Source organism: Pseudomonas sp. NDM, from assembly GCF_003105095.1.
Classification (GTDB): domain Bacteria; phylum Pseudomonadota; class Gammaproteobacteria; order Pseudomonadales; family Pseudomonadaceae; genus Aquipseudomonas; species Aquipseudomonas moraviensis_A.
This window is the reverse complement of sequence record NZ_QETJ01000016.1, coordinates 1-55747: the sequence shown is the minus strand read 5'-3', so window position 1 is coordinate 55747 and position 55747 is coordinate 1. Positions and strand designations below refer to the sequence as shown.

Below are 55747 nucleotides of genomic sequence, written 5' to 3'. Positions count from 1 at the left end.
AGCTGATGCAGACCGTCGACCTCGATCCCGAACTGGAGCAGTACCAGCAGACTGCCGCCGGATCCGCCCGCGACATGATGCGCATGGTCAATGGCATCCTCACCCTGACTGAATTGCAGGCCGGCAAGCTCAAGGCCACGCCGGGCAGTTTCAGCCTGCGCGCAGTGGTCGAAGCGCTGCGCGTGCAGTTCGAGGGGAATGCGGCGAGCAAGTCGCTGGACTTCAAGGTCGACGTGCTGCCGATCCTGCCGGATCGCTTGCTTGGCGACAGCGCGAAACTGGCGCAGTGCCTGGAATGCCTGTTGGACAACGCCATCAAGTTCACCCGTGTCGGCGGCCTTGCGCTACGCGTCACCGGGCGGCCGTCGATGGATAACCGCATGGCGCTGTCGTTCGCGGTGATCGACACCGGCATCGGTTTCACCGATCTCGGCGAGGCGACCCTGTATCAGCGCTTCTTCCAGCTCGACGGTTCGATGACTCGCGAATACGGCGGCCTGGGAGTGGGTCTGGCGATATGTCGGCAACTGGTCGAATTGCTCGACGGCAAACTCACCCACCGCTCCGAGCCCGGACGCGGTAGCCGTTTCCAGCTCGATGTCGAATTCGAGCTGCCGGTTATCGAAGCTCCTGCGGATCAGCCGCCCCGCGATTGCATTCGTGCGCCGCAGGATTGCACGGTGCTGCTGGTGGATGACAACAGCGTCAATCAACTGGTGATGCGCGGCATGTTGCTCAAGCTCGGTTTCCGCGTGCGCAGCGCTGACAACGGCGCCGCCGCGCTGGACTGCCTGCAACGGGAAAGCTTCGATGCGGTGTTGATCGATTGCCAATTGCCCAGCCACGAAGGCGCGTCGTTGTGCTGCCAGATCCATGCGCTGCCGGGCTGTGCGCACCTGCCGGTATTCATGCTGGCGTTGACCGCTGACCGCGAACACTGCACCCCGGGCGCGGCCATCGACTATCTGCCCAAACCGGTGAAATTCGAGGATCTGCAGGCTGCGTTGCAGCGCCGCGTGCTCAGCTGTTGAGGGGGTAAAAGCGCCGCAAAAACGGCGCGTATGACACTTTGTTCAAAAAAGCACCAGTGCTTAACTGGTGCCATTGCTGAACAAGGAGCGCCGTCATGAACCTGCATCAGTTCGCCGAAACCCATGAAGTCACCAACCAGCCACCGTCGTTGGACGGCACCAACCTGTACCGCATCGATCTGCCGCTGCAGGAGTGGTCGCGGCGTTTTGGCGCCGGTTGGGCCGAGTCGCGGATCGATGCCTATGGCGCACTGGCGGGTGGGCCTTTGATGGAGGCGGGGTTTCTCGCCAACCAGAACAAACCGGTATTTGCCAGCCATGATCGCTACGGTCATCGCATTGATCTGGTCGAGTTTCATCCGGCTTATCACGAACTCATGCGCACCGCGATCGAACATGGCCTGACCTCGCTGCCGTGGGCGCACCCGCAGGACGGCGCCCATGTCGCCCGCGCGTCGATGACTTATCTGCACAGCCAGGCTGAAGCGGGCAGTGGGTGCCCGTTGACCATGACCTTCGCCAGCGTGCCGGCCCTGCGCTTGCAGCCGGACCTGGCTGAACAGTGGCTGCCCAAAGTCCTCGCCACCGAATACGATCCGCGTAACGTCGGCATGGCGCACAAGGCCGGCGTGACCATCGGCATGGCGATGACCGAGAAGCAGGGCGGCACCGACGTTCGCGCCAATACCACCAAGGCTTATCCGGTCGGCGCCAGCGGCCCGGGGCAGGCGTACGAACTGGTCGGACACAAGTGGTTCTGTTCGGCGCCGATGTGCGATGCCTTCCTCACGCTGGCGCAGACCGACAAGGGTTTGAGCTGCTTCCTCCTCCCTCGTCATCGCCCGGACGACACGCGCAATCAGTTCTACATCCAGCGTCTGAAAAACAAACTCGGCAACCAGTCCAACGCCTCCAGCGAAGTGGAATTTCGTGGCGCACTGGCGTGGATGGTCGGCGAAGAAGGGCGCGGCGTGCCGACCATTATCGAGATGGTGGCGATGACCCGTTTCGATTGCATGGTCGGTTCCAGTTCGCTGATGCGCCAGGCGCTGACCCAGGCCAGCCATCACTGCGCTCATCGCAAGGTCGGCGGCAAATTGCTCAGCGAGCAGCCGCTGATGCAAAACGTGCTGGCGGATCTGGCCTTGGAAAGCGAAGCCGCGCTGGCCCTGAGTCTGCGCATGGGCAGGGCGCTGGATAACCTGAATGTTCGCCACGAAGCGCAGTTCGCGCGGCTGGTGACGGCGGTGGGCAAATACTGGATCTGCAAACGCGCGCCGGGGATGATCAACGAAGCCGCCGAATGCATGGGCGGCGCCGGCTACGTCGAAGACAGCATCCTGCCGCGCCTGTACCGCGAAGCGCCGGTGAATTCGACGTGGGAAGGTTCGGGGAACGTGCAGTGTCTTGACGTGCTGCGCGCATTGTCGAAAGAGCCGGGCGTGCTGGATGTGCTGTTCAGCGAACTGGGCGACGGCCATGGCGACAAGCGTCTGGCTGCGCATATCCAGCAGTTGCAGGCGCAATTCAAGGATACCGGTGATATTCAGTACCGGGCGCGGCAGTTGACCGAAGACATCGCGCTTGGGTTGCAGGCCAAGCTTTTGTTGGAGGCGGGGAATTCAACCCTCAGCGATGCCTTCATTGCCAGTCGCCTGAGCGGTGGAGGCCGCGTCTACGGCGCATTGCCCCGTGGGCTGGACGTCGAAGCCATCGTCGCCCGCTCGACTCCACAGCTTTTCTGACCCCACGAAACCCTTGTAGGAGTGAGCCTGCTCGCGATAGCGGTGCATCAGTCGATGCAAATGTCGACCGGTAGACCGCTATCGCGAGCGGGCTCACTCCTACAGGGATCGTATGTGACCGACATAATGTGCGGTTGCCAACATGCCACTGTTCCCGTGCGACCACGATGCAGGCAAGATGAAGCTCTGCAAGTCAGAACACAGGAAGCTGATCGTGACCGAAGCGTTTATTGTCGTTCAAACCGCCGAACAAGCCGTGGATCGTCTGGCCGAGCTGCATGAGCGGGCCACCACTGCGCTGAATTCTGCCCTCAAGCGTTACCTCAAGGACCGCGTCGAACCCGACGCCGAACAGCGTGCCCTGTTTCGCTATCCCGAACTGCGTCTGACCTATCACTGCCAGGGCGAAGTGCCGCAGACCACCCGCGCTTACGCCAAAGTGCAGTTGCCGGGCACTTACAGCGTCACCGTCACCCACCCGGCGGCGTTTCGCAAATACCTGCTCGAACAACTGACACCGTTGATGCACGACTTCACCGTGACCGTCGAAGTCGGCGTCAGCCAGCAGAACATTCCGTATCCGTATGTGGTCGAGCAGGGCGATGAACTGGCCGGTTCCGGCGTCACCGCCGCCGTGCTGGCGCGGGTGTTCCCGAGTACCGATCTGTCCGCTGCCACTGATGGCATTGCCGACGGTCTCTACGACTGGGAAAACACCGATCCGCTGCCGCTGGCGCTGTTCGATGCCGCGCGGGTCGACTTCTCGCTGCGCCGTCTGGTGCATTACACCGGCAGTGACTGGCGTCATGTGCAGCCGTGGATTCTGCTGACCAACTATCACCGCTACGTCGACCAGTTCATCGTTCATGGCCTGGAGCAACTGCGCAATGACCCGCGGTTCGTGCGCATGGTCCTGCCGGGCAACGTGATCATCGAGAAGAGCATGGATCACGGCGAAGCGTCAGCCATCGCCGCCGGTGTGGTCTGGCACCGTTACCAGATGCCGGCCTATCACCTGATCGCCAACGACGGCCATGGCGTCACGCTGGTGAACATCGGCGTCGGCCCGTCCAACGCCAAGAACATTACCGACCACCTCGCCGTGCTGCGTCCGCATTGCTGGCTGATGATCGGCCACTGCGGCGGCCTGCGTCAGTCGCAGACCATCGGCGACTACGTGCTGGCCCACGCCTACATGCGTCGCGACGGCATTCTCGACCGCGTGGTGCCGCCGAACATTCCGATCCCGGCCCTGGCCGAAGTGCAGCTTGCTCTGCAACAGGCAGCAGCGAATGTTACCGGCGAGAAGGGCGACGACCTGAAGAAACGCCTGCGCACCGGCACGGTTCTGACCTATGACGACCGTAACTGGGAACTGCGCTGGGCGCAGGAGCGGCCGTTGATCAACCTGTCCCGCGCGGTCGCAGTGGACATGGAAAGCGGCACGATCGCAGCGCAAGGTTATCGCCTGCGAGTGCCGTACGGCACGCTGCTCTGCGTCTCGGACAAACCGCTGCACAGCGAAATCAAATTGCCGGGCTCGGCCAACGCCTTCTATGAGCGTGCGGTCAGCCAGCATTTGAAGATCGGTATCGAAGCGGTGGATCTGCTGCGCACTGAACTCAACTCGCTGCACTCGCGCAAACTGCGCAGCTTCGACGAACCGCCGTTCCGCTAACGGTTATTCGTGGTCATTTGGCGGTCAGGGCACTAGCATTAACAGCCCTGATCGTTAGATGTCCTGTTCGCCATGTCCCGTCCTCCACGTCCACCTTCGCGCCGTCCCGGTGTGAAACCGCAATCGTCCTCGCCACGCCGTGTCGCAAAAGCGCCGCCGGCCGAGCCGAAACTGATCCTGTTCAACAAACCTTTCGACGTGCTGACGCAGTTCAGCGACGGTGAAGGGCGGGCGACGCTCAAGGATTACATCGATGTGCCGGGGATTTATCCGGCCGGACGTCTGGATCGCGACAGCGAAGGTTTATTGCTGCTGACCAACGACGGCCAGTTGCAAGCGCGCATCGCCGATCCGAAACACAAACTGGCGAAGACCTATTGGGTGCAGGTGGAAGGCGAGCCGACGGCCGAGCAGTTGCAGCGCCTGCGTGATGGCGTTGAGCTGAATGACGGGATGACTTTGCCGGCCGAAGCGCGGCAATTGGACGAGCCTGAATTGTGGCCGCGCAATCCGCCGGTGCGCTTTCGCAAAAGCGTGCCGACGAGCTGGCTGGAACTGGTGATTCGCGAAGGACGCAACCGTCAGGTGCGGCGCATGACCGCGGCGGTCGGGTTGCCGACGTTGCGTCTGGTGCGGGTCAGGATTGGTGACTGGACGATCGAGGGGCTCGATCAGGGCCAGTGGAAGGAAGTACCGGCGCGCTTATAAAGTGCCGGACTCGATCAGGGCGATCACCACACTCTTGATGATGAACGCGGCCACGCCCAGCCCCAGCACGAAAAACAGAATCAACGAGCCAAACCGCCCGGCCTTGGACTTCTTTGCCAGATCCCAGACGATGAAACCCATGAAAATGATCAGGATGCTGACCAGACCGGTCATCATCCACTCTTCAAATACGGCTGGATCCATTGGGTTTCTCCGGCATGGGTGCGGCTAAAAGGGCGCGGCGAGTATACGTCAGGGTGTGTGGGGTGGCATTGATCTGGGTCTGATCTGACGACTGACCCTCACCCTAACCCTCTCCCGGAGGGAGAGGGGACTGACCGAGGTGTCTGGCGTCTTGCATCGACCTGAAATATCGAGTCGATTATGGATTCACAACAGAACTTTCAGGTAGGCGTACTTCTAGAGCATCTCTCGGTCGGCTCCCTCTCCCTCCGGGAGAGGGCTGGGGTGAGGGCTTTTGATCAGCTACGCAAATGAGTCAACGGCAATTCAGTGCTGTTGAGCACCTGATTCAACACAAAGCTCGAGCGCACGCTGGTGACTCCTTCAATCCGGGTCAGATGCCCCAGCAGCAACTTCTGATAGTGATCCATATCCGGCACCACCACTTTCAACTGGTAATCGGCATCCACCCCGGTCACCAGACTGCACTCCAGCACCTGCGGCAACGTGCGAATCGCCGCTTCGAAATTCTCGAAGCGTTCCGGCGTATGCCGGTCCATGCCGATCAGCACATACGCCGTCAGGCTCAAGCCGAGCATCTTGCGATCGAGCAACGCCACCTGACGGGAGATATAGCCGTCGTCCTCCAGTTGCTTGACCCGGCGCGAGCAGGGCGAGGGCGACAGACCGATGCGCTCGGCCAGTTCCTGGTTGGAGATACGGGCGTCGCGCTGCAATTCCGCCAAAATGCTCAGGTCGTACCGGTCGAGTTTGCTCATCAATCTGTCCTTGGTTGTAACTATTGCGGCAGATTATCTATCCAGGGTTAAAAATTGCGCAAGCAGTGTTTAATTGAGCAATTTTCGCAATCATCTGTCGCGGTCTCAGGCCTATTCTTATCACCAGAATCACTGCTCGGTAACACAGTCCACGCGGCCCGCCCAATCAGGCCCGCCGCGGCCGCCACCCCCACCGGGGATGTGCCGGCCCCCGAGCTGCACACTGTCCAGAAGACGGCGTGAGGTGAGCCGACGTCAAAAGCGTCGAGCCAGGACGAAGTTCTCTAGAAGGGAGGCCGACGGGTCTCCCTTTTTTCTTGCCTGCGATTTCATCTTGGCGCCTCAATAAATAAGTCGCGCGACTGATAACCTGTTGCAGAACCCGGTAGGCCAGTTTCGAGTCTCAGCAACAGGCCCTCCCAACGACAGGCTCCCGCAGTGAGGAAAAGCATGAATTCGCGCATCTGGCGTCTGGCCGGTGTTGGTTTGCTGTGTGTGGGGGTCAGTGCGCAAGCGCTGGCCGATGAGCCGCAGAATCGCGGGCCGGGCAACGGGCCGCAGAACGACGGGATCATCCGTGGCGACAACAGCCGTCAGTTCGAACACAACGGCCAGCCGCCCAACAATGACGGTCAATGGCAGAACCGCAACCGTGCCGATGATCGTCCGCAACCGCCTCGGCAACCGGGCAACAACCTGCCGATCCAGCCGCGGCCCGACGCCGTGCGCCAGACGCAGGAGCCGCGTCAGGGTTACTACCGCGACGAACGCCCGCAGAACGGTTATCACAATCAGCAATGGCAGACGCGGCCGCGTCCCGATGACAACCGCTGGCCGGGTCGTCCGAACGGTCATGGCAATGGCTGGGGCCCCGGCCCGCAGTATCGCCCAGGCCATGTAATCGACCGCTTCCCGGATCGCGATTACCGCGTGCCGTATCGCGGTCAGGATTACTTCTATTCCGGCGGCTATTGGTACCGCCCGCAAGGCCCGCGCTACATCGTCGTGCAGCCACCGCGCGGGATCCGCATCCAGTATTTGCCGGATTACGCCCGTGAGGTGTGGATCGGTGGTTCGCTGTTGTTCCTCGCTGCCGGGTCCTATTACGCCTATCAAGAGGCGACGCAGGATTACGTGGTGGTCGAGCCGCCGCTGCAGCAACAGCCGCAATCCCAAGGCTATGACGTCGAAGCCTACCCGGCCAACGGCCAGTCGCCGCAGCAAGTGCAGCAGGACGGTTATCAGTGCTATCAGTACGCCGTGCAGCAAAGCGGTTTCGACCCGCGCACCGCGACGTATCAACCCGCGCCCGAGGTGGTTCAGGCTTATCGCCAGGCGCAGGGCAACTGCCTGAGCAGTCGCGGTTACCAAGTCAATTATTGAGTGCGGGCGGCGAGCACCACCTCCTGTGGGTCGGCGTGCACCAGCACTTCGGCCTTCGGATAAGCCCTGTGAATCGCCGCTGCCGCTTGATCGCTGATGCCATGGGCGACTGACAGGGTCAGTTCGCCCGGCAGTTCCAGATGCAATTGTACGAACCAGTGATTGCCGGAAATCCGCGTGCGCAGGTCATGTGCGCCGAGCACGCCCGGCACGCTGCAGGCCAGTTCGAGCATGTGCTGGCTGACATCGGTCGGCAGTTCTTCGTCCATCAACACCGAAAAACTCTCGCGGGCAATCTGGATCGCGCTCCAGAAAATATACGCAGCGATCCCCAGGCCGAACCACGCATCCAGTTGCGCGAAACCCATTCCGGCCAGCACCAGCGCGATCAGGATGCTGCCGTTGAGCAGCAGGTCCGAACGGTAATGCAGCGAGTCGGCGCGTACGGCGTTGGAGCCGGTCTGTTTGATCACCCGATGCTGCAACATCAGCAGCGCCGCCGTCAGCAGCAGCGAAAACACGATCACACCGATGCTCAGCCACGGCGCGCCAAGCGGCTCCGGCGTCTGCAAGCGCTGGTAAGCCTGGAACGCGATCAACACCGCACTGCCACCGATGAACAACGCCTGCGCCATGCCCGCCAGCGACTCGGCTTTGCCGTGCCCATAACGGTGATCGTCATCCGCCGGGCGCAGCGCGTAATGCACCGCCAGCAGATTGAGCATCGAGGTGACGCCATCCAGCGCCGAGTCGGTGAGGCCGGCAAGCATGCTCACCGATCCGCTGAGCCACCAGGCAATGGCCTTGGCGACGATCAACGTGCAGGCGACCGCCACCGAAGCGCGGGTCGCCAGCCGCAGAAGACGGGCGTGTTCGGGGCTGGAGGTCATTGAACGTCCTTTTTCAGGCGGCCGGTTGCAGGCCGAACATCGCCAGTTGCTGAGTGCTGCCCTTGTGCTGAATCAGACGCGGGTCGTCGAGAGGAAAGTCTTTACCCAGTTCGCTCTCAAGAATCGCCTGCAACTTGTGATTGTCGACCTGCCCGTCCGGGCCGATGGCTTGCTTGAGCTTGGCCGGATCGATCTGCGCGGTGTGGCCCGGTTCGAAATAGATCGCCCCGGTGGCGAAGTCGACGGCAAACGCGATCAGCCCGGGAATGATGTAGAACAGCAGGCCGACGGCATCGAGCACGGCAATCGCCGGGTCGATCTTGCCGTCGATCTGGCCACGGCGGTCCGGGTAGAAGATCGAACCGCACGCCGACAGTTGCGTGAGCAGGGTGGCAACCAGAACACCGCCAATCAGGCGAGAGGGTAAGCGCATGGAAATGTCTCCTGAGTCATCAAATAACGAAGCTTCGTCTTGTGAAGTTAAGACCCTGACGAACGTCAGACAGTTCGTCGTTATACTCGCGGCTCTGTTTGGGAGCCAGCATGATTTCTTTGCCGATCGACGATGTTTTACCCGCCCTGCGTGAAGCCCTCGCGTCTCGCCACGAAGCCGTGCTCGAAGCACCGCCCGGCGCCGGTAAAACCACCCGCGTGCCCTTGGCCTTGCTCAATGAAGCCTGGCTGGCCGGGCAGACCATCGTCATGCTTGAGCCTCGGCGTCTGGCTGCGCGGGCGGCGGCGGAGCGTTTGGCCAGCGAGCTCGGCGAACAGGTCGGTGAAACCGTCGGTTATCGCATCCGCCTCGACAGCAAGGTCGGCCCGAAGACGCGTATCGAGGTAGTCACCGAAGGCATCCTCACCCGGCGCTTGCAGGACGACCCGGCGCTGGAAGGCGTGGGCCTGCTGATCTTCGACGAATTTCATGAACGCAGTCTCGACGCCGATCTGGCGCTGGCCCTCAGTCTGAACGGTCGCGAGCTGTTTCGCGCTGAACAGCCGCTGAAGATTCTGCTGATGTCGGCCACCCTCGAAGGCGAGCGCCTTTCCGGCTTGCTCGATGACGCGCCGATTCTGCGCAGCGAAGGGCGCATGTTCCCGGTGACGATGCGCTGGGGCCGGCCGTTTCAGCCGGGTGAATACATCGATCAGCGCGTCACGCAAACCGTGCTTGAGGCGCTGCACGACGAGACCGGCAGCCTGTTGGTGTTCCTGCCCGGGCAAGCAGAGATCCGTCGCGTGCATCAGCAATTGGCCGACGCCATTGGCGAGCGCGTAGACGTCTTGCTGTGCCCGCTGCACGGCGAACTCGACCTCAATGCGCAACGCGCGGCGATCGATCCGGCGCCGTCCGGTCAGCGCAAAGTGGTGCTGGCGACCAACATCGCCGAGACCAGCCTGACCATCAACGGCGTGCGCGTGGTCATCGATGCCGGGCTGGCGCGCGTGCCGCGTTTCGACCCGGGCAGCGGCATGACCCGTCTCGACACGCAACGAATCTCCAAGGCCAGCGCCACCCAGCGTGCCGGCCGCGCCGGGCGTTTGGAGCCGGGCGTGTGTTATCGCCTGTGGTCGCAGGATCAGCATGAACAACTCGCGGCTTATGGCAGCGCGGAAATTCTCTCGGCGGATCTGGCCAGCCTCGCTTTGCAACTGGGGCGCTGGGGCGTCACGCCGAGCGAACTGGTCTGGCTCGACGTGCCGCCTGCCGCCGCGTATGCCCAGGCGCAGGATCTGCTGCAACGTCTTGGCGCCTTGCACGGCGACACGCTGACGGCCCACGGCCAGGCCATGGCTGAACTGCCGGCGCATCCACGCATCGCGCACTTGGTGTTGCGCGGTCAGGCGCTGGGCCTGGCGGCGATGGCCTGCGATGTGGCGGCACTGCTCGGCGAGCGCGATATCCTGCGCGGCGCAGGTGCGGATTTGCACAGCCGATTGGTCCTGCTTTCCGGCGAAGAGCGCGCCGGTCGAGGTGCGCAGGGCGGGGTGCAACGCGCCCGGCAACTGGCCCGGCAGTATCGCGGCTACCTGCGTGGCAAGCCGAGCGAACCGGTAAACGAGCCCGAGCATCCGCGCTGGCTCGGCGCACTGCTGGCGCTGGCCTACCCGGATCGCGTCGCTCAGCAACGGCGCGCCGGTGGTGCCGAATACCGTTTGGCCAACGGTCGCGCTGCGCTGTTCGCCGAGGCCGACAGCCTGATGAAGCATGAGTGGATCGTCATCGCCGACCTCGGAAGCCGTCAGGGCCAGCGCGAAGAACGCATTTATCTGGCGGCGGATTTCGATTCGGCACTGTTCGATTCGGTGCTCGCCGAACAAGTGCGCAGTGTCGATCAACTGGATTGGGATGAGCGCGAAGGCGTGCTGCGCGCCGAGCGTCAGCGCAAGGTCGGCGAGCTGATTCTCAGCCGTGAACCGTTGACCGGTCTTGATGAAAACGCACGCAGTCAGGCCCTGGTCAATCTGGTCCGGCGCAAGGGGCTGGAGTTGCTGCCCTGGACGCCGGAACTGCGCCAGTGGCAGGCGCGGGTGGCGCTGTTGCGCCAGCTCGATCTGAGCACTCAGGACGACAGCCAGTGGCCGGATGTCAGCGATGCGGCGCTGCTCGATTCGCTGGAAAACTGGTTGATGCCGTATCTGGGCAAGGTCTCGCGGCTCAGCCATTTCGCCAACCTCGATCTGTCGAGCATCGTGCGCAACCTGCTGCCGTGGCCGCTGCCACACAAGCTCGACGAACTGGCACCGCATCATTTGAGCGTGCCGTCGGGCTCATCGATTCGACTGGATTACAGCGAACAGCCACCGATTCTCGCGGTACGTCTGCAAGAGCTGTTCGGCTTGGCTGATACGCCACGGATTGCCGGCGGCCGGCAAGTGGTCAAGCTGCATCTGCTCTCGCCAGCGCGGCGCCCGGTGCAGGTCACTCAGGATCTGGCCAACTTCTGGCGCAGCACCTATGCCGAGGTGAAGAAGGATCTGAAGGGACGTTATCCGAAGCACTATTGGCCGGATGATCCCTTGGTCGCCGAAGCCACCGCACGGGCAAAACCACGGGGCACCTGACCTGCAATGGCAGCGCGCCATTAGCCCATCCGTGCTAATTGCCCTCGTTAGTTCAGGCTCCCAAAATCGCGGCCTGAACAATAACAAGTGTTGCTGCCTGCAACTTGTGCCCAAGGAACGGAACTGCCCATGACCTCTTTCTTCAAGTTCAAGAAGTTGATCTTCTTGTCGGCTGCGCTATTGGCCGCCTCCTGTTCGGCCATGGCCGAGGAACCCAATCCGATTGGCGACTGGTGGATTATCTACGGCAACGGCGTGCCCCAAAAAAACATCATGTACGTAGCGGACGCGACGTCGGTGGTGCCTTCGCAGAAAACCAAAGGCGCGACCATGGTCGCGGTGACCCTGGTTTATGAAGAGCCCGGCAAACCGATGATCGACGTCTACAACCTCGAAGCCCAGTGCTCTACCGGCAAGGTTCGGTTTATCAATGGCCAGTCCATCGAGCGTCTCGCTTACACCATGCGTCATCTGAAAGTTGCCAACCAATGGCAGACCCCGAAAGAGTTCTGGGTCCAGCAGGCGCTGAAGTTTGCCTGCGCGCCGGGCAGTCGCGCTAAAAACGACATGGCCGCCGTGGGCAAGATGGAATACCTGCAGATGATCGAAATGCTGCAGCAGATGTTCTTCAAGCTCGCGCCGATTCAGCAAAAGAGCCAGATGATGGACAACATCGACAGTCTGCTCGAACTCAAGAAATAAGCCGGGGCGCCAAATGACTTACACACGTTTATGGTTGGCAACCCTGTTGGCGGGGTTGCTGTTGAGCGGCTGTTCCACCATTGCGCAGAACCGCTGGGAAGGCCGCGATCTTCAGGAAGCACTGGACCTGTTCGGCACTCCCGATTCGATGAAAAAGGAAATCGGCGCGAACGGCGAACCTTTGGCTGTGCTGACCTGGTACAAGTCCGCGAGCTGGACCACCACCGAAGCGGCCGGTACTTCAATGAACCATACCGGCAACGGCATGGTGTACACCGAGCACTACCAACAGGTCGGTCATAGTTCTACCTGCAAGTTGCAGGCGAAGATCAATCAGCAGAAGAAGATCGCCCAGTTCCTGATCGAAGACGGGCGAATACTGCACGGCAAGTGCGCCAACGTCCGCTATGTTCCGGGCTACGTTCCGCCGGGGTTTTGAGCCGATCGCAGGCTATCTCGATGCGAACACAGTCTCGGTCCAGCCCTGCAAAGTGTATTTGCGATAGATCGGCGCGGGGATATCGGCGTATGGGGCAGAGACGAACGACTCCGGAATCACCGGGTCGGCTTCGTCGATCACCAGTATGTTCGCCGGGTTGTAGAAGTCGTAATCCAGCACATGCCTGTTGGTGGTAATGACTTTCTTGCGCGCGGCCATGGCTTCGAAAAAGCGGAAGCTCAAACCGGCCTGGCCGGGCTTGGAAATGTCGAGAATGATGCGCGAACGCTTCACCAGTTCGCCAACTGATTCGAGTGACATCCGCTGCTCGAAAAAGGTGATTCCCGGATGCGCGCCGGGAATCGGTTTGCACTGCACCAGAAATTTGTAATCGGTCACACCCAATTGATCGAATGCTCTGGCCAGACCTTCCAGCGCGGGCACTCGATCTTTCCCCGCCATCACCACAAAAGCTGAATATTCGCCGGGATCGCCATCGGCGACATAGTCGTCGTAAATAAAATTGTGCAGTTTTTTCAGACCGTATTGCTCGGCATTCTCCGGGTCGAACGAAAACACCTCGTCGTACACGGCCAGCGCCTCACGGCTCATGGGCCAGCGACTGAAACTGTCGTAGAGGTAGGCAATCCTGCGTTCGCTTGCGCTCAGCGCTGTCGTCAGTTGCTTGGGCTCGATTTGCGCCGGGTTGATGATCAGGGCAACGTCGAAGCGCCCCCCAGCCGCCACGGCCTTGCTGAACTGGCGCAACTGCGCCCAGCGATTGAGCGGGCGCCGCAAGATCTTCGGTGCGCGGTCGAAGGGTTTCGCCAGCGCAGCAGTGTCGATGAAGCAAACCTGGTCGGCGATACTCAAGTGCTCCGCGAGTTTGCGTGCGTAGCCACCGATGTCCTTGCATACCAATAAAATCTTCATGCTTTTCCATGTCTTGAATTCGGCGCGGTCGGGCCGTGGATTACCGATTGAGCTAGGGTGCCGCTGGCAGCAGGAACCGCGCAATCACGGGTAAGTGGTCGGAGATGCGCAGGGTATCGTCCTGCCGTACTTGCGCTTCCACGCGCTTGAGTCTGGGGCTGTAGAACAGATAATCGACCGTGCGATCCGGGCCGTTGAGGCCGGGGTCGTTGGGGTAATGGGTGAGCCATCTGGCCCGGTCGATGCCGCCGGCTTCGTTGTTGGTCGGGATCATCGGGTACTTGTCCCACAGCAAGTGCAGTTCGCTGTCGGCGGAGTAGGGCGTGCGGCGCTCGACGGGCAGGCGCCGGTACTGGCCCAGCGGCAACAGATTGAAATCACCACCGATCAGCCAGGGCAGGCCTTGGCTTTCGTATTTGTCGAGCACTTTGGCCACGGCGGCCACCTGCGCCTGCAAGTTGCCGTCCGGCTGGCTGGCGCGCTGCAAATGGGTGTTGAACACGGTCAGTTGTCCGCCATCGCTGAGCGGCAGTTTGACTGCCAGCAAGGCGTCTTTGGGCTGGAACTGACGGCTGATGAAGTTGCTCGGGGCGACCGGCAGTTGCAGGCGCTCGGCGTGTTCGATGCGATAGCGACTCAACGTCGCCAACTGGCGGCCGACGCTGCCGTAGATATGGGGCTCGGGGACGAAATCGGCTTTCCAGTCGAAGGCGCTGGCACTGCACGGATACAGGTCGGCGACGCGTTCCTGCAACAGCTTGAGCTGATTCTGGTAATCGCTGGCCTTGGCACCGTCGTCGAGTTCCTGCAACAGCACCACATCGGGTTGTTCGTCGCGAATCACCCGCGCCACTTCGTCGAGACTGAAGGCCATGTCTTCCAGCGTCGGCGCGTCGTCGTCGCCCTGCGCGAGATCATTCCAGAACACGTAGCGCTTGCCGGCGAGGAACTGCACGTTCCAGGTCATGACTTTCAACGCTTGCCCGGGCACCAGCGTCGGCGCCGTGGTGCTGCAATTGACCGGCAGGGTTTCGCGGGCGTCCGGGCGCCAGGTCAGGCTGAACAGCAGCACGCCGAACAGGACGACGGCGAGGATGACGAGCAACAGGGTGTAGCGCAGCAGACGGGTCATGGCTCGGCTTATAGCGTTACAGAAAGTGGCTCCGAGCATACCTGACGGCAGCGGCGAAGCCCAAGCACGGCGCGGTCAGACTGCTCCGTTACGTTTGTCAGGCAATTCGCTGATCAGCATGAACAGGCGGAACAGCACGACGCTGGTGAACAGTTGCAGGAAGCTGTGGGCGCTGTCGATCAGCCCGGCGATCAGCGGATTCTGCGGCTCGGGGTAGACCGCCAGCGTCGCGCCCTTGAGCAGCCACAGCGGCGTCATCACACAGAGAATGCACAGCAGGATGCGCCAGAAATGCCCGCGGGTCAGACGCAGACTTTCCTTCATCGCCTGCAACGGCCCGAGGCCACGCAGCACAAGCAGGTATTCGGCGAACGCGAGCATGACCATCAGCATCAGGCCCGGCAGGAAGTACAGCGACAGGCCGAGCAGAATCAGCAGGGTATTGAGCGCGGTCAGCACGGCGAAGCGCGGCCACAGGGTTGCAGCCATCGCCAGCAGGTCGCGGTTGCGCGGCGACTCGCCACGGCTGCGTGCATCGAGAAACAGAATCAGCGCGGCGGTGTACAGCGGATATACCAGGAGGCCGACGATGATGCTGACCCCGGCAAAGGTGTCCGGCCCGGTGGCGTGATCGACCGCCTGCTGCAGGAAGGCTTCGACAATCACCAGCGGCAGGCACAACTGCACGATGCTGCCCAGATGGCGTTTGAAAAAATACAAAGAGTCGCGCAGTACTTCGAGGGCATTCATCAGTCGGTATCGCAGGTCGAAAACAGTGGCTCACTTTAACCGATGCAACGCGGGCCGACACAAACGTAAACATTCGGTAAAGGCCATTGAAACGTTTTGTCACTGTCTCCATTACAGGAGAGCACCACACCCGGAGTGGGCGTGGGCACGTTATTACCGGCAATCTACGAGGTCGCCATGAACAGCGAAGAGCAAACCCTGATCGATGGACTGTTTTCCCGGCTGCAGCAGGCCGAAACGGAGGCAGCCCCGCGCGACGCCCAGGCCGAGGCGCGGATCAAGGAACACCTGACACGCCAACCGGCGGCAGGCTATTTCATGACCCAGGCGATTCTGGTGCAAGAGGCCGCGCTGAAAAGCCTCGACGAGCAGAACAAACAGCTGACCCAGCAGGTCCAGCGTCTGCAGGCCGAGTTGCAATCGGCCAAGGCGCAGAGCGGCGCTCCGGCAGCGAGCGGCGGCGGTGGGTTTCTGTCGAGTATCTTTGGCGGCGGCAGTTCGCGTCCGGCGCCGAGCCAGAGCGCAGCACCGTCGTCCAACGGCGGCTGGCGCGAACCGGCGCCGCAACAGAGCTACCAGGCGCCGGCACCGCAACAGAGCTTCGGTGCCGCGCCGAGCAACTATGCCCAGCAAGCGGCTCCGGCAGCCAACAGCTTCCTCAGTGGCGCTCTGAAAACCGCCGCGGGCGTGGCCGGCGGTGTAATGCTGGCGCAGGGCATCAGCAGCCTGTTCCATCACAACCAGCAACCGGAAGAAATCGTCGAGATCATCAAGGAAGAACCGGCGCAGGTCGCCGACCAGAGCAACAGTGGCTGGGGCGATGATCAGCGCGTGGCGGACAATGGCTTTACCGGCAATGACCAGAACGGTGTCAGCGACGCCGATTACAGCGATGACAATTCATCGTTCTTCGATGACGACGACTCCTTCGTCTGACCAACGGTCAGCATCGACCCGGGTGGCGAGGGAGCGTGCTCCCGCTGGGGCGCCTAGCGGCCCTTTCCTTTGAAAAGAGGGGCCTGCTGCGCAGTCCAGCGGGAGCAAGCTCCCTCGCCACACTGCTATTTACTGGCATACTGGGCGCCTTTTTCGGGCCTGAACGCCTGACCCCGCTTCGTGCGCTTGCGCGCTCACAGGAACTCCGGTGAAAAAAATCGCAGTGTTCGCCGATGTGCAGAACCTCTACTACACCGTGCGTCAGGCCTATGGTTGCCACTTCAACTACGCCGCACTGTGGGCGGACATCAGCAAGAACGGGCAAATCGTCGAGGCCTACGCCTACGCGATCGACCGAGGCGACAGCAAGCAGCAGCAGTTCCAGCAGATCCTGCGCAACCTCGGCTTCACCGTGAAGCTCAAGCCCTACATCCAGCGCAGCGACGGCTCGGCCAAGGGTGACTGGGACGTGGGCATTACCCTGGACATCATGGACGCCGCCGACCATGTCGACGAAGTGGTGCTGGCCTCCGGTGACGGCGATTTCGACATGCTGCTCGAACGCATCATCAACAAACACGGCGTGCAAGCGGTGGCCTACGGCGTCCCTGGCCTGACCGCCAACTCGCTGATCCGCGCCGCCAGCCGCTACGTGCCGATCGAAGGCGCGCTGCTGTTGAAGAACTGAGCTGAACCATTGATTTGAACGGAGTACACCCCGGTTTGGAACGCATTGCAGTCATCGACTTTGAAACCACCGGCCTGTCGCCGAACAGCAGCTGCCGCGCTACGGAAATTGCCGTGGTCATGCTGGAAAACGGCCGCATTGTCGAGCGTTACCAGAGCCTGATGAACGCCGGCGTGCGCGTCCCCGCGTTCATCGAGCAACTGACCGGCATCAGCAACGCCATGCTGCGCACCGCGCCGCCCGCCGAACGGGTGATGGAAGAGGTCAACGAATTCGTCGGTTGCACGCCGCTGCTGGCGCACAACGCATCGTTCGACCAGAAGTTCTGGGATTTCGAACTGGGCCGGATCAAGCGCACACGCCTGCAGAATTTCGCCTGTTCACTGCTGTTGGCGCGGCGCCTGATGCCGGCGGCGCCGAATCACAAGCTCGGCACGCTCACCACGTTCGCGCGCCTGCCGCACACCGGCCAGGCTCACCGGGCCATGGCCGATGCGGAGATGGCGGCGAACCTGATGGCGCATCTGGCTGATGAGTTGCGGGGCAAGCATGGGGTGCGCGAGTTGAATCACGACCTGCTGTGCAAGTTGCAGAAAGTCCCTGCGGCGAAAGTGGGCGAGCATTTGCAGCGCTATCGCTGATCCCTGGCCCAACACAGAACCCTTGTAGGAGTGAGCCTGCTCGCGATGATGGAGCATCAGTCGATGGAGATATTGACAGACACACCGCCATCGCGAGCAGGCTCGCTCCCACAAGGACCTTATTGGTCTCAGTTGCCTTCATTCAAAAGTGTACCGGCGCGATAAACAGGTTTTGTAGCTTATTTTCGCGCGGCGGCCTTTCTAGAATAACCAGTCCACAGAAATCTGACTGTCGAGCTGCCCATGCCTGCCTTGCGCCGTTTTTCACTGCCGTTGATCGCTGCGTTTTTTGCGTTGTACGTGATTTGGGGGTCGACTTATCTGGTGATCCGCATCGGTGTCGAATACTGGCCGCCGCTGTTGCTGGCCGGGGTGCGTTTCGTCATTGCTGGCAGCTTGATGTACGCCTGGCTGCGCTGGCGCGGGGCTCCAGCGCCGAGCTGGGCGCAGTGGAAAGCGGCGGGGCTGGTCGGCATTCTGCTGCTCAGTTTCGGTAACGGCGCGGTCAGCGTCGCCGAGCACACCGGTGTGGCCTCGGGCGTTGCCGCGCTGGCGGTGGCGACGGTGCCACTGTTCACCTTGCTGTTCGGCTATTTCTGGGGCGCGCGTAATACGCGGCTGGAATGGGCCGGTGTGGCGCTGGGGATCATTGGCATCGCCATGCTCAACATGGGTTCCAACCTGCAATCGAGTCCGCTCGGCGCTGTTTTGCTGATCTTCGCGGCAGCGAGCTGGGCGTTCGGTTCGGTGTGGAGCAAGCATCTGCCGCTGCCCGCAGGGGCGATGGCCAGTGCTGTGGAAATGCTGATTGGCGGCGTGGTCTTGCTGATCGGCAGCGCGCTGAGCGGCGAGCACCTGCAATCGATGCCGCCGCTCGAGGGTTGGCTGGCGCTGGCCTATCTGATTTTCTTCGGCTCGATCATCGCCTTCAATTCCTACATGTATCTGCTCAAACACGTGCGCCCAGCGGCAGCGACCAGTTATGCCTACGTCAACCCGGCGGTGGCGGTGTTGCTCGGCGTGGTGTTCGTCGGCGAGACCATTGGCATCGAAGAAGCGTTGGCGATGCTGGTTATCATCAGCGCCGTGCTGCTGATCAGCCTGCCGCAGTGGCGCCGGCCGGCGCAGCCACCGGTGGAAGAGGCGAAAGCCGTTCCGACGGAAGCGCGTACGAATTAGGGTAAACTGCGCGGCATTGCATCCCCGCGTGATTTTTTCCTACGGTACTCCCATGACTTTCGCCTCCCTTGGCCTGATCGAACCCTTGCTGCGCTCCCTCGAGACGCTCGGCTACCAGACCCCGACGCCGGTGCAGGCGCAAGCCATTCCGGCGGTGCTGGCCGGTCGCGACCTGATGGCAGCGGCCCAGACCGGCACCGGCAAAACCGCCGGTTTCGCCTTGCCGCTGCTGCAGTTGCTCGCCATGCAAGGGCCGAAAGTCAACGCCAACTCGGCGCGTGCGCTGATTCTGGTGCCGACCCGCGAGCTGGCCGAACAGGTCCACGAAGCCGTGCGCCAATACGCGGAAAACCTGCCGCTGCGCACTTATGCGGTGTACGGCGGTGTCAGCATCAACCCACAGATGATGAAGCTGCGCGGCGGCGTCGATGTGCTGGTGGCCACGCCCGGTCGCTTGATCGACCTGTTCCGTCAGAACGCGCTGAAACTGGATCAACTGCAAACGCTGGTGCTGGATGAAGCCGATCGCATGCTCGATCTGGGCTTCTCCGAAGAACTGGCGAATATCTACCGCATGCTGCCGAAAAAGCGCCAGACCCTGCTGTTTTCCGCAACCTTCTCTGATGACATCCGCCTGCTCGCCGGACAGATGCTCAACGATCCGCTGAGCGTCGAAGTCAGTCCGCGCAATGTCGCCGCCAACACGGTCAAGCAGTGGGTCGTGACAGTGGACAAGAAGCGCAAGGCCGAGCTGTTCGTGCACCTGATGCGCAAGAACAAGTGGAAGCAGGTGCTGGTGTTCGCCAAGACCCGTAACGGCGTCGATGCGCTGGTGGAAAAACTTCAAGGCCTGGGTGTGAATGCTGACGGCATCCATGGCGACAAACCGCAGGCTACCCGCCAGCGCGCACTGGACCGTTTCAAACTCAGTGAAGTGCAGATTCTGGTGGCGACCGACGTGGCCGCCCGTGGTCTGGACATCGAAGATCTGCCGCTGGTGGTCAACTTCGATCTGCCGATCGTCGCCGAGGACTACATTCACCGCATCGGCCGCACTGGCCGCGCGGGTGCCACCGGTGAGGCGATCTCGCTGGTGTGTGCCGATGAAGTGAACATGCTCTCGGCGATCGAAATGCTCACGCGCCAGACTCTGAAGCGCCAGAACGAACCGGATTTCGAACCCGAGCACCGCGTCCCGGATACCGATGCCAGCGGTCAGGTGATCAAGAAGCCGAAAAAACCGAAGAAGCCGAAAGTGTCGGGCGGTGGCGGCAAGCGCAATCTGGGCAAGTGGGTCGACAGCGGTGAGACCTCGGCACCGGAGCCATCGATCAAGCCAGTGCGCAAGGTGCCGGTGTTCAATACCGGGCCGCGCAAGCGCAAGCCTTGAGATCAAAAATCAAAAGCCCCTCACCCTAACCCTCTCCCAAAGGGAGAGGGGACTGATTGGGGGATGCTCAAGAAGTACGCCGACCTGATACGTTTATTGTGAATCCATAATCGACAAGGCTTTCGCCAGATCTCGCTCGGCTGACCGAATCCATAATCGACACGATTTTTCAGGTCGATGCATGACGCCAGACAACTCGGTCGGCTCCCTCTCCTCGGGGAGAGGGCTGGGGTGAGGGGGAGGGGCGACTCAGTTTCCGCGCCGTAACCATTCCAACATCCCTAAACCCGCCGCCCGTCCGCTGGCAAAACACCCGGTCAACAAATAGCCACCCGTTGGCGCTTCCCAGTCGAGCATCTCGCCCGCACAAAACACGCCCGGTGCCGCCTTGAGCATCAAACGCTCATCCATCGCTTCGAACCTGACGCCACCGGCGCTGCTGATCGCCTCGTCCAGCGGCCGGGTTTTCACCAGGGTGAGTGGCAACGCCTTGATCGCTCGCGCCAACAGCGCCGGATCGGCGAATGTCTCGGCATCGGTCAGCTCGCGCAACAACGCGGCTTTCACCCCATCAACCCCGACCTGACTGTGCAGATGCTTGGCCATTGAGCGCGAGCCGCGGGGTTTGCTCAGCGCCGCCTGCAATTTATCCACAGGGCGGCCGGGCAGCAGGTCGATGTGAATAACCGCCGCGCCGTAGCGATTGATTGCCTCGCGAATCGGCGCCGACAGCGCATAGATCAGGCTGCCCTCAATCCCGGTCGCGGTGATCACGCATTCGCCTAGACGCGGGATATCGTCGTTCAAACCGATGGCGATATTTTTCAGCGGCGCGCCGGCGAATTTGCTCACCATCAGATCGCTCCAGGCCTGGACCTCGAAGCCGCAGTTGCTTGGCTGCAGCGGCGCCAGATCCACGCCACGTTGCTCCAGCGGCAACATCCACGCGCCATCCGAACCCAGGCGCGACCAGCTGCCGCCGCCGAGGGCGAGCAGGGTGGCGTCGGGGTTTACGCTGAATTCACCTTCCGGGCTGGCGATGCGCAGCGCGCCGTCGGCGTCCCAGCCGAGCCAGCGATGGCGGGTGTGGATAACCACGCCGCTGTCGCGCAGGCGTTTGAGCCAGGCGCGCAACAGCGGCGCGGCTTTCATGTCGGTGGGGAATACGCGGCCGGAGCTGCCGATGAAGGTTTCGATACCCAATTCGTGAATCCACCGGCACAGCGCATCAGCATCGAATGCGCGCAGCAGCGGGGCGATTTGCGGCGCGCGTTCGGCGTAGCGCGCGAGGAACGCCGGGTAGGCTTCGGAGTGGGTGATGTTCATGCCGCCGACCCCGGCCAGCAGGAATTTGCGCCCCACCGAAGGCATGCCGTCATAAAGATCGACGCGGACTCCGGCCTGACTCAGCACTTCGGCGGCCATCAGGCCGGCGGGGCCACCGCCGATGACGGCGACGTGGGTGTTGGCGGGGACGGAATTCTGGGTCATGGGCGTGCGCTGCGGTATGGCGGGACAAGGCGCGCATTCTAACAGCCGAGCCCTCTGTAGGAGCTGCCGCAGGCTGCGATCTTTGCTGTGGATTTTTACAGCAAGATCAAAAGATCGTAGCCTCGGCAGCTGCTACGGGTTATCCACAGGCAGTTCCAAAGCGATGGTGGGTAATGCTGCATGTTTCAGTGACAGCCGTGTGAATCCCAGACCCGTTGCGCGCTGTGATGGAGGATGCCGTGGCGGCGGGCGAGGGCGTGGCGGTCCTTGCTGTAGCCACCGCCGATCACACCGACCACCGGAATGTCCCGGCCCAGGCAATGCCGCATCACCCGTTCATCGCGCGCGGCAACGCCCTCGTCGGTCAGTTGCAGATAACCGAGGGCATCGTCCTTGTGCACATCGACGCCGGCGTCGTAGAGCACCAGATCCGGTTGATACAGCGGCAGCAGGTAGTTGAGTGTGTCATCGACCACCCGCAGAAAATCGGCATCGCCCATGCCCTTGGGCAGCGGAATGTCCCAGTCGCTGTCGGCCTTGCGTGCGGGAAAATTCTTCTCGCAGTGCAGGGAAACGGTAACCGCCTCCGGCGTGTCGTGCAGAATCCGCGCCGTGCCGTCGCCCTGATGCACATCGCAGTCGAAGATCAGCACGCGATTGACCCGGCCGCTTTGCAACAGGTACTGACTGATGATCGCCAGGTCATTGAAGATGCAGAAGCCAGCCGGGTAATCGTAATGGGCGTGATGGGTGCCGCCGGCCAGATGACAGGCCAGGCCATGCTCAAGGGCTTTCTCTGCCGCGAGGATCGAACCGCCCACCGCGCGCACGGTGCGCCGCGCCAGCGCTTCGTTCCACGGCAGGCCGAGGCGCCGTTGGTCTTCGCGGGACAACTCGCCGCTCATGTAGCGTTCGATATAGCTGCGGTCATGGGCGAGGGCGAGGATGTCGTTGGGGCAGATCTGCGGGCGCAGCAGGTCGGCGTCGCGGGTCAGGCCGCTATCGACCAGGTGATCGCGCAACAGACGAAACTTGTCCATGGGGAAGCGGTGATCCGCCGGGAACTCGGGGCTGTAGTCTTCGTGATAGATCAACGGCAAGGGCATGGCTTGTTTCGCGCAGAACCTGGGAACAAGTGAGCGATCCTACCAGCGATGTAGACTCAACGGCATGGAAATGGAGGGGACGATGGAGCCGATACTGGAGCTGCAAAGCGCGCGCTTGTTGATGCGTCAGTGGCAGGACGAGGATTTGCCGGCATTCGCCGCGATGTGCGCCGATCCGCAGGTGATGCGCTACTTTCCGGCGCCATTGACCCGGCTGGAAAGTGCCGCGCTGATCGGCCGCGTGCGCGGGCATTTCGCCGAGCATGGTTTTGGCCTGTGGGCGCTGGAGCGCAAGGACACGGGCGAGTTCATCGGTTTCACCGGGCTCGGCGTGGTCGGCTTCGATGCGCCGTTCACCCCGGCGGTGGAGATCGGCTGGCGTCTGGCCAAGGAGCATTGGGGCCTGGGCTACGCCAGTGAAGCGGCGTGGACCGCGCTGCGCGCCGGCTTCGACCGCTTGAAACTGGAGGAAATCGTCTCGTTTACCGCCGAGCAGAATGCCCAGTCGGAAAAGGTCATGCAGGCGATCGGCATGCATCACGACCCGCAGGACGATTTCGATCACCCCAGGCTTGCGCCCGATCACCCGTTGCGCCGACATGTCCTGTATCGCATCAGCCGCGAACAATGGCTGCAAACCTTGCATGAATAAGCCGACCCGGACGTTTACAATGGCCGCCATTGTATTGGCCCGTGCCAGAACCTGAATCGTCCGTCGCAGCCAAGACTGCGCGGCCATTGCGTTGTGTGAGGAGAGTCTGAATGAGCCAAGTGCTGGAAGATCTGGTCGATCTGCTGACCCTGGAGCCGATCGAAGAAAATCTGTTCCGTGGCCGCAGCCAGGATCTGGGGTTCCGCCAGTTGTTCGGCGGTCAGGTGCTCGGACAGTCGCTGTCGGCGGCCAGTCAGACGGTGGAAGAAGCGCGCCACGTGCACTCGCTGCACGGTTATTTCCTGCGCCCGGGCGATGCCAAGTTGCCGGTGGTGTATTCGGTTGATCGTGTCCGTGATGGCGGCAGCTTCAGCACCCGCCGGGTCACGGCGATCCAGAAGGGCCACCCGATCTTCACGTGCAGCGCTTCGTTTCAGTACGACGAGCAAGGCTTCGAGCATCAGGGCCAGATGCCCGTGGTGGTCGGCCCGGAAAACCTGCCGTCGGAACTGGAACTGACCCAGCAGCGTGCGCACCTGATCCCCGAGCACATGCGCGAAAAACTGCTGTGCCCGAAACCGATCGAAGTACGCCCGGTCACCGAAAAAGATCCGTACAACCCGCAACCGGCCGATCCGGTGAAGTACGTGTGGTTCCGCGCTGACGGCGCTCTGGCCGACATCCCGGCGCTGCACAAATACCTGCTGGCCTACGCCTCGGACTTCGGCCTGCTGACCACTTCGATGCTGCCCCACGGCAAATCGGTCTGGCAGAAAGACATGCAGGTCGCCAGCCTCGATCACGCGCTGTGGTTCCACAATGACCTGCGTGCCGATGACTGGTTGCTCTACGCGATGGACAGCCCATGGGCCGGCAATTCCCGCGGTTTTTCCCGTGGCAGCGTGTTCAACCGTGCCGGGCAACTGGTCGCTTCGGTGACTCAGGAAGGCCTGATCCGCCATCGCAAGGACTGGGCATGAGCCTGACGGAGGTTCGCCATTGGGTGTTCGACATGGACGGCACGCTGACCGTGGCCGTGCATGATTTCGCGGCGATTCGCGTGGCGCTGGCGATTCCGCCGGAGGACGACATCCTCAGCCATCTCGCCGCCTTGCCAGCGGATGAAGCAGCGGCCAAACATGCCTGGTTGCTCGAGCATGAACGCGATCTGGCACTGGGCTCGACCCCGGCCACCGGCGCGGTTGAGCTGGTGCGTGACCTGCATGCGCGGGGTTATCGCCTCGGCATTCTCACGCGCAATGCGCGGGAGCTGGCGCACGTGACGCTGGAGGCGATCGGTCTGGCTGACTGTTTCGCGGTCGAGGATGTGTTGGGGCGCGACGAAGCACCGCCAAAGCCGCATCCCGGCGGTTTGCTGAAACTGGCCGAGGCCTGGCAGGTGCCAGCGAGTGACATGGTGATGGTCGGCGATTACCGCTTCGATCTGGATTGCGGTCGCGCGGCGGGGGCGCGGACGGTGTTGGTGAATCTGCCGGATAACCCGTGGCCGGAATTGACCGATTGGCATGCAAGGGATTGTGTCGAGTTGCGGCGGATGCTTCAGGCTTAAGAGATTTGCTGTTAGTGATGCCCTCATCGCGAGCAGGCTCACTCCTACAATTTGGAATGCGTTCCCCTGTAGGAGTGAGCCTGCTCGCGATAGCTTCGGCACATTCAGCACAAAACCTACTGATCAAACAAAGCCTTCTGCCCCTCCGCCGAAGTCAGCATGCCATCCCCGTCATGCCCAACGCCCGTCACTTCCACCAGCCGCTGATTGACCCCCTCAGGATGGCGGCGCAGCAGATAGCCGAAATACAGCTTGCCGCGCATCAAGCGGTAAGCCCCTTGCGCCTCGGCCGCGCAGCTCTTGTCCAGCGCCGGATGGTCCGGGTCGACATCCTGCTGGCCGAGCAGATAGATCACCTCGCGTTTGACGTAACTGCTCTCGACCTGCAACGGCGTTTGCCCGCCGGCATACACCGGCATGTCCGCCAGTCCATATTTCCAGCGATTGAAGCCCGGGCATTGTGAGTGGTCGAACGCCACTGGCCGCTGCTCGTTGAAGTACGCATAAGAAGAAGGATTGGCGACTACAAAGCGCAAGCGAATGCTGTTGGCCTTGAGCGCTGGCTGATCCTTGGCCAGCAAGGCGTAGCGCTGCACCACCTGACCACCGCCGGAGTGGCCGAAGATCACGATCTGCTTCACGTCCGGAAACTGTTTGCGATCGCTGACCCGCGCGACGATTTCATCCAGCGCGGCATAGGAGCTCAGCGGATTCGGCCCGGTGGACAAGTCGCCGCCCATCCACTCGTTGCCTTGCCAGCGCAGCACCGTCGGCGGCAAGGAATACAAAGTGACATCGCTTTCATTGAGAAATTGCGGGGCGATCACCAGCGTGTGCGCGGTCTGCCCGGCGAGTTCGGCGGCGCTTTGCGCGCTTTTGCGATAGGTCTCGGCGTTGCGCAAGCGACCGTGAATGACGATCAGTACGCGCTCGATTTTCTCCGGCGCCGGGCCGATGCCCACTGCCATTTCCCCGGCCTTGAGCTGCAGGCGACCGGGGCTGATCGCATCGACGCCGGCCGCTTGCGCGGTGCCGACGATGAACAGTAACGCCACAAGCCATTTATGCATTTACAGGGTTTTCGCCGCGAAGGTGTCGCACTGGCTTACCTGGCCTTGCGCGAATCCGGTTTTGAACCAGCGCACCCTTTGCGCCGACGTACCGTGGGTAAACGAGTCCGGCACCACGCGGCCCTGACCCTGTTGCTGCAGGCGATCATCGCCGATGGCGTTGGCGGCGTTCAAGGCTTCTTCGATGTCGCCGGGTTCCAGCCAGTTCAGGCGCTTCTGCGCGTTATACGCCCAGACGCCCGCGAGGCAGTCGGCCTGCAATTCCTGACGGACCAGCAGGCCGCCGTCGCCTTCCATTTGCCGACCTTGCTGACGCGCCGTCTGCATCTTCGCCGACACGCCTAGCAGTGTCTGCACATGGTGACCGACCTCGTGCGCGATCACGTAAGCCTGAGCGAAATCGCCGGCGGCTTTGAAGCGCTGCGACATTTCCTGGAAGAAGGCCATGTCCAGATAGACCTTCTGGTCGGCCGGGCAATAGAACGGGCCGGTGGCAGAAGTGGCCATGCCGCACGCCGAATTCACCCGATTGCTGAACAGCACCAGTGTCGGGTCTTTGTATTGGCGTCCGGCCTGCTGGAAGATCGGACCCCAGGTGTCTTCGGTGTCGCCGAGGATCGAGCGGACGAATTCGGCCTGTTCATCATTGGCCGGCGGTGCCTGGCGAGTTTGCGAGGTGGGTGCCGGTTGGTCCATCTGTCCGGTCAACTGACCGAGGATCTGCATCGGGTCCTGGCCGGTGAGCCAGCCGATACCGACGATCAGCACGATGGCCGTCAGGCTCAGGCCCTTGCCGCCACCGAAGCGCATGCCACCGCCACCGCCGGTATCATCACCCCGGGCATCGACGACGTTGTCACTGCGTCGGCCTTTTTTCCATAGCATGTGGGAATCCTCTTTATTGCGGGTGATGAGTCAGGTGATGAGTGTTGCCGCTGTGTGAGTGTGGCGCCAGTCCGGTCGTCCGTCCATTCACACGCGCCCACGTGGTGCGGGCTTGTTATTGACGGTCGGCGGGGCGGCGAATTCAATCCCGAGAAGAATTTATCCCGGCCAGGTCATGAACCCGCAGTTTCGACAGCAGTCTGTGATGTTGCAGACTTGCCGAGAGCCGAAGTGGCGGGAATCTTGCCTCACGGTTTTGCTCAACGGCGGTTTCCCGGCGAAGAAGATGGCAACCTGTGCGGTTGCTGAAAGCTGCGCCGACTATGATTGCCACACCGATTGCCGCCAGCGCGAACGCTCGCCTGGGTATTTTTTCAGAGATTGCCAATGACCGTCAGCACCCCGCTCTCCGGTGTCAACCAGCCCTTCAAGGGGATCCTGCTGATTGTCGTGGCGACGTTCCTGTTTTCCAGTCACGACGCCTTATCCAAATACCTGTCCGGGTTCTATCCCATCGTGATGGTGGTGTGGGCGCGCTATGTGGTGCACACCCTGTTGATGGCGGGGATTTTTCTGCCGCAATCCGGCTTGCGTGTGCTGCGCACCAAAAAACCGTTGTGGCAGCTCGCCCGTGCCCTGTGTCTGCTCGGCACCAGCCTGTTTTTCACCACGGCGCTGTTGTACATCCCGCTGGCGGAAGCCACGGCGGTCAACTTTCTTGCACCGGTGTTGGTCACCGCATTGTCGGTGCCGCTGCTCAAGGAACGGGTGACGCGCGGGCAATGGATCGCGGTGATCTGCGGTTTCATCGGCGTGCTGATCATCGTCCACCCGGGTGGCGAACTGTTCACTCCGGCGATCCTGCTGCCGTTCTGTTCGGCGCTGTTTTTCTGCTTTTACCAACTGCTGACGCGCAAGCTCGCCGAAGTCGACAGCCCGACCACCAGCAACTTCTTCGCCGGGCTGTGCAATACCCTGGTGATGAGCGCGCTGGTGCCGTTCTTCTGGCAGGTGCCGAGCCTGCCACACGCCGCGCTGATGCTGGCGCTGGGCAGCTGCGGGATGACTGCTCACCTGTTTCTGACCCAGGCCTTCCGTCACGCAGCACCAGCCTTGCTGGCGCCGTTCGGCTATTGCCAGATCGTCTTTGCCGGGTTGTTGGGCTGGCTGCTGTTCAGTCACACGCCGAGCGGGCTGACGGTGATTGGTATTGCGGTGATCTGCTGCAGCGGATTGGCGGCGGCGTGGCAGCAGAGCCGGCGCTAAGGGGGAGCAAAGATCCCTTGTAGGAGCTGACGAGTGAAACGAGGCTGCGATCTTTTGATCTTAAACAGCAAGATCAAAAGATCGCAGCGTTCCGCAGCTCCTACAGGGGCGATTTAGCGGGTTATTCGACGGTCGGAATCTTGCGCGGTGCCATGAAGTACATCCACGTCAGTGCGAGGAAGTACATCGCCGGAATCAGCGTGAACAGCACGGTGTAGTTGTTGTTGGTGACGGTGAGGATGTGGCCGACGATCTGGGTCATGAACATCCCGCCGATCGCCGCGCACATGCCGCCGAAGCCGAACACCGTGCTCATCATGTGCTTGGGCGTGTAGTCCATCACCAGGCTCCAGATGTTCGCGGTCCAGGCTTGATGCGCGCCGATGGCCAGGGAGATTGCAGCGACGGCGACCCACAGATTGGCGGAACCCGCGGCCATGACCACGCCGATGATGCAGCAGGCAAACAGCAACATCGACAGCAGCCTCGCCTTGATCGAGTTCATTCCGCGACCGATCAGGAACGAGGACAGGATCCCGCCGCCGACACTGCCGAAGTCAGCCGTGACGTAGATGATGATCAGCGGAATACCCATCTGCGTCACATTGATGCCGAGGTTGTATTGCTGATTGAGAAACGGCGGCAGCCAGTACAGATAGAACCAGAACACCGGCGCAGTCAGCGAATAGGCGAGGGCGAAGGCCCAGGTGCCGCGCATGCGCAGGATCTTGCTGAATGGCACGCGGGCCTGTTCCGGTTCGACTTGCTGCTGGATGTAATCGAGTTCCGATTGTTTTACCCGTGGGTGATCTTCCGGGTTGAAGTATTTCAGGCCCCAGAACAACAGCCAGATCCCGCCGAGTGCGGCCATGCACAGGAACGCCGCCTGCCAGCCCCACGCATGCAGGATCAGCGGCAGCAGCATCGGCGTGAACATCGCGCCGACGTTGGTGCCGGCGTTGAAGATGCCGGTAGCGACTGCACGTTCACCGGCCGGGAACCACAGGCGCGTGGTTTTCACGCAGGCCGGGTAATTGGCGGCTTCAGTCAGGCCGAGGATGAAGCGGCAGACCATGAAGCCGGCTGCCGAAGTCGCCAGGCCATGGGCGCCGGTGGCGAGGCTCCAGAGCAGCACGGCGCAGAAGAACACGCGCTTGACGCCGACCCGGTCGATCAACCGTCCTTGCAGGACAAACCCGATCGCGTAGCCGACCTGGAACCAGAAGTTGATGTTGGCGTAATCCATCGCCGTCCAGCTCATTTCCTTGGCGAGGATCGGCTGCATGACGCCTAGGGCGGCGCGGTCGATGTAGTTGAGGGTGGTTGCAAAAAATACCAGCGCCAGCATGCCCCAGCGGGTCTTGCCGACCGCCATGGCGCCGCGGATCTTGTCGCCGATGCCACCCGTGGCAGTGCTCATGGCCGGAGCCATGCGGGAAGTCTGTGAAGGAATCATGTGTTCCACCCGTTTTTGGATTTGTTATTTGGTGTTCTTTACGGTCGAACACCTTGTCCGGTGGTTAGTGGCCGGACTCGATGTGCAACCGATGTTGGGCAGTGAACAAAAAATCGTCAATTCGCCAAATCGCCATAGTGTTCGATAATCGCACGCAAAACTAACCGGGTAGTACACTTTAAATTGCTGCGCGCAGGGATGCAGCCAATAATTTCCCTCACTATAAAAACCCATTCCCTCGTAGGAGCTGCCGAAGGCTGCGATCTTTTGATTTTGCTGTTCAAGTAATCAAGATCAAACGATCGCAGCCTTCGGCAGCTCCTACATAAAAGCGGCGCAGTCCGGGAGTTGAAACATGCAGCGTTCCATTGCCACCGTTTCCTTGAGCGGCACCCTGCCGGAAAAACTCGAAGCCATTGCCGCCGCCGGCTTCGACGGCGTGGAGATTTTCGAAAACGACCTCCTGTACTACGACGGCAGTCCCCGCGAAGTTAAACAGATGTGCGCCGATCTCGGCATCGCCATCACCCTGTTTCAGCCGTTCCGTGATTTCGAAGGCTGCCGCCGTGATCGCCTGGCCCGCAACCTGGAGCGCGCAGAGCGCAAGTTCGACCTGATGCAGGAACTCGGTACCGACCTGGTGCTGGTCTGCAGCAATGCTTCCGCCGACAGCCTGGGCGATCAACAGATTCTCGTCGATGACTTGCGCCTGCTGGCCGAACGCGCCGGCGCCCGCGGCTTGCGCATTGGTTACGAAGCGCTGGCGTGGGGCCGGCACGTCAATACTTACCAACAGGTCTGGGACATCGTCCGTCAGGCCGATCACCCGAGCCTCGGCGTGTTGCTCGACAGCTTCCACACGCTGTCGCTGAAGGGCGATCCAAGCGCCATCGCCGATATTCCCGGCGACAAGATCTTCTTCGTGCAAATGGCCGACGCGCCGATTCTGCAGATGGATGTGCTGGAGTGGAGCCGGCATTTCCGCTGCTTCCCGGGGCAGGGCGAATTCGATCTGCCGGGTTTTCTCGCGCCGATCATCAAGAGCGGCTATAGCGGGCCGTTGTCGCTGGAAATCTTCAACGACGGCTTCCGTGCCGCACCGCCACGGGCCAACGCCGCCGACGGTTTGCGTTCGCTACTGTATCTGGAAGAGAAAACCCGTCAGCGTCTCGAACAGGAATCGACGCCGGTGGCCAACCGCGACATCCTTTTCGAAACGCCGCAGGCCAGCGAATACAACGGCGTTGAGTTTCTTGAGTTTGCCGTCGACGAAGCGCTCGGGGCTAAGCTCGGTCACTGGCTGCAACGCCTCGGTTTTGCCAAGGCCGGGCAGCATCGCTCCAAGAATGTCAGCCTGCTGCGTCAGGGCGATATCAATCTGATCCTCAACTGCGAACCTTATTCGTTCGCCCACAGCTTCTTCGAAGCCCATGGCCCGTCGCTGTGCGCCACGGCTGTGCGGGTCAGGGACAGCGCCAGTGCGCTGGCCCGCGCGGTCGCTTACAAGGGGCAGCCCTATCGCGGGCTGGTCGGGCCGAATGAACTGGAACTGGCGGCGGTGCGCGCACCGGACGGCAGTCTGATTTATCTGGTCGACGAGGACGCCGACGTTTACGGGACCGATTTCAATCTGCTGCCGGACGCACAGACCGGCGGCGGCCTCAAGCGAATCGATCACATGGCCATGGCGCTGCCGGCCGACAGCCTCGACAGTTGGGTGCTGTTCTACAAGAGCCTGCTGGATTTCGAGGCCGACGACGAAGTGGTGCTGCCCGATCCGTACGGTCTGGTGAAGAGCCGCGCACTGCGCAGCCGCGACAGTTCGATCCGGCTGCCGCTGAATATTTCCGAGAACCGCAACACTGCGATCTCCCACGCGTTGTCGAGTTATCGCGGCTCCGGTGTGCACCACATCGCCTTCGATTGTGACGACATCTTTGCCCAGGTCAGTCGCGCCAAAGAGGCCGGCGTGCCGCTGCTGGACATTCCGCTGAACTATTACGACGATCTCGCCGCGCGTTTCGATTTCGACGATGAGTTTCTCAGCGAGCTGGCCTATTACAACGTGCTCTACGACCGTGACGCCCAGGGCGGCGAGCTGTTTCATGTGTACACCGAGCCGTTCGAAGGGCGCTTCTTTTTCGAGATCATCCAGCGCAAGAACGGTTACGCCGGTTATGGCGCGGCCAACGTTGCCGTAAGGCTGGCGGCGATGGCCAAATCCCGCAGCGGCGCGGCGCGTCAGGCGAAGTTGTAGGGAATTCGTAAACGCGGGATTAAACACGGGCCGCGCGGCTTCCTTCACTGTCCCGCGCGGCCCATAATCGCCAGCTTGTGCAGTGATGGCCGTGAGCCCGCGATGACCATGAATTCAGAACTTTCCGCCGCTGCTGTCGAGTCCGACCCAGTGCCGCGCAAGAGTCGCAAGAACAACCCGGAAAAGACCCGCGAAAACATCCTGCAGGAGGCGATCGTCGAGTTCGTCCAGCAGGGCTTGTCCGGTGCCCGCGTCGACGCGATCGCCGAGCGCATCCACACCTCCAAGCGCATGATCTATTACTACTTCGGCAGCAAGGAGCAGTTGTACGTCGAGGTGCTGGAGAAACTCTACGGCGATATCCGCAGCACGGAAAACCGCCTGCACCTGGACGAACTGCCGCCCGAACTGGCGATCCGCCGACTGGTGGAGTTCACGTTCGATCACCACGACCGCAACGTCGATTTCGTGCGCATCGTCAGCATCGAAAACATCCACAACGCCGAGTACGTGAAACGTTCCGATGCGATCAAGGCGCTGAACAACACGATCCTCGACACCTTGGGCGGGATTCTGCAACGGGGGGCGGACGAAGGTTTGTTCCGGCGTGGCATCGATGCGCTGGACGTGCACCTGCTGATCAGTTCGTTCTGCTTCTATCGCGTGTCGAACCGCCACACGCTGGGGGAAATCTTCCAGATCGATCTGCCGGACGAAACCATCAAGCAACGCCACCGCGAGATGATCTGCGAATCGGTGTTGCGCTACCTGCAGGCCTGACACATCCCACCCTGTAGGAGTGAGCCTGCTCGCGATGGCATTCCGTCAGCCAATGCATCTATTGGCTGATACACCGCTATCGCGAGCAGGCTCACTCCTACAGGGGGCGGCAGGGCTCAGCCATTCATGCTCTGAAAGTGCTCAAGCATGCGCTGCGCATCCGGCACCACGCCGCTGAACAGTTCAAACGCCTTGACCGCCTGAAACACCGCCATGTTGCCGCCATCAAGCGTGCGGCAGCCCAGAGCCCGGGCGTCGCGCAGCAATTCGGTTTCCAGCGGGAAATACACAATCTCAGCGACCCACATTGCCTTGCGCAGCAACTGCGCCGGCACCGGTGTACCTGGCAGCTTGGCCATGCCCATTGGCGTGGTGTTGACCAGGCCGTCGGCCTGCGCCAGCGCCCCGGGCAAATCCCGCCCGGCTTGCGCGCGACCGGCGCCAAAATGTTGATTCAGATTGTTCGCCAGACTTTCCGCGCGCTCGCGATCGACATCAAAAATCGTCAATTGCCGTACGCCTTCACTGAGCAGCGCGTGGGCCACCGCCGCGCCGGCGCCGCCAGCACCCATCTGGACTACATGTTCGCGGGCAGCGTCTGGCAGACCTCGGCGAAAACCTTCGGCGAAACCGAGACAATCGGTGTTGTGGCCAATACGCTTGCCATCCTTCAGCACCACCGTGTTCACTGCGCCGATCCCTCGCGCTTCCGCCGACAATTCATCGAGCAGCGGGATGATTGCCTGCTTGCATGGAAAAGTGATGTTGAGACCGGTGTAGTTCATCCGCTCGGCCGCTTGCAGCAAGTCGGGCAGCGCCGTGCTGTCGAGGCGCAATTGATCGAGGTCGATGAGTTGGTAGAGATAACGCAGGCCCTGCGCATCGCCCTCGTGTTCGTGCAGTGCCGGCGTGCGCGAAGCCTGAATCCCGGCGCCGATCAGCCCGGCGAGTATCACTCTGGAACGTGACATGGCCTTCACCCCCGCAACCGCTGACTGAAATGTTCCAGCGCCAAGCGATAACCATGGCTGCCGAATCCGCACATCACCGCCGTGGCAATGCCCGAAACAAACGAATGATGACGGAACGGCTCACGGGCGTGGACGTTGGACAGATGCACTTCAATCACTGGCAGCTCGCTGGCGACCAAGGCATCGCGAATCGCTACCGACGTATGCGTCCACGCCGCCGGGTTGATCACGATCCCGGCGCAACGACCGCGCGCCGCGTGAATCCAGTCGAGCAGCTCGCCTTCATGATTGGTCTGGCGAAACTCTACGGTCAGGCCAAACTCGTCAGCCGCGCGACCACACAGCGCGGAAATGTCCGCCAGGGTTTCATGACCATAAGTCGCCGGCTCGCGGGTGCCGAGCAGGTTCAGGTTCGGGCCGTTGAGCACCAGAACGATAGGGGACATGGGGTAACTCCACTTATTGTTTTTGGCATCGGCCGAGAGGTTTCAGCCTGTGGAGATAAAATGTACTAGATGGTTACATCGGTCAATTGAACAGAAATGACCTGGGCGTTTTATGTTCGGTGATCGCACAGGCAAATTCAGGCGAGCCCTGATTTCAAGATGTAACGACAGCTTTTCTTACGTTTTTTCCAATCAATTCCCAAGCCCCGCTCTCCATGCCCGCTAGCCTTGGATGACCTCCGACACGTTCGCTCGTGGCAACCGGTTGTCGGACTCGAAAGGAAAATCGAGTTTGGAAATCCATTAACCTAACGGATGGGTTAGCATGAAGATATGCAGCTACAAAGGAATGTCGATTCGCATCATGTTGAGAGGCGAACACTGCCCACCCCACGCCCATGTAGATGCGGGTGCCTGGAATGCCCGCATCCGGTTCAGCTTCTGGCACAACGAAGTTGATCTGTGGGACGTCGTGCCGCTGTCCCGTCGACCGCCGCTCGCCGTGCTGAACGGCTTGTGCCTGTCACTTGGACAACCGGCGCACCTGCGTCGAGCACGCGGGATCTGGTGGTCGGGCTTGCAGACCGTTTGTCTCGATAACCAGATATGGGATTGCCAAACAAACGAAGTGCCCGTGATGAAACCAGTCACCGACCAGATCTACCGGATCGGATCGGCGCGCTATCACCCAGAAGCAGACAAGGTGCTGCTGACCTTGATCGGCAAGTTGGAAGGAGTTGAAATCGAATTATGAAAGTCATCAAGGCAAAACCGTCGGTGCATCGCCCCCTGACGGAAGAAATGCTCGATGCCGCCATCACACTTGGCGAAGCACGACAGGCCAACAGTTTGCAGGCCGTGTCAGTGAGCTTCGAAGAATCCTCTCTGGTCATTCGTTTCGAGGACGGCAGCGGTGTGTTGCTTCCGGTGAAGCTGTATCCAGAATTTGAGGGGTTTAAAGCAGCCGATTATGCAAGCCTGACGATCGGCTTCGCCGGCACTGCGCTGTGCCATGAGGGTAAAGACCTGGATATTTCCATTGCCGGAATGATTTCTGCGAACCCGTCGCTCATGCGGATGGCGGCGTCGGTCGTTGCTTCGCGCAACGGGCGTCAAAGCAGCGCTGCAAAATCAGCAGCCGCCCGAGCCAATGGCAAGAAAGGCGGGCGTCCACGTAAAACCGATATCGCGCCATAGCACCCACAAAAAAGCCGTCAATCACGACGGCTTTCTCTTCCCAGCTTCCGGCAATCAACGCCGGGTCAGCAGCACACCGGATTCCATGTGATGGGTCCACGGGAACTGGTCAAACATCGCGCATTGAGTGATGCGGTGGGTGTCGTGCAGTTGGTCGATGTTGGCGGCCAGGGTCTCCGGGTTGCAGGAGATGTAGAGGATGTTGTCGAAGCGTCGGGTCAGTTCGCAGGTGTCCGGGTCCATGCCGGCGCGCGGTGGGTCGACGAAGACGCTGCCGAATTCATAGCTCTTCAGATCGATGCCGTGCAGGCGGCGGAACGGGCGCACTTCGTTGAGCGCTTCGGTCAGTTCCTCGGCGGACAAACGCACCAGCGTGACGTTATCCACCGCATTTTCGCTGAGGTTGCTCAGGGCCGCGTTGACTGAAGTCTTGCTGATTTCGGTAGCGAGCACTTTGCGTACGCGGGTGGCCAGCGGCAGGGTGAAGTTGCCGTTGCCGCAGTACAACTCCAGCAGATCGTCGCTGCGATCGCCCAGCGCTTCGTATGCCCAATTGAGCATCTTCTGGTTCACCGTGCCGTTCGGCTGGGTAAACGCGCCTTCGGGCTGGCGATAGCTGAAAGTGCGACCGCCGACTTCGAGTTTCTCGACGACATAGTCCTGGCCAAGCACTTCGCGCTTGCCCTTGGAGCGGCCGATGATGCTCACACCGAGATCGGCCGACAAGCGAGTCGCCGCCGCGTGCCAATGTTCGTCCAGCGGACGGTGGTAGCACAGGGTGATCATCGCGTCGCCGGCCAGCGTGGTCAGGAATTCGACCTGGAACAGCTTGTGGCTCAGCGCCGAACTGGCCTGCCACGCAGCCTTCAACTGCGGCATCAACTGGTTGATGCGCAGGCTGGCGATCGGGAATTCTTCGATGAGGATCGGCGTGCGTTTGTCATCCTGAGAGAACATCGCGTAGTGCCGCTCGCCGCCCTCGCGCCACAGGCGGAATTCGGCGCGCAGGCGGAAGTTCTGCAGCGGCGAATCAAACACCGTCGGCTCGGGTGCATCGAACGGCGCCAGTAGCTCACGCAGACGTGTGACCTTGGCTTCGAGTTGTTCGGCGTAGGCTTGGGAATCGAAAGTCATGCGTTGAACCAACCCAACTTGATCACAAACAGAATCGACAGAATCACCAGTGCCGGGTTCAGTTCTCGGGCGCGGCCGGACAGCAGCTTGATGGCGGTCCAGGCGATGAAACCGAAAGCGATGCCGTTGGCGATCGAATAGGTGAACGGCATCGCCAGTGCAGTGACCACAACCGGTGCGGCGACGGTGATGTCATCCCAGTCTATTTCCGCCAGGCCCGATGTCATCAGCACGGCGACGAACAGCAGCGCTGGTGCGGTGGCGAAAGCCGGCACGCTGGCCGCCAGTGGCGAGAAGAACAGCGCCAGCAGGAACAGGATCGCCACGACAATTGCGGTCAGGCCAGTGCGGCCACCGGCACTGACGCCGGCCGCGGATTCGATGTAACTGGTGGTGGTCGAAGTGCCCAGCAGCGACCCGGCCATGGCCGCCGTACTGTCGGCGATCAGCGCGCGGCCCATTTTCGGCATGTGGCCATCCTTGCCCATCAGGCCGGCGCGCTTGGCGACGCCGATCAGGGTCCCGGAGTTGTCGAACAGGTCGACGAACAGGAAGGCGAAAATCACGCTGACCAGACCGATGTCCAGTGCACCTTTGATGTCCAGTTGCAGGAAGGTCGGCGCCAGCGACGGCGGCATTGACAGGATGCCGCCGAACTCGGTGACGTTCAGTGCGATCGAGGCGATGGTGACGGCGAGAATGCCGATCAGCACCGCGCCGCGCACTTTCAGCGCTTCGAGGGCGACAATTACCGCGAAGCCGACTGTGGCGAGAATCGGCGCCGGTTTGGTCAGATCGCCGAGACCGACCATGGTCGCCGGGTTGCTGACTACGATCCCAGCGTTGTGCAGGGCGATCAGTGCCAGGAACAGGCCGATACCGGCGGCGATCGCCGAGCGCAATGGCAGCGGGATGGCGTTGATGATCCATTCACGGATGCGGAAGATCGACAGCAGGAAAAACAGCACGGCGGAAATGAACACCGCACCCAGCGCCACCTGCCAGGTGTGGCCCATGTGCAGGACCACGGTGTAAGTGAAGAAGGCATTCAGGCCCATGCCCGGAGCGAGGGCGATCGGGTAGTTGGCGATCAGGCCCATCACGGTCGAGCCGATCGCGGCCGCCAGACAGGTGGCGACGAAAATCGCGCCTTTGTCCATGCCGGTCTCGCCGAGGATGCTCGGGTTGACGAACAGAATGTAAGCCATGGCCAGGAAAGTCGTGACGCCCGCGAGAATTTCGGTGCGCACGTTGGTGTTGTGTGCCTTGAGTTGAAACAGCCTTTCCAGCATGTCTGCTCCCCGTGGCGCGCGTGGCGCCGTGAATGTATCGACCTCAACAGCAAAGCACAGACCGTCGCAAGCGCCTGGAAAATTGTCGTGGGTCGGAAAAAGCCGCGCATCATACCAGCCGCGTGAGGAATTTGGCGGATGTTGGTGTCGATCGTCGGCGAAGTTTTGCGCAGCAGACAACTGCGCCATACTGCGCGCTGATTTTTCGGAGTGGGCAGGCATGCGCAACGGCGGGATGAAGATTTTCGGATGGATTGCAGCACTGCTGGTGGCAGTCCCGGCGTTCGCGGCTTCGGCGCCGCCATTGACCCAGGTAAAGGTCATCAAAGTGCAGTCGCCGTCCTGTGGCCTGGAAGATATCGCCGATAATCAGGCGCAAACCCAGTGCAATCACAACGGGCCGAACATCAAGGTCTACGTGCTGGAAGTCGGCTATGGCCAGAACCAGCCGCAAGTGACTCTGGATGGCTTCGAGGTCAACGGCACCCGAGGCCCGGTGTGTGCCTTCGATAATGGCAATCTCACCGAATGCACGCCCGGCAGCAAAACCGTCGGTTCTCTTTATACCTTCGATCTGGCCGGTAAACAGGAAGGCACCTTCAGCTTCAGCAACACCTCGCTCAACGCGCCGCGCAACATGATGTCGACCCAGCTTTACATCAAGTAACGGCTGTCTTCGAACAGGGTGGGATAAAGCTGACTACGCTTTACAGACTACCAGCGGAAAGCGCCCATGACTGCCAGAGCCCTGATTGCCCTCGCCGAGGGCATCGACGATTTGCAAAGCGTGACCCTGATCGACGTGCTGCGCCGCGCCGGTATCGAAGTGGTTGCCGCCAGTATTGAAGGCCGGCGCATGCTGACCTGCGCGCGGGGCACCCGGCTGACCGCCGACGGCATGCTCGTCGATGTACTCGCGCAGCGCTTCGACCTGATCGTCCTGCCGGGCGGTGCCGTCGGCTCCCAGCATCTCGCTGCGCACCAGCCCTTACAGCAATTGCTCAAAGACCAAGCCAGCGCCGGCCGATTGTTCGCCGCCATCGGCGAAGCTCCGGCTGTCGCACTGCAAGCATCAGGCGTGCTGCGCCAGCGACGCATGACCTGCCTGCCCGGCGCCAGCCATCAGTTGTCGGGCTGTACGTTTGTTGATCAACCGGTGGTGGTCGACGGCAATTGCATCACCGCCCAAGGCTCGGGGGCTGCGCTGGAGTTTGCCTTGACCCTGGTCGAGCAGCTTGGTGGCAAGGCGTTGCGGGCGAGGGTGGCGGGGGAGTTGATGGCCTGACGGGTCAGCCGTGGGCTGCGAGGGGTTCTATCATTGGTTGCTCACGGTGCTCCGCTTGCCAAAGATCGTAGTCGGTTTGAACACCTAGCCACACGCGCGCCTTGCCAATCCCTGCACGCTCAAGTCGTACTGCCAGATCCGGGCTGATTGGCGCGTGTCCGTGCAGTACGCGCGAAAGGTGCGGGCGTGCAAAGCCAAGGTGCCGGGCCAATTCGCTCACGCTGATGCCAAGCTCGGGCAAGACATCCAGCAGCAGGGTTTCACCGGGGTGTGGCGGGTTGTGCATGGGCATGAGCCTGCCTCCTGTCAGTGGTAGTCCAGATAATCGACCAATTCGATATCCGAACCGACAAAACGAAAGATCACTCGCCAGTCGCCTGAAACGCTGAGCGACCAATATTCGCTTAGCTCACCTTTCAAAGGATGCAGGCGCCAGCCGGGCAAGTCCAAGTCCCCGGGAAGCGTCGCTCGATCCATGAACTGCAACATGCGCGACAGCCGTTTTGCATGCTCGGCACGAATTCCACGAGTCGTACCTGTTTCATAGAAGCCACGAAGGCCTTTGTGCTGAAAGGATTTGATCATGGCGGCGAGTGTAAGGCGATACATTACACCCAGTGCGGTAACTATGTACCGCACGTTGTCGCTTGATATGTGCTTGGCAGGTGAGTTTTTCCAGAAAACTCAGACCTTCTCCTCCACCGGCACATGCATCCGATCCCGGTTCGCCAACGTCGGAAACAGCTTGATCCACGTTCCCGTCACCACCAGCGTGCCGATTCCGCCCATGACCACCGCCGGCACGGTGCCGAACCAGTGGGCGGTGAGGCCTGATTCGAATTCGCCCAACTGGTTCGAGGCGCCGATGAACAGGCCGTTCACCGCGCTGACCCGGCCGCGCATTTCGTCGGGGGTTTCCAGTTGTACGAAGGAGGCGCGGATCACCATGCTGATCATGTCCGCGGCGCCGAGCACCACCAGTACCGCCAGCGAGAACCAGAACGAGGTCGACAGGCCAAAGGCGATGGTGGCGACGCCGAAGATGCCGACGGCGGTGAACATCACCCGGCCGACATTGCGTTCCACGGCAAATCGCGCCAGGAACAATGACATCAGCAACGCGCCCACCGCCGGCGCCGAGCGCAGCAGGCCGAGGCCCCACGGGCCGGTCAGCAGAATGTCCTTGGCAAACACCGGCAGCAACGCCGTGGCGCCGCCGAGCAACACGGCAAACAGGTCCAGCGAGATCGCGCCGAGGATGTCCGGACGGCTGCGGATGAAGCGAATCCCCGCCAGCAGCGAGTCCAGCGTGGCTTTGCCTTTGTTCAGCGGCGTCTTGCGTGCCGGCAGGTTGAGCATCAGCAAGCAGGCGATCACATACAGCAATACGGTCGGGCCGTAGACCCAGACGCTGCCGAATGCATAGAGCAAACCGCCGAGGGCCGGGGCGACGATGGTCGCCGATTGCTGCGCCGATTGCGCGGCGGCGACCGCCCGAGGGAAGAGCGCACTCGGGACGATGCTTGGCAGCAGCGCCTGGGTCGTGGGCATCTCGAACGACCGCGCCGCACCCAGGAGAAAGGCGAGGATGAAGATCATTTCGCGGGTGACGTGATCGGTGGCACTGCCGATGGCCAGCGCCAGGGCAATCAATGCCTGCAACGACTGACAGAGCGCGGCGACCTTGCGCCGGTCATAGCGATCGGCGACGTGCCCGGTGTGCAGCATGAACAATACGCGAGGGGCAAATTCGACCAGGCCGACCAGGCCCAGATCCAGCACGTTGCCGGTCAGTTGATAGAGGTTCCAGCCAATCGCCACGGTGAGCATCTGAAAACCGCTGGCGGTGAAAATCCGCGCCAGCCAAAAGGCCATGAACGGACGATGGTGACGTAACAGCAGGGGCTCTTGAGTGGGCATCTGAAGGCAGGTCTTGGACGAGTGAACGGCGAGATTATCACCAGTCTGTAACAGGAAGTTGCTACGAGAAAAAATTCAGTCAGATGTGCATCAATCTTTTTGGGTTCACCAGGCCAGAACCTTGCTGCGCCAATGAGACAACTTGTCACGCGGCAAACGACCACGCAGTTCATTGGCAAAAATGGGACTACTCTTTCAACGTTGCTTGATCCAGATCAAGACCCCGACCGGAACTGATCTGACGGCCAGTTGGCCAGACTCCCTGCGTAGCGATGGTTGTAAAAAAAGAACGAATCCGAATTCGCCGCACTCCATATCCGTGGGGGCAGTGGTGCAGGCCTCCGGGTCCGCTACCCGTACTACCTGACAGAGGAAGCCATATGTTCGGTTTAGAGGCTCTCGATCTCGCCCGAATTCAGTTCGCGTTCACCATCTCGTTCCACATTCTGTTCCCGGCCATCACCATTGGCCTGGCGAGTTACCTGGCGGTGCTCGAAGGCCTGTGGCTGAAAACCCGCAACGATACCTACCGTGACCTCTACCATTTCTGGTCGAAGATCTTCGCCGTCAACTTTGGCATGGGCGTGGTTTCCGGTCTGGTCATGGCCTATCAGTTCGGTACCAACTGGAGTCGTTTCTCCGACTTCGCCGGCGCCGTTACCGGGCCGTTGCTGACCTATGAAGTGCTCACGGCGTTCTTCCTTGAAGCCGGTTTCCTTGGTGTGATGCTGTTCGGCTGGAACAAGGTCGGGCGCGGCCTGCACTTCTTTTCGACGGTGATGGTGGCGATCGGCACGTTGATTTCGACCTTCTGGATCCTCGCCTCCAACAGCTGGATGCAGACCCCGCAAGGCTTTGAGATCGTCAACGGCCAGGTCATCCCGACTGACTGGCTGGCGATCATCTTCAATCCATCATTTCCTTACCGGCTGATGCACATGGCCACCGCCGCGTTCGTCGCGACGGCATTCTTCGTCGGCTCTTCGGCAGCCTGGCATTTGCTGCGCGGCAGGGACAACCCGGCGATTCGCACCATGCTGTCGATGGCGATGTGGATGGCGCTGATCGTCGCGCCGATCCAGGCAGTGATCGGCGACTTCCACGGCCTCAACACGCTCAAGCATCAGCCGGCAAAAATCGCTGCGATCGAAGGCCACTGGGAAAACCATGGCGACGAAGCGACGCCGCTGATCCTGTTCGGCTGGCCGGACATGAAAGAAGAACGCACGAAGTTCGCCGTGGAGATTCCCTACCTCGGCAGCCTGATTCTCACGCACTCGCTGGACAAGCAGGTGCCGGCACTCAAGGAATTCCCGCCGGAAGACCGGCCGAATTCGACCATCGTGTTCTGGTCGTTCCGCATCATGGTCGGCCTCGGTTTCCTGATGATCTTCACCGGTCTGTGGAGTCTGTGGCTGCGCAAGCGTGACTCGCTGTACACCTCGCGGCCGTTCCTGCATCTGGCCTTGTGGATGGGGCCGTCCGGCCTGATCGCGATTCTTGCCGGCTGGTTCACCACGGAAATCGGCCGTCAGCCATGGGTCGTGTACGGCTTGATGCGCACCGCAGATGCTTCGTCCAACCACAGCTTCATGCAGATGAGCATCACCCTGATCATGTTCGTCGTGATCTATTTCGCGCTGTTCGGCGCAGGGCTTGGCTACATGATGCGTCTGGTACGCAAGGGGCCGAAGATCAGCGAGGGCAGCGAAACGCCGGACGGTGGTCCAGGCAAGAAACGCACCCCGGCGCGTCCGCTGTCCGCAGCCGACGATCCGGCCGAGGGCGAGCACGAAGACAACACTCGCTTGACCAAGGAGATTTGACTCATGGGTATTGATCTTCCGCTGATCTGGGCCGTGATCATCATCTTCGGCATCATGATGTACGTGGTCATGGACGGCTTCGACCTGGGCATCGGCATTCTCTTCCCGTTCGTGCCGGGCAAGACCGACCGTGACGTGATGATGAACACGGTCGCCCCGGTCTGGGACGGTAACGAAACCTGGCTGGTGCTGGGGGGCGCGGCATTGTTCGGCGCGTTCCCGCTGGCCTATTCGGTGGTGCTGTCGGCGTTGTACCTGCCGCTGATCTTCATGCTGATGGGCCTGATCTTTCGCGGCGTGGCCTTCGAGTTTCGCTTCAAGGCCAAGGACGAAAAACGTCACCTGTGGGACAAGGCCTTCATCGGTGGTTCGATCGCGGCGACGTTCTTTCAGGGTGTGGCGCTGGGCGCCTTCATCGATGGCTTGCCTGTGGTCAATCGCCAGTTCGCCGGTGGCTCACTGGACTGGCTGACGCCGTTCACACTGTTCTGCGGCGCAGCGCTGGTGGTGGCGTATGCCTTGCTCGGCTGCACCTGGCTGATCATGAAGACTGAAGGCAAGTTGCAGGAACAAATGCATGATCTGGCACGGCCGCTGGCGTTTGTGCTGTTGGCGGTGATCGGCATTGTCAGTATCTGGACACCGTTATCCCACCCGGAAATTGCCTCGCGCTGGTTCAGCATGCCGAATCTGTTGTGGTTCATGCCGGTGCCGATTCTGGTGCTGGTCACCCTGTATGGCCTGATCCGCGCGGTGGCACGCAATGCCAACTACACGCCGTTCCTGCTGACCCTGGTGCTGATCTTCCTTGGCTACAGCGGTCTGGGCATCAGCTTGTGGCCGAACATCGTGCCGCCGTCGATCTCGATCTGGGACGCCGCCGCGCCGCCGCAAAGTCAGGGCTTCATGCTGGTGGGCACGCTGTTCATCATTCCGTTCATCCTCGGTTACACCTTCTGGAGCTACTACGTATTCCGCGGCAAGGTGACCCACGAAGACGGTTACCACTAATCCCATGCTGGGCTTGCCCTGTGGGAGCGAGCCTGCTCGCGAAGGCGTGCGCAGTGACGCCTTGGCTAAACGGAGATCGACGCAATGACCGGCAAACATTCCCTGCACGACATTGAAGAAGCCGAAAAAAAACCGCTGTGGCAGCGCCTCGGCTGGTTGGCCTTGATCTGGGTTGGCAGTGTCGGCGTGCTGTTTATCGCCGCCAGCCTGATGCGCATGTTCATGAATGCCGCAGGTTTGACCACCCACTGAAACATCCCGTCCCGGCGCCTTCGGGTATGGATTTGCAACCCTCCTCACGGAGGGTTTTTTTTGTCCGGGATTTATTTGCGGGCTTTGAGGATGACGAATTTCGGCGTTGCCGCCACTTGCTCGACGCCGCGGAACAGGCGCGCCAGTTTGCTGTGATAGCCCAGGTGCCGATTGCCGACAATGTACAGCGCACCGCCGACCACCAGTGCCTCGCGCGCCTGCTGGAACATGCGCCAGGCGAGGAAATCGCCGACTACCTGCTGCTGATGGAAGGGTGGATTGCACAGCACTACGTCCAGCGACTGCGGCGCCTGCCCGGCCAGACCATCGCCGGCGCGCACCACCACTTCCCGATCGCCCAACGCCGCGCGCCAGTTCTCGGCCGCCGATTGCACCGCCATGAATGACTCGTCGACCAGCGTGTAATGCGCGTCCGGGTTCTGCAACGCGCTGGCAATGGCCAGCACACCGTTGCCGCAACCAAGATCGGCGACTCGTGCGTTGCCAAGGTTCTTCGGCAGATGCGGCAGGAACGCGCGGGTGCCGATGTCCAGACCTTCGCGGCAGAACACGTTGGCCTGGTTGAGCAGTTCGATCGCCGGTTCATCCAGGCGATAACGAGTGGGGTAGGGGGACGTTACGGGTGTTTTGGTTTGCGGTGTGGCAATCAGCAATCGCGCTTTTTTCACAGCCAGCGACGCTTGCACCGGGCCGATGTAGCGCTCGAGCAGATCGCCGGCAGCACGGGGCAGATGCTTGACCATGGCAGCCGCGATCACTTGCGCGCCGGGAGCCAGTTGCCCTTGCAGGCGGATCAACTGTTCTTCCAGCAGCGCCAGGGTTTTGGGGACGCGGATCAGCACCCGATCAAACGGCCCGACCAAGGGCTCACTGGCCGGGATTGGACGAATCGCATCGAACGCCTGGCCGTTGCGCAGCAGATTCTTTTCCAGTCCGACGAAACCCAGGAACGAGTCGCCGCTGCTGCTGACCTCGACCTTGCCCAGCAAACTGATGGCCAATGCACCGAAGCTGTCATTGAGCACCAGCACGCGGGTGCTGCTTGCCGGTTGTTCGCTGGCGAGATGATTGAGCAGGTATTCGTCCGCCGCGTCGAACGCTTGCAGCGGTTCATTCTGCTGTTCGGGCTGGCGAATCAGGTCGAGCTGGGCGAAGGGTGTCTCTAGCAAAGGCATGGGGCGGGGACTCAGGATATTCGGCAGTTATCCCGTTGTCAGCATGTAGTGCGACGGGATCCTACCGAGTGGACTGCGATGCAAGCGGTGTGCGTCATCACTCGGAGAGGCCTGAATGTTACGTTTTTTTGCGGGTAAATACTCGCAGGATTGTCGCGCGATCACTCTTGGCTATCAGATGATCCCGGCACGAGCAGCCGCAATCACGGCGGAAATCTTGTTGCACACGTTGAGTTTCTCGATGACGTTTTGCACGTGGTAGTTAACGGTACGTTCGCTCAGGCTGAGAATTCTCGAAATGTCATGAGCGGTCTTGCCCAAGGCCGACAGTTTCAGAATTTCCAGCTCCCTGGACGATAACCTCGGCCTGCTGGGCTTGGCCGGTAGGGGCACGGTGCGGGCATACAGTTCGCTGAAGTGCCGGTTGGCGAAAAAGATATAACCGTAATGCTCATACAGCTCCAGCGGACTGATCGGGCAGTGGGTTCGAGCCAGACTGATGATGCTGCACAAGCCACTGGCTTCATCATGGAATGCCTGCGACCAGCCATGCTGCAGTCCATTGTGTTTCAACGCCTGCCACAGCTGGGGTGCATCGCCGAACACTCTTTCTTCCCATACGATTGGAAGTATTGAGTGATTGCAATGCGCTATTACCGGGTCGATGTTCCGGTAGTTCTCTTTGTTGTACTGAATGTTCCATTCTTTCGGGTAATTATTGATTTGCAAGGCATTCAGATGCACTTCGCGATTCGGCGAGGTGACTGCAATGGCGCAGAAGTTAAACCCAAGGTTCTCCGCGAATCTCAACAGTATCGGGTAAGCCGCCTCTATGCCTTTGGCAAACGTCAGTTGTTTGAGTTGTGATTCCTTCCACGTTTCCATGAACTATCGCCTCCATAACCTGATATCCGGGCGCCGAATGGATCCAAAGGATCCGGCACGAATCGAAGTGTAGGATCTTTCCTGCGAGTCGCCTTACATTATTTCGAGATTGATACTTGGAAGTTTTTTCATAAAGCGTTCTTAGCAATACAGGCTGTTATATTTTAATTGCCATTTAAAGTTATTACTCAATAACTGACGCTGGCGGCAGTCCCGAATGAACAGCGTTGATCCGCTTAATACCATTACCAATCACGAGTGTTAGGCAAGGCGATTTTGCGGGACACTGTGGGCAATCGTTTCAAGGAGTGCCTCATGACTGCCAGCGCCGAGAAGTACACCACCCAGACTTTGCTCGATGTCCAACCGTTGACGCCGAACCTGTTCACGCTGCGCACCAGCCGCGATCCCGGCTTTCGCTTCCGTGCCGGCCAGTTCGCCCGCCTGGGCGTCACCAAGGCCAACGGAAGTACCGTTTGGCGCGCGTATTCGATGGTGTCGTCGCCGTTCGACGAGTTTCTCGAGTTCTTTTCCATTGTGGTGCCGGGGGGCGAGTTCACCAGTGAGTTGAGCAGGCTCAGGGTGGGCGACAGCCTGATGGTTGAACGCCAGGCGTTCGGCTATTTGACCCTGGATCGCTTTGTCGATGGTCGCGATCTCTGGCTACTGTCCACCGGCACCGGCGTGGCGCCGTTCCTGTCGATCCTGCAGGACTTCGAAGTCTGGGAGAAATTCGAGCGCATCATTCTGGTCTACAGCGTGCGTGAAGCGCGGGAACTGGCTTACCAGGCGTTGATTGCCGGGTTGGCGCAACGTGACTACCTCAGCGAGCATGCGCACAAATTGCGGTTTATCCCGACTGTGACCCGTGAGGCGCACCCCGGCGCGCTGCAGGGCCGGATTACTGCGCTGATCGAAAATGGCGAACTGGAGCGAGCAGCGGGCGTCGAGCTTTCGCCAGAGCATTCGCGGGTGATGTTGTGCGGCAATCCGCAGATGATCGATGACACCCGCGCCTTGCTCAAGCAGCGCGACATGCGCCTGAGCCTGACGCGCAAGCCGGGGCAGGTTGCGGTGGAAAATTACTGGTAGCGAAAACGGCACCCGCGGGTGCCGTTTTATTGACCAGCGGATGCTTCAGGGCCGCTCGTTCTGCGCTTTGAGCAGGTCGCGAATTTCGCCCAGCAGCTGCTCTTCCTTGCTCGGGATCGGCGGCGCGGTTGGCGCCACGGCTTCTTCGCGCTTGAGGCGGTTGATGGCTTTGACGCCCATAAAGATGGCGAACGCGACGATCACGAAATCCAGCACGGTCTGCAGGAATTTGCCGTAAGCCAGCACCACTGCGGGCGCATCGCCCTGGGCGGCTTTGAGCGTGACGGCCAGGTCACTGAAGTCCACCCCACCGATCAACAGGCCAATCGGCGGCATGATCACGTCGCCGACAAACGACGAAACAATCTTGCCGAACGCCGCGCCAATGATGATACCGACGGCCATATCGACCACATTGCCTTTGACCGCGAAGGCCTTGAACTCGCTAAGCACGCCCATAGTTATTTCCTTGTTACAGATGAGTTTGGTGTTGGCAGTGTAAATCAGCGAAACGCCTCCTGCGCGAAACACCTTCTTACAATGCCCGTTTTTATCGACACATCAATTGACGATTAGTTTGCAAAATGCCAGCAATCGCGCGCGAAATACGCGGTAAAGCGCTGATTGCACAGCCAATTTCTTCAATCATGGTGTTACGTTCTTTCTATTTATGTTCCGCGGCACGGGCCTCTAGCCTTGGCGTGGCGCACCTGGATGCGCCCCATAAAACCAGAGGAACCTGATATGACATCCACTCCTGGACTGGGGGCTTTTCCCCATCTCCGCACTTTCGGTGTATTGACCGCCAGCCTGCTGACCTTTTCGGTCAACGCCGCTCCGCTGACCCGCGACAATGGCGCTGCTGTCGGTGACAATCAGAACTCGCAAACCGCCGGCGCCAACGGCCCGGTGCTGCTGCAGGATGTGCAGTTGATCCAGAAGCTGCAGCGTTTCGACCGTGAACGCATCCCCGAGCGCGTCGTCCATGCGCGCGGCACCGGCGCCCATGGCACTTTCACCGTGACCAACGACCTCAGCGACCTGAGCAAGGCCAAGGTGTTCGCCGCAGGCCAGAGCACCCCGGTGTTCGTGCGTTTCTCGGCGGTGGTGCACGGCAACCATTCCCCGGAAACCCTGCGCGACCCGCGCGGTTTCGCCACCAAGTTCTACACCGCTGACGGCAACTGGGATCTGGTCGGCAACAACTTCCCGACCTTCTTCATCCGCGACGCGATCAAATTCCCGGACATGGTGCATGCCTTCAAGCCCGATCCGCGCACCAACCTCGACGACGATTCGCGCCGGTTCGATTTCTTCTCCCATGTACCCGAAGCCACCCGCACGCTGACCGAGCTGTATTCCAACTACGGTACTCCGGCCAGTTACCGGGAAATGGACGGCAATGGCGTTCATGCCTATAAGCTGATCAACGCAAAGAATGAAGTTCATTATGTGAAGTTTCATTGGAAGAGCTTGCAGGGCATTAATAACCTGCGGCCAAAGCAGGTCGCAAAAGTTCAGGGTCAGGATTACAGCCATATGACCAATGATCTGGTCAGCAATATCAACAAAGGCAACTTCCCGAAGTGGGACTTGTACGTGCAAGTTCTGAAGCCACAGGATTTGTCCAAGTTTGATTTCGATCCATTGGACGCGACCAAGATCTGGCCGGGTATTCCCGAACGCAAAGTTGGACAAATGATCTTGAACCGCAATCCGGCCAACGTCTTCCAGGAAACCGAACAAGTAGCCATGGCGCCGGCCAACGTAGTTCCGGGTATTGAACCTTCGGAAGATCGTTTGTTGCAGGGCCGGGTGTTCTCTTATGCCGATACGCAGATGTATCGTCTCGGCGCCAACGCTTTGCAATTGCCGATCAATGCGCCGAAAACTGCGGTGAACAATGGCAATCAGGACGGTGCGATGAATTTCGGCGCCAGCCAGTCCGGCGTCAACTACCAGCCGAGCCGCCTGCAACCGCGTGAAGAGACGCCAGCGGCGCGTTACAGCCAGTCGGCGCTGTCCGGCAGCACCCAGCAGGCGAAGATCCAGCGCGAGCAGAACTTCAAGCAGGCCGGTGATCTGTATCGCTCGTACAGCAAGCAGGAGCGTCGCGACCTGATCGACAGCTTCGGCGGCTCGCTGGCCACCACCGATGACGAGAGCAAGCACATCATCCTGTCGTTCCTGTACAAGGCCGACCCTGAGTACGGCAGCGGTGTGACCGAAGTGGCCAAGGGCGACCTCAGCCGTGTGAAAGCACTGGCGGCCAAACTGACCGACTGATAGCGATGCGGCGCACGCGAGGGCCGGTCATGCCTCGCGTGCGTTCAAGGAGAGTGCCCGATGCGGATTTTTCTTTCATGCCTGGCCGCGTGCCTGTCGTTCACTGCGGGGGCGGCCCCGGTCGAGCAAAGCCCCGAGGCAATCAAGGCGCAGTTGCAGGCTTATTACTTCGATGCCGCGCGCCGCGGGGATGTGCCGATGCTCGAAACCTTTATCGAGTCCGGCTATTCCCTTGATACTCGCGACAGCAAGGGTTACACCGCGCTGATTCTGGCCGCCTATCACGGTCAGGCGCCGGCGGTTGAGCGACTGTTGGCAGCAGGCGCGGACGCCTGTGCTCAGGATCAACGTGGCAACACGGCGCTGATGGGCGCGATATTCAAGGGCGAGTTGCAGATTGCCCGGCGCCTGATGGCGACCGATTGCAGCCCCGACCAGCGTAACGGCGCCGGACAGACGGCGGCGATGTATGCCGGGCTGTTCAAGCGTCTGGAATTGCTTGATGCATTGCAAGCCAAGGGCGCGGACCTCAACGCCGAGGATCCGCTGGGCAACAGCGCCGCGCGTCTGGCCAGTGGCGAAATCCGTACCGCTGCGCCGCGCTGATCGGTGGTGGCTGCGTTATCATCGCGTCTTTTGTTCCGGGGGTTCTGATGGCCAAGGCCAAGCGCATGTACGGCTGCACCGAGTGCGGCGCAACCTTTCCCAAGTGGGCCGGGCAGTGCGGTGAGTGCGGTGCCTGGAACACCCTGACTGAAACCATGATCGAAAGCGGCGGCGCCACGGCACCCACCGGACGTACCGGCTGGGCCGGGCAACAGGCCCAGATCAAGACCCTGGCCGAAGTCAGCATCGAAGAAATTCCACGGTTTTCCACCGCCTCCGGTGAGCTAGATCGCGTCCTCGGCGGCGGGCTGGTCGACGGTTCAGTGGTGCTGATCGGCGGTGACCCGGGGATCGGCAAGTCGACCATTCTGCTGCAGACCCTGTGCAATCTGGCCAAAAGCATGCCGGCGCTGTACGTCACTGGTGAGGAATCCCAGCAGCAAGTGGCGATGCGCGCACGCCGTCTCGGCCTGCCGCAGGATCAACTGCGGGTGATGACCGAGACCTGCATCGAAACCATCATCGCCACCGCCCGTCAGGAAAAGCCCAAGGTGATGGTGATCGACTCGATCCAGACCATTTTCACCGAGCAACTGCAATCGGCACCGGGCGGCGTATCCCAGGTGCGCGAGAGCGCGGCGTTGCTGGTGCGTTACGCCAAGCAGAGCGGCACGGCGATTTTCCTTGTCGGCCACGTCACCAAAGAGGGCGCTCTGGCCGGTCCTCGTGTGCTGGAACACATGGTCGACACCGTGCTGTATTTCGAAGGCGAATCCGACGGTCGCCTGCGTTTGCTGCGTGCAGTGAAAAACCGTTTCGGCGCGGTCAACGAGTTGGGCGTGTTCGGCATGACCGACAAGGGCCTGAAAGAAGTCTCCAATCCTTCGGCGATTTTTCTCACCCGGGCCCAGGAAGAAGTCCCCGGCAGTGTGGTCATGGCGACGTGGGAAGGCACCCGGCCGATGCTGGTGGAGGTGCAGGCGCTGGTCGATGACAGTCATCTGGCCAACCCGCGCCGGGTGACGCTGGGTCTGGATCAGAACCGTCTGGCGATGCTGCTCGCGGTGTTGCACCGTCATGGCGGCATCCCGACCCACGATCAGGACGTGTTCCTCAACGTGGTCGGTGGCGTGAAGGTGCTGGAAACCGCGTCGGATCTGGCGCTGATGGCGGCGGTGATGTCGAGTTTGCGCAATCGGCCGTTGCCCCATGATCTGCTGGTGTTCGGCGAAGTCGGCCTGTCCGGCGAAGTGCGCCCGGTGCCGAGCGGCCAGGAACGTTTGAAGGAGGCGGCCAAGCACGGTTTCAAACGCGCGATCGTGCCCAAGGGCAACGCACCGAAGGAAGCGCCGGCGGGGTTGCAGATCATTGCGGTCACTCGCCTCGAACAAGCCCTCGACGCGCTCTTCGAATAACCACCATTCCCCTGTAGGAGTGAGCCTGCTCGCGATAGCGGTCAATCAGTCAATGATATGTTGAATGGCAGACCGCTATCGCGAGCAGGCTCACTCCTACAGTTGATCGGTGGCGGGTTCTAGATTTCGATCAACGCACCCAACTCGCGCTCCAGCTCGGCCTTATCCGCCAGGTTCAACTCGATCAACCGCCGCAGGCGCTGGATCGACTCCAGGCTGATATGCCGGCAGATGAACCCCAAATGGCCGTTCTCCTCGTGGGCCAGATGCACATCCATCTCGATGTCGACGTCATCGCTCAGATGAATGTCGACGGCAAAGTCCTGCTCTTTATCACCAAGCCACGGCTCCGGCCGTTCGATCAACAATCCCTTGAGTGACAGGTCGATCAGCCTGACCGGCCAGGTGTACTCGCCCTGTTTCAGCTCGGTTCGGGCATCGAACGCAATACGTTTGAAGCGACGTCGATTGGCGGAGTGATCGTTCATGGCGCAAATCCTCATGAAGGTTCGCTGACTATAGACCGCGAATGCGTGCGCCAGCCAATCGCTCACGCGTCTAGACCTATGTCGGGGTATGGCCTTTGGCGCCGTAAGCGCTAAACTCGGGGTGGCTGTCTTTCTTGTCCACCCTGGCTGGAATAAAAAAATGAAAAATAATAATAGCCTGCTGCGCCACTTACCCTGGCTCGTGCTGGCAATCGTAGGAGCGTGCGCCCTGGGCGTAGTGGCATTGCGCCGCGGCGAGGCGATCAACGCCTTGTGGATTGTGGTCGCTGCCGTGGCCATTTATCTGGTTGCGTACCGTTATTACAGTCTGTTCATCGCCAACAACGTGATGCAACTGGATCCGCGTCGGGCCACCCCCGCCGTGCTCAACAACGATGGTCTGGACTATGTGCCGACCAACAAACACATTCTTTTCGGTCACCACTTCGCGGCCATCGCTGGCGCGGGGCCGCTGGTCGGTCCGGTGCTGGCGGCGCAGATGGGGTATCTGCCCGGCACGCTCTGGCTGATTGCCGGTGTGGTGCTGGCGGGCGCGGTGCAGGACTTCATGGTCCTGTTCATGTCGACCCGCCGCAACGGCCGATCCCTGGGCGACATGGTGCGTGAAGAAATGGGCCGGATTCCCGGGACCATCGCGCTGTTCGGCTGCTTCCTGATCATGATCATCATCCTCGCGGTGCTGGCGCTGATCGTGGTCAAGGCCCTGGCCGAGAGCCCGTGGGGCATCTTCACCGTGATGGCGACGATCCCGATCGCGATGTTCATGGGCATCTACATGCGCTACATCCGCCCGGGCCGCATCGGCGAAATCTCCGTGGTCGGCGTGTTGCTGCTGCTCGGTTCGATCTGGCTGGGAGGGCAGATTGCTGCCGATCCGGTATGGGCCAAGGCCTTCACCTTCACCGGTGTGCAGATTACCTGGATGCTGGTCGGTTACGGTTTTGTCGCCGCGTCGCTGCCGGTCTGGCTGATTCTCGCCCCGCGTGACTATCTGTCGACCTTCCTCAAGATCGGCACCATCGTCGCGCTGGCGATCGGTATCCTGATCACCATGCCCGAGCTGAAAATGCCGGCGCTGACCCAGTTCGTCGACGGCACCGGGCCGGTGTGGAAGGGCGGTCTGTTCCCGTTCCTGTTCATCACCATCGCCTGCGGCGCGGTATCGGGTTTCCACGCACTGATTTCTTCGGGCACCACGCCGAAGCTGCTGGATAACGAAACCAACGCCCGCTACATCGGTTACGGCGGCATGCTGATGGAGTCGTTCGTAGCGATCATGGCCATGGTTGCCGCTTCGGTGATCGAGCCGGGTGTGTACTTCGCCATGAACAGTCCGGCCGCCGTGGTCGGCAGTGATGCCGCGTCAGTAGCGCAGATGGTCACCAGTTGGGGCTTCGCAATCACGCCTGAGGCGCTGCAAGCGGTTGCCCATGACATCGGCGAAACCACCATCCTGGCTCGCGCCGGTGGTGCGCCGACCCTGGCGGTCGGTATCGCGCAGATCCTGCACAGTGTCCTGCCGGGTGAAAACACCATGGCGTTCTGGTACCACTTCGCGATCCTGTTCGAAGCGCTGTTCATCCTCACCGCTGTCGATGCCGGTACCCGTGCCGGGCGTTTCATGCTGCAGGACCTGCTCGGCTCCTTCGTCCCGGCGCTGAAACGCACCGAATCCTGGACCGCCAACCTGATCGCTACCGCCGGTTGTGTGGCGATGTGGGGATGGTTGCTGTATCAGGGCGTGATCGATCCACTGGGCGGCATCAACACCCTGTGGCCACTGTTCGGCATCTCCAACCAGATGCTCGCCGGTATCGCGCTGATGCTCGGCACCGTGGTCCTGATCAAGATGAAGCGTCAGCGCTACATCTGGGTCACCCTGTTGCCGGCCACCTGGCTGTTGATCTGCACCACCACCGCTGGCTTCATCAAGCTGTTCGACGCCAACCCGGCGATCGGCTTCCTTTCGCTGGCGAAGAAGTACAGCGATGCGCTGGCCAACGGTCAGGTGCTGGCACCGGCGAAAAGCGTCGAGCAGATGCAGCACGTGATCTTCAACGCCTACACCAACGCCACACTCACCGCGCTGTTCCTGTTCGTGGTCTTCAGCATCCTGTTCTACGCGCTCAAGGTCGGCATCGCCGCCTGGGGCAAGAAAGAGCGCACGGATAAAGAATCGCCATTCCAGGCCCTGCCGGATGCGTAACCAGAGGATTGCAGCATGTTCAATGACCTGAGTCGCCTCGGTAAATACCTCGGTCAGGCCGCGCGCCTGATGGTCGGCATGCCCGACTACGACACCTACGTCGAGCATATGCAAACCAAGCACCCGGACAAACCGGTGATGAGCTACGAGATGTTCTTTCGCGAACGTCAGGAAGCCCGTTACGGTGGCAAGGGTGGGCCGAAGTGCTGTTGAGCTGACAGCCTGCGGTTGAGGTAATCCCCTGTGGGAGCGAGCCTGCTCGCGAAGTGGAGAGTCAGTTGATGAGTGATTTGACTGGCACACCGCTTTCGCGAGCAGGCTCGCTCCCACATTTGTTTTTGTGTTTCTTTAAGGAGATCAGGTTTTGTCTTCTCCCATTCCGGTAACGGTACTCAGCGGTTTCCTCGGCGCCGGCAAGACCACCTTGCTGCGTCATTTACTGAAAGCCGAGCACGGTCTGAAAATCGCCGTGATCGAGAACGAATTCAGCGACGCCGGGATCGACACCCAACTGCTCGGTGACGAGCCGGTGCAGGTCATGACCCTGGCCAACGGCTGCGTCTGCTGCACCATTCACACCGACCTGACCAAGGCGCTGTACTTGCTGCTCGAGCGCCTGGACAGTGGCGAAATCGCCTTCGATCGTCTGGTGATCGAATGCACCGGTCTGGCCGATCCGGCGCCGGTAGCGCAGACGTTCTTCATCGATGAAGAGCTGCGCGAGCGTTATCTGCTCGACGGCATCATCACCTTGGTCGACGCCGCTCACGCCGATGTGCACCTGACCCAGACCATCGCCCAGGCGCAGATCGGTTTCGCCGATCGCTTGCTGGTGAGCAAGACCGATCTGGTCGATGAGGCGACGTTCACCGCATTGAGCGAACGCCTTACGCGAATCAACCGTCGCGCGCCGATCCGCGTGGTCGAGCATGGCAACATTGATCTGGCCGAACTGCTGGATGTGCGCGGCTTCAACCTCAATGCTGATCTGGGCGGCGGTTTGAGCCTGCGTCCGGTGAGCAAGGCACCCTCGATCGATCGCATCTCCAGCCTGGTGCTGCGCACCGATCAGGCACTGGATATTGATCAGCTCAGCGAGTTCATGAACGAACTGCTGGAAGAGCACGGCAAGCAATTGCTGCGCTACAAAGGCGTGCTGAATATCGCCGGGGAAGATCGACGGCTGGTGTTTCAGGGTGTGCTGAAACTCTATGGTTTCGACTGGGACACCGAATGGGCCGAAGGCGAAGCGCGAGAGAGTGTGATCGTGTTTATCGCCGATGACTTGCCGGAAGAGAAGATTCGGGCGGGGTTTGCCAGGGTGGCCTCTGCCTGATGGATCTTCTTAGCCTGTAATGGAGCTATCGCGAGCAGGCTCACTCCTACAGGGGAACGCGTTTCAAATGTAGGAGTGAGCCTGCTCGCGATAACAATC

Annotated in this window: 56 protein-coding genes (1 of these 56 cut by a window edge); 33 read left to right on the top strand and 23 right to left on the bottom strand. The window is 60.9% G+C overall.

From position 1 onward, the window contains the following. The 4 genes from DCO47_RS06515 to DCO47_RS06495 form a co-directional block, all read left to right on the top strand. Window positions 1-1031 carry the final stretch of a hybrid sensor histidine kinase/response regulator gene (locus DCO47_RS06515; protein ID WP_116657759.1) on the top strand. The gene continues 1321 nt to the left of window position 1, outside the view, so the window shows 1031 of its 2352 coding nt (coding positions 1322-2352); the start codon falls outside the window, past its left edge; the stop codon is at window positions 1029-1031. Window positions 1032-1126: 95 nt separating this feature from the next. Next, complete coding sequence (locus DCO47_RS06510; protein ID WP_064364067.1) at window positions 1127-2776, top strand: acyl-CoA dehydrogenase family protein; 1650 nt, start codon at window positions 1127-1129, stop codon at window positions 2774-2776. Between the two features lie 178 nt (window positions 2777-2954). Then, window positions 2955-4454 (top strand): AMP nucleosidase, encoded by a 1500-nt coding sequence (amn, locus tag DCO47_RS06500; RefSeq protein WP_161806087.1) that lies wholly within the window; start codon window positions 2955-2957, stop codon window positions 4452-4454. Window positions 4455-4526: 72 nt separating this feature from the next. After that, on the top strand, window positions 4527-5162 hold the full coding sequence (locus DCO47_RS06495) for a pseudouridine synthase (protein ID WP_042610561.1): 636 nt from the start codon (window positions 4527-4529) through the stop codon (window positions 5160-5162). Here the strand turns inward: DCO47_RS06495 and DCO47_RS06490 are convergent. Together DCO47_RS06490 and DCO47_RS06485 are read right to left on the bottom strand one after the other, a co-directional pair. Further along, window positions 5157-5366, bottom strand: a complete 210-nt coding sequence (locus DCO47_RS06490; protein WP_116657758.1) for a DUF2788 domain-containing protein — start codon at window positions 5364-5366, stop codon at window positions 5157-5159. The genes DCO47_RS06495 and DCO47_RS06490 overlap by 6 nt on opposite strands. A gap of 278 nt (window positions 5367-5644) precedes the next feature. Further along, window positions 5645-6124 (bottom strand): Lrp/AsnC family transcriptional regulator, encoded by a 480-nt coding sequence (locus DCO47_RS06485; protein ID WP_007909658.1) that lies wholly within the window; start codon window positions 6122-6124, stop codon window positions 5645-5647. A gap of 450 nt (window positions 6125-6574) precedes the next feature. On the opposite strand from DCO47_RS06485, the gene DCO47_RS06480 reads away from it, so the two are divergent. After that, window positions 6575-7507, top strand: a complete 933-nt coding sequence (locus DCO47_RS06480; protein ID WP_116657757.1) for a DUF6515 family protein — start codon at window positions 6575-6577, stop codon at window positions 7505-7507. Here the strand turns inward: DCO47_RS06480 and DCO47_RS06475 are convergent. Together DCO47_RS06475 and DCO47_RS06470 are read right to left on the bottom strand one after the other, a co-directional pair. Beyond that, on the bottom strand, window positions 7501-8397 hold the full coding sequence (locus DCO47_RS06475) for a cation diffusion facilitator family transporter (RefSeq protein ID WP_064364070.1): 897 nt from the start codon (window positions 8395-8397) through the stop codon (window positions 7501-7503). The genes DCO47_RS06480 and DCO47_RS06475 overlap by 7 nt on opposite strands. A gap of 13 nt (window positions 8398-8410) precedes the next feature. Further along, entirely contained in the window at window positions 8411-8830 is a 420-nt protein-coding gene (locus DCO47_RS06470) for a hypothetical protein (protein WP_042610556.1), read from the bottom strand. Between the two features lie 110 nt (window positions 8831-8940). On the opposite strand from DCO47_RS06470, the gene hrpB reads away from it, so the two are divergent. The 3 genes from hrpB to DCO47_RS06455 all read left to right on the top strand — a co-directional run bounded on the left by hrpB (window position 8941) and on the right by DCO47_RS06455 (window position 12601). Continuing rightward, on the top strand, window positions 8941-11460 hold the full coding sequence (hrpB, locus tag DCO47_RS06465) for an ATP-dependent helicase HrpB (protein WP_116657756.1): 2520 nt from the start codon (window positions 8941-8943) through the stop codon (window positions 11458-11460). Window positions 11461-11589: 129 nt separating this feature from the next. Further along, window positions 11590-12162: a hypothetical protein gene (locus DCO47_RS06460; protein WP_116657755.1), complete on the top strand. Its 573-nt coding sequence runs from the start codon at window positions 11590-11592 to the stop codon at window positions 12160-12162. Between the two features lie 13 nt (window positions 12163-12175). Continuing rightward, window positions 12176-12601 (top strand): hypothetical protein, encoded by a 426-nt coding sequence (locus DCO47_RS06455; RefSeq protein WP_064364073.1) that lies wholly within the window; start codon window positions 12176-12178, stop codon window positions 12599-12601. 12 nt (window positions 12602-12613) lie between these two features. On the opposite strand, the gene DCO47_RS06450 is transcribed toward DCO47_RS06455, so the two are convergent. The 3 genes from DCO47_RS06450 to DCO47_RS06440 all read right to left on the bottom strand — a co-directional run bounded on the left by DCO47_RS06450 (window position 12614) and on the right by DCO47_RS06440 (window position 15416). Further along, on the bottom strand, window positions 12614-13534 hold the full coding sequence (locus DCO47_RS06450) for a hypothetical protein (RefSeq protein WP_064364074.1): 921 nt from the start codon (window positions 13532-13534) through the stop codon (window positions 12614-12616). A 52-nt stretch (window positions 13535-13586) separates the two neighbouring features. Further along, entirely contained in the window at window positions 13587-14666 is a 1080-nt protein-coding gene (locus DCO47_RS06445; protein ID WP_116657754.1) for an endonuclease/exonuclease/phosphatase family protein, read from the bottom strand. A 75-nt stretch (window positions 14667-14741) separates the two neighbouring features. Beyond that, on the bottom strand, window positions 14742-15416 hold the full coding sequence (locus tag DCO47_RS06440; protein ID WP_016773061.1) for a YciC family protein: 675 nt from the start codon (window positions 15414-15416) through the stop codon (window positions 14742-14744). A gap of 177 nt (window positions 15417-15593) precedes the next feature. Here DCO47_RS06440 and DCO47_RS06435 point away from each other — a divergent pair, with 177 nt between their 5' ends. From DCO47_RS06435 to DCO47_RS06415, 5 genes are all read left to right on the top strand, one after another. Then, window positions 15594-16352 (top strand): DUF2076 domain-containing protein, encoded by a 759-nt coding sequence (locus DCO47_RS06435; RefSeq protein WP_116657753.1) that lies wholly within the window; start codon window positions 15594-15596, stop codon window positions 16350-16352. 208 nt (window positions 16353-16560) lie between these two features. Continuing rightward, the gene (locus tag DCO47_RS06430; RefSeq protein ID WP_016773064.1) at window positions 16561-17040 is read left to right on the top strand and encodes an NYN domain-containing protein; all 480 of its coding nucleotides are present in this window, start codon (window positions 16561-16563) and stop codon (window positions 17038-17040) included. A gap of 35 nt (window positions 17041-17075) precedes the next feature. Beyond that, entirely contained in the window at window positions 17076-17681 is a 606-nt protein-coding gene (locus DCO47_RS06425; RefSeq protein ID WP_042610549.1) for a PolC-type DNA polymerase III, read from the top strand. Window positions 17682-17924: 243 nt separating this feature from the next. Next, entirely contained in the window at window positions 17925-18860 is a 936-nt protein-coding gene (gene yedA, locus DCO47_RS06420) for a drug/metabolite exporter YedA (protein ID WP_116657752.1), read from the top strand. 52 nt (window positions 18861-18912) lie between these two features. Then, window positions 18913-20250, top strand: a complete 1338-nt coding sequence (locus DCO47_RS06415) for a DEAD/DEAH box helicase (protein ID WP_065615631.1) — start codon at window positions 18913-18915, stop codon at window positions 20248-20250. 249 nt (window positions 20251-20499) lie between these two features. Here the strand turns inward: DCO47_RS06415 and DCO47_RS06410 are convergent, their stop codons facing one another. Next, entirely contained in the window at window positions 20500-21741 is a 1242-nt protein-coding gene (locus DCO47_RS06410; protein ID WP_116657751.1) for a TIGR03862 family flavoprotein, read from the bottom strand. 185 nt (window positions 21742-21926) lie between these two features. Next, window positions 21927-22847 (bottom strand): histone deacetylase, encoded by a 921-nt coding sequence (locus tag DCO47_RS06405; protein WP_116657750.1) that lies wholly within the window; start codon window positions 22845-22847, stop codon window positions 21927-21929. 82 nt (window positions 22848-22929) lie between these two features. On the opposite strand from DCO47_RS06405, the gene DCO47_RS06400 reads away from it, so the two are divergent. The 3 genes from DCO47_RS06400 to DCO47_RS06390 all read left to right on the top strand — a co-directional run bounded on the left by DCO47_RS06400 (window position 22930) and on the right by DCO47_RS06390 (window position 25069). Then, on the top strand, window positions 22930-23499 hold the full coding sequence (locus DCO47_RS06400) for a GNAT family N-acetyltransferase (protein ID WP_042610544.1): 570 nt from the start codon (window positions 22930-22932) through the stop codon (window positions 23497-23499). A 110-nt stretch (window positions 23500-23609) separates the two neighbouring features. Further along, complete coding sequence (gene tesB, locus DCO47_RS06395; protein ID WP_042610543.1) at window positions 23610-24479, top strand: acyl-CoA thioesterase II; 870 nt, start codon at window positions 23610-23612, stop codon at window positions 24477-24479. Next, window positions 24476-25069, top strand: coding sequence for an HAD family hydrolase (locus tag DCO47_RS06390; RefSeq protein ID WP_116657749.1), 594 nt, complete (start codon window positions 24476-24478; stop codon window positions 25067-25069). The genes tesB and DCO47_RS06390 overlap by 4 nt, the downstream gene beginning before the upstream one ends. A gap of 116 nt (window positions 25070-25185) precedes the next feature. On the opposite strand, the gene DCO47_RS06385 is transcribed toward DCO47_RS06390, so the two are convergent. Beyond that, a complete protein-coding gene (locus tag DCO47_RS06385) occupies window positions 25186-26139 on the bottom strand; it encodes an alpha/beta hydrolase (RefSeq protein ID WP_116657748.1) in 954 nt (317 codons plus the stop codon). Then, window positions 26140-27024 (bottom strand): neutral zinc metallopeptidase, encoded by an 885-nt coding sequence (locus tag DCO47_RS06380; RefSeq protein WP_083353616.1) that lies wholly within the window; start codon window positions 27022-27024, stop codon window positions 26140-26142. Between the two features lie 387 nt (window positions 27025-27411). Between DCO47_RS06380 and DCO47_RS06375 the strand changes: the two genes are divergently transcribed. Continuing rightward, a complete protein-coding gene (locus tag DCO47_RS06375) occupies window positions 27412-28290 on the top strand; it encodes a DMT family transporter (RefSeq protein WP_064364083.1) in 879 nt (292 codons plus the stop codon). Window positions 28291-28411: 121 nt separating this feature from the next. Here DCO47_RS06375 and DCO47_RS06370 read toward each other — a convergent pair whose 3' ends face one another. Further along, window positions 28412-29746 carry an MFS transporter gene (locus DCO47_RS06370; RefSeq protein ID WP_064364084.1) on the bottom strand — a complete coding sequence of 445 codons (1335 nt, stop codon included), beginning with the start codon at window positions 29744-29746 and terminating at the stop codon, window positions 28412-28414. A gap of 355 nt (window positions 29747-30101) precedes the next feature. Here DCO47_RS06370 and quiC point away from each other — a divergent pair, with 355 nt between their 5' ends. Continuing rightward, on the top strand, window positions 30102-32003 hold the full coding sequence (gene quiC, locus DCO47_RS06365) for a 3-dehydroshikimate dehydratase QuiC (protein ID WP_116657747.1): 1902 nt from the start codon (window positions 30102-30104) through the stop codon (window positions 32001-32003). A 102-nt stretch (window positions 32004-32105) separates the two neighbouring features. After that, entirely contained in the window at window positions 32106-32783 is a 678-nt protein-coding gene (locus DCO47_RS06360; protein ID WP_116657746.1) for a TetR/AcrR family transcriptional regulator, read from the top strand. A gap of 116 nt (window positions 32784-32899) precedes the next feature. On the opposite strand, the gene DCO47_RS06355 is transcribed toward DCO47_RS06360, so the two are convergent. Together DCO47_RS06355 and aroQ are read right to left on the bottom strand one after the other, a co-directional pair. Then, window positions 32900-33754, bottom strand: a complete 855-nt coding sequence (locus tag DCO47_RS06355; RefSeq protein ID WP_116657745.1) for a shikimate dehydrogenase — start codon at window positions 33752-33754, stop codon at window positions 32900-32902. Window positions 33755-33759: 5 nt separating this feature from the next. Further along, window positions 33760-34200 carry a type II 3-dehydroquinate dehydratase gene (gene aroQ / locus DCO47_RS06350; RefSeq protein WP_042610534.1) on the bottom strand — a complete coding sequence of 147 codons (441 nt, stop codon included), beginning with the start codon at window positions 34198-34200 and terminating at the stop codon, window positions 33760-33762. A gap of 325 nt (window positions 34201-34525) precedes the next feature. Here aroQ and DCO47_RS06345 point away from each other — a divergent pair, with 325 nt between their 5' ends. Further along, window positions 34526-34954 carry a DUF4160 domain-containing protein gene (locus DCO47_RS06345; RefSeq protein WP_083353612.1) on the top strand — a complete coding sequence of 143 codons (429 nt, stop codon included), beginning with the start codon at window positions 34526-34528 and terminating at the stop codon, window positions 34952-34954. Continuing rightward, complete coding sequence (locus tag DCO47_RS06340) at window positions 34951-35397, top strand: DUF2442 domain-containing protein (RefSeq protein ID WP_064364086.1); 447 nt, start codon at window positions 34951-34953, stop codon at window positions 35395-35397. Before DCO47_RS06345 ends, DCO47_RS06340 begins: the two co-directional genes overlap by 4 nt. A gap of 54 nt (window positions 35398-35451) precedes the next feature. On the opposite strand, the gene trmA is transcribed toward DCO47_RS06340, so the two are convergent. Together trmA and DCO47_RS06330 are read right to left on the bottom strand one after the other, a co-directional pair. After that, complete coding sequence (gene trmA, locus DCO47_RS06335) at window positions 35452-36531, bottom strand: tRNA (uridine(54)-C5)-methyltransferase TrmA (RefSeq protein ID WP_116657744.1); 1080 nt, start codon at window positions 36529-36531, stop codon at window positions 35452-35454. Further along, the gene (locus DCO47_RS06330) at window positions 36528-37823 is read right to left on the bottom strand and encodes an NCS2 family permease (protein ID WP_064364088.1); all 1296 of its coding nucleotides are present in this window, start codon (window positions 37821-37823) and stop codon (window positions 36528-36530) included. Before DCO47_RS06330 ends, trmA begins: the two co-directional genes overlap by 4 nt. Window positions 37824-38043: 220 nt before the next feature. On the opposite strand from DCO47_RS06330, the gene DCO47_RS06325 reads away from it, so the two are divergent. Beyond that, window positions 38044-38490: a DUF4879 domain-containing protein gene (locus tag DCO47_RS06325; protein ID WP_042610529.1), complete on the top strand. Its 447-nt coding sequence runs from the start codon at window positions 38044-38046 to the stop codon at window positions 38488-38490. Between the two features lie 66 nt (window positions 38491-38556). Continuing rightward, a complete protein-coding gene (locus tag DCO47_RS06320; protein WP_064364090.1) occupies window positions 38557-39108 on the top strand; it encodes a DJ-1 family glyoxalase III in 552 nt (183 codons plus the stop codon). Between the two features lie 4 nt (window positions 39109-39112). Here DCO47_RS06320 and DCO47_RS06315 read toward each other — a convergent pair whose 3' ends face one another. The 3 genes from DCO47_RS06315 to DCO47_RS06305 all read right to left on the bottom strand — a co-directional run bounded on the left by DCO47_RS06315 (window position 39113) and on the right by DCO47_RS06305 (window position 41028). After that, complete coding sequence (locus DCO47_RS06315; RefSeq protein WP_016773085.1) at window positions 39113-39400, bottom strand: HigA family addiction module antitoxin; 288 nt, start codon at window positions 39398-39400, stop codon at window positions 39113-39115. A 14-nt stretch (window positions 39401-39414) separates the two neighbouring features. After that, window positions 39415-39693 (bottom strand): type II toxin-antitoxin system RelE/ParE family toxin, encoded by a 279-nt coding sequence (locus DCO47_RS06310; RefSeq protein ID WP_116657743.1) that lies wholly within the window; start codon window positions 39691-39693, stop codon window positions 39415-39417. Between the two features lie 99 nt (window positions 39694-39792). Beyond that, window positions 39793-41028 carry an MFS transporter gene (locus DCO47_RS06305; protein ID WP_116657742.1) on the bottom strand — a complete coding sequence of 412 codons (1236 nt, stop codon included), beginning with the start codon at window positions 41026-41028 and terminating at the stop codon, window positions 39793-39795. 380 nt (window positions 41029-41408) lie between these two features. On the opposite strand from DCO47_RS06305, the gene DCO47_RS06300 reads away from it, so the two are divergent. The 3 genes from DCO47_RS06300 to DCO47_RS06290 all read left to right on the top strand — a co-directional run bounded on the left by DCO47_RS06300 (window position 41409) and on the right by DCO47_RS06290 (window position 44117). Continuing rightward, window positions 41409-42854 carry a cytochrome ubiquinol oxidase subunit I gene (locus DCO47_RS06300; RefSeq protein WP_042610526.1) on the top strand — a complete coding sequence of 482 codons (1446 nt, stop codon included), beginning with the start codon at window positions 41409-41411 and terminating at the stop codon, window positions 42852-42854. Between the two features lie 3 nt (window positions 42855-42857). Next, entirely contained in the window at window positions 42858-43865 is a 1008-nt protein-coding gene (gene cydB / locus DCO47_RS06295) for a cytochrome d ubiquinol oxidase subunit II (RefSeq protein WP_042610525.1), read from the top strand. An 84-nt stretch (window positions 43866-43949) separates the two neighbouring features. After that, window positions 43950-44117 (top strand): DUF2474 domain-containing protein, encoded by a 168-nt coding sequence (locus tag DCO47_RS06290; protein ID WP_016773090.1) that lies wholly within the window; start codon window positions 43950-43952, stop codon window positions 44115-44117. 71 nt (window positions 44118-44188) lie between these two features. Here the strand turns inward: DCO47_RS06290 and DCO47_RS06285 are convergent, their stop codons facing one another. Both DCO47_RS06285 and DCO47_RS06280 read right to left on the bottom strand, forming a co-directional pair. Continuing rightward, window positions 44189-45313, bottom strand: coding sequence for a class I SAM-dependent methyltransferase (locus tag DCO47_RS06285; protein WP_116657741.1), 1125 nt, complete (start codon window positions 45311-45313; stop codon window positions 44189-44191). 174 nt (window positions 45314-45487) lie between these two features. Further along, the gene (locus DCO47_RS06280) at window positions 45488-46198 is read right to left on the bottom strand and encodes an autoinducer binding domain-containing protein (RefSeq protein ID WP_065615644.1); all 711 of its coding nucleotides are present in this window, start codon (window positions 46196-46198) and stop codon (window positions 45488-45490) included. A gap of 315 nt (window positions 46199-46513) precedes the next feature. Here DCO47_RS06280 and DCO47_RS06275 point away from each other — a divergent pair, with 315 nt between their 5' ends. Further along, window positions 46514-47290 (top strand): ferredoxin--NADP reductase, encoded by a 777-nt coding sequence (locus DCO47_RS06275; RefSeq protein WP_083353606.1) that lies wholly within the window; start codon window positions 46514-46516, stop codon window positions 47288-47290. 45 nt (window positions 47291-47335) lie between these two features. Here the strand turns inward: DCO47_RS06275 and mscL are convergent, their stop codons facing one another. Further along, entirely contained in the window at window positions 47336-47749 is a 414-nt protein-coding gene (gene mscL / locus DCO47_RS06270) for a large-conductance mechanosensitive channel protein MscL (protein ID WP_024014404.1), read from the bottom strand. A gap of 285 nt (window positions 47750-48034) precedes the next feature. Here mscL and DCO47_RS06265 point away from each other — a divergent pair, with 285 nt between their 5' ends. Genes DCO47_RS06265 through radA form a run of 3 tightly spaced genes read left to right on the top strand, consistent with a single transcriptional unit; the run spans window position 48035 to window position 51597 of the window. Beyond that, window positions 48035-49576, top strand: a complete 1542-nt coding sequence (locus DCO47_RS06265; RefSeq protein WP_116657740.1) for a catalase — start codon at window positions 48035-48037, stop codon at window positions 49574-49576. Between the two features lie 60 nt (window positions 49577-49636). Beyond that, window positions 49637-50182 carry an ankyrin repeat domain-containing protein gene (locus DCO47_RS06260; RefSeq protein WP_064364095.1) on the top strand — a complete coding sequence of 182 codons (546 nt, stop codon included), beginning with the start codon at window positions 49637-49639 and terminating at the stop codon, window positions 50180-50182. A 47-nt stretch (window positions 50183-50229) separates the two neighbouring features. After that, window positions 50230-51597, top strand: coding sequence for a DNA repair protein RadA (gene radA, locus DCO47_RS06255; RefSeq protein WP_003228407.1), 1368 nt, complete (start codon window positions 50230-50232; stop codon window positions 51595-51597). A 119-nt stretch (window positions 51598-51716) separates the two neighbouring features. On the opposite strand, the gene DCO47_RS06250 is transcribed toward radA, so the two are convergent. Then, window positions 51717-52085, bottom strand: a complete 369-nt coding sequence (locus tag DCO47_RS06250) for a PilZ domain-containing protein (protein ID WP_116657739.1) — start codon at window positions 52083-52085, stop codon at window positions 51717-51719. Window positions 52086-52245: 160 nt separating this feature from the next. Here DCO47_RS06250 and DCO47_RS06245 point away from each other — a divergent pair, with 160 nt between their 5' ends. The 3 genes from DCO47_RS06245 to yjiA all read left to right on the top strand — a co-directional run bounded on the left by DCO47_RS06245 (window position 52246) and on the right by yjiA (window position 55648). Beyond that, on the top strand, window positions 52246-54312 hold the full coding sequence (locus tag DCO47_RS06245) for a carbon starvation CstA family protein (protein WP_042610518.1): 2067 nt from the start codon (window positions 52246-52248) through the stop codon (window positions 54310-54312). Window positions 54313-54327: 15 nt separating this feature from the next. Beyond that, window positions 54328-54525 (top strand): YbdD/YjiX family protein, encoded by a 198-nt coding sequence (locus DCO47_RS06240; RefSeq protein WP_003228401.1) that lies wholly within the window; start codon window positions 54328-54330, stop codon window positions 54523-54525. Between the two features lie 151 nt (window positions 54526-54676). Further along, window positions 54677-55648 carry a GTPase gene (yjiA, locus tag DCO47_RS06235; RefSeq protein WP_064364097.1) on the top strand — a complete coding sequence of 324 codons (972 nt, stop codon included), beginning with the start codon at window positions 54677-54679 and terminating at the stop codon, window positions 55646-55648. Window positions 55649-55747 lie beyond the last annotated feature (99 nt).

Coding starts and splice junctions, on each gene's coding strand:
- DCO47_RS06510 (WP_064364067.1), top strand. CDS start 1,127: ATGAACCTGCATCAGTTCGCCGAAACCCATGAAGTCACCAACCAGCCA.
- amn (WP_161806087.1), top strand. CDS start 2,955: ATGAAGCTCTGCAAGTCAGAACACAGGAAGCTGATCGTGACCGAAGCG.
- DCO47_RS06495 (WP_042610561.1), top strand. CDS start 4,527: ATGTCCCGTCCTCCACGTCCACCTTCGCGCCGTCCCGGTGTGAAACCG.
- DCO47_RS06490 (WP_116657758.1), bottom strand. CDS start 5,366: ATGGATCCAGCCGTATTTGAAGAGTGGATGATGACCGGTCTGGTCAGC.
- DCO47_RS06485 (WP_007909658.1), bottom strand. CDS start 6,124: ATGAGCAAACTCGACCGGTACGACCTGAGCATTTTGGCGGAATTGCAG.
- DCO47_RS06480 (WP_116657757.1), top strand. CDS start 6,575: ATGAATTCGCGCATCTGGCGTCTGGCCGGTGTTGGTTTGCTGTGTGTG.
- DCO47_RS06475 (WP_064364070.1), bottom strand. CDS start 8,397: ATGACCTCCAGCCCCGAACACGCCCGTCTTCTGCGGCTGGCGACCCGC.
- DCO47_RS06470 (WP_042610556.1), bottom strand. CDS start 8,830: ATGCGCTTACCCTCTCGCCTGATTGGCGGTGTTCTGGTTGCCACCCTG.
- hrpB (WP_116657756.1), top strand. CDS start 8,941: ATGATTTCTTTGCCGATCGACGATGTTTTACCCGCCCTGCGTGAAGCC.
- DCO47_RS06460 (WP_116657755.1), top strand. CDS start 11,590: ATGACCTCTTTCTTCAAGTTCAAGAAGTTGATCTTCTTGTCGGCTGCG.
- DCO47_RS06455 (WP_064364073.1), top strand. CDS start 12,176: ATGACTTACACACGTTTATGGTTGGCAACCCTGTTGGCGGGGTTGCTG.
- DCO47_RS06450 (WP_064364074.1), bottom strand. CDS start 13,534: ATGAAGATTTTATTGGTATGCAAGGACATCGGTGGCTACGCACGCAAA.
- DCO47_RS06445 (WP_116657754.1), bottom strand. CDS start 14,666: ATGACCCGTCTGCTGCGCTACACCCTGTTGCTCGTCATCCTCGCCGTC.
- DCO47_RS06440 (WP_016773061.1), bottom strand. CDS start 15,416: ATGAATGCCCTCGAAGTACTGCGCGACTCTTTGTATTTTTTCAAACGC.
- DCO47_RS06435 (WP_116657753.1), top strand. CDS start 15,594: ATGAACAGCGAAGAGCAAACCCTGATCGATGGACTGTTTTCCCGGCTG.
- yedA (WP_116657752.1), top strand. CDS start 17,925: ATGCCTGCCTTGCGCCGTTTTTCACTGCCGTTGATCGCTGCGTTTTTT.
- DCO47_RS06415 (WP_065615631.1), top strand. CDS start 18,913: ATGACTTTCGCCTCCCTTGGCCTGATCGAACCCTTGCTGCGCTCCCTC.
- DCO47_RS06410 (WP_116657751.1), bottom strand. CDS start 21,741: ATGACCCAGAATTCCGTCCCCGCCAACACCCACGTCGCCGTCATCGGC.
- DCO47_RS06405 (WP_116657750.1), bottom strand. CDS start 22,847: ATGCCCTTGCCGTTGATCTATCACGAAGACTACAGCCCCGAGTTCCCG.
- DCO47_RS06400 (WP_042610544.1), top strand. CDS start 22,930: ATGGAGCCGATACTGGAGCTGCAAAGCGCGCGCTTGTTGATGCGTCAG.
- tesB (WP_042610543.1), top strand. CDS start 23,610: ATGAGCCAAGTGCTGGAAGATCTGGTCGATCTGCTGACCCTGGAGCCG.
- DCO47_RS06390 (WP_116657749.1), top strand. CDS start 24,476: ATGAGCCTGACGGAGGTTCGCCATTGGGTGTTCGACATGGACGGCACG.
- DCO47_RS06385 (WP_116657748.1), bottom strand. CDS start 26,139: ATGCATAAATGGCTTGTGGCGTTACTGTTCATCGTCGGCACCGCGCAA.
- DCO47_RS06380 (WP_083353616.1), bottom strand. CDS start 27,024: ATGCTATGGAAAAAAGGCCGACGCAGTGACAACGTCGTCGATGCCCGG.
- DCO47_RS06375 (WP_064364083.1), top strand. CDS start 27,412: ATGACCGTCAGCACCCCGCTCTCCGGTGTCAACCAGCCCTTCAAGGGG.
- DCO47_RS06370 (WP_064364084.1), bottom strand. CDS start 29,746: ATGATTCCTTCACAGACTTCCCGCATGGCTCCGGCCATGAGCACTGCC.
- quiC (WP_116657747.1), top strand. CDS start 30,102: ATGCAGCGTTCCATTGCCACCGTTTCCTTGAGCGGCACCCTGCCGGAA.
- DCO47_RS06360 (WP_116657746.1), top strand. CDS start 32,106: ATGACCATGAATTCAGAACTTTCCGCCGCTGCTGTCGAGTCCGACCCA.
- DCO47_RS06355 (WP_116657745.1), bottom strand. CDS start 33,754: ATGTCACGTTCCAGAGTGATACTCGCCGGGCTGATCGGCGCCGGGATT.
- aroQ (WP_042610534.1), bottom strand. CDS start 34,200: ATGTCCCCTATCGTTCTGGTGCTCAACGGCCCGAACCTGAACCTGCTC.
- DCO47_RS06345 (WP_083353612.1), top strand. CDS start 34,526: ATGAAGATATGCAGCTACAAAGGAATGTCGATTCGCATCATGTTGAGA.
- DCO47_RS06340 (WP_064364086.1), top strand. CDS start 34,951: ATGAAAGTCATCAAGGCAAAACCGTCGGTGCATCGCCCCCTGACGGAA.
- trmA (WP_116657744.1), bottom strand. CDS start 36,531: ATGACTTTCGATTCCCAAGCCTACGCCGAACAACTCGAAGCCAAGGTC.
- DCO47_RS06330 (WP_064364088.1), bottom strand. CDS start 37,823: ATGCTGGAAAGGCTGTTTCAACTCAAGGCACACAACACCAACGTGCGC.
- DCO47_RS06325 (WP_042610529.1), top strand. CDS start 38,044: ATGCGCAACGGCGGGATGAAGATTTTCGGATGGATTGCAGCACTGCTG.
- DCO47_RS06320 (WP_064364090.1), top strand. CDS start 38,557: ATGACTGCCAGAGCCCTGATTGCCCTCGCCGAGGGCATCGACGATTTG.
- DCO47_RS06315 (WP_016773085.1), bottom strand. CDS start 39,400: ATGCCCATGCACAACCCGCCACACCCCGGTGAAACCCTGCTGCTGGAT.
- DCO47_RS06310 (WP_116657743.1), bottom strand. CDS start 39,693: ATGATCAAATCCTTTCAGCACAAAGGCCTTCGTGGCTTCTATGAAACA.
- DCO47_RS06305 (WP_116657742.1), bottom strand. CDS start 41,028: ATGCCCACTCAAGAGCCCCTGCTGTTACGTCACCATCGTCCGTTCATG.
- DCO47_RS06300 (WP_042610526.1), top strand. CDS start 41,409: ATGTTCGGTTTAGAGGCTCTCGATCTCGCCCGAATTCAGTTCGCGTTC.
- cydB (WP_042610525.1), top strand. CDS start 42,858: ATGGGTATTGATCTTCCGCTGATCTGGGCCGTGATCATCATCTTCGGC.
- DCO47_RS06290 (WP_016773090.1), top strand. CDS start 43,950: ATGACCGGCAAACATTCCCTGCACGACATTGAAGAAGCCGAAAAAAAA.
- DCO47_RS06285 (WP_116657741.1), bottom strand. CDS start 45,313: ATGCCTTTGCTAGAGACACCCTTCGCCCAGCTCGACCTGATTCGCCAG.
- DCO47_RS06280 (WP_065615644.1), bottom strand. CDS start 46,198: ATGGAAACGTGGAAGGAATCACAACTCAAACAACTGACGTTTGCCAAA.
- DCO47_RS06275 (WP_083353606.1), top strand. CDS start 46,514: ATGACTGCCAGCGCCGAGAAGTACACCACCCAGACTTTGCTCGATGTC.
- mscL (WP_024014404.1), bottom strand. CDS start 47,749: ATGGGCGTGCTTAGCGAGTTCAAGGCCTTCGCGGTCAAAGGCAATGTG.
- DCO47_RS06265 (WP_116657740.1), top strand. CDS start 48,035: ATGACATCCACTCCTGGACTGGGGGCTTTTCCCCATCTCCGCACTTTC.
- DCO47_RS06260 (WP_064364095.1), top strand. CDS start 49,637: ATGCGGATTTTTCTTTCATGCCTGGCCGCGTGCCTGTCGTTCACTGCG.
- radA (WP_003228407.1), top strand. CDS start 50,230: ATGGCCAAGGCCAAGCGCATGTACGGCTGCACCGAGTGCGGCGCAACC.
- DCO47_RS06250 (WP_116657739.1), bottom strand. CDS start 52,085: ATGAACGATCACTCCGCCAATCGACGTCGCTTCAAACGTATTGCGTTC.
- DCO47_RS06245 (WP_042610518.1), top strand. CDS start 52,246: ATGAAAAATAATAATAGCCTGCTGCGCCACTTACCCTGGCTCGTGCTG.
- DCO47_RS06240 (WP_003228401.1), top strand. CDS start 54,328: ATGTTCAATGACCTGAGTCGCCTCGGTAAATACCTCGGTCAGGCCGCG.